Annotated in this window: 57 protein-coding genes, 1 pseudogene and 1 riboswitch (2 of these 59 cut by a window edge); of the genes and pseudogenes, 31 read left to right on the top strand and 27 right to left on the bottom strand. The window is 57.4% G+C overall.

The window, feature by feature from the left end:
* Positions 1–1079: the 3' portion of an NAD(P)/FAD-dependent oxidoreductase gene (locus AC2FI8_RS13885; protein ID WP_496779601.1), read on the top strand. It extends 226 nt beyond the left edge of the window; the window shows 1079 of its 1305 coding nt (coding positions 227–1305); its start codon lies beyond the left edge, outside the window; its stop codon occupies positions 1077–1079.
* A gap of 41 nt (positions 1080–1120) precedes the next feature.
* Positions 1121–1867, top strand: coding sequence for a hypothetical protein (locus tag AC2FI8_RS13880; RefSeq protein ID WP_496779599.1), 747 nt, complete (start codon positions 1121–1123; stop codon positions 1865–1867).
* Positions 1868–1879: 12 nt separating this feature from the next.
* Here AC2FI8_RS13880 and AC2FI8_RS13875 read toward each other — a convergent pair whose 3' ends face one another.
* The gene (locus tag AC2FI8_RS13875; protein ID WP_496779658.1) at positions 1880–2239 is read right to left on the bottom strand and encodes a DUF3307 domain-containing protein; all 360 of its coding nucleotides are present in this window, start codon (positions 2237–2239) and stop codon (positions 1880–1882) included.
* A gap of 244 nt (positions 2240–2483) precedes the next feature.
* Here AC2FI8_RS13875 and AC2FI8_RS13870 point away from each other — a divergent pair, with 244 nt between their 5' ends.
* Positions 2484–5480: a cyclic nucleotide-binding domain-containing protein gene (locus AC2FI8_RS13870; protein ID WP_496779656.1), complete on the top strand. Its 2997-nt coding sequence runs from the start codon at positions 2484–2486 to the stop codon at positions 5478–5480.
* A 3-nt stretch (positions 5481–5483) separates the two neighbouring features.
* Here the strand turns inward: AC2FI8_RS13870 and AC2FI8_RS13865 are convergent, their stop codons facing one another.
* From AC2FI8_RS13865 to AC2FI8_RS13825, 9 genes are all read right to left on the bottom strand, one after another.
* On the bottom strand, positions 5484–5774 hold the full coding sequence (locus AC2FI8_RS13865; RefSeq protein ID WP_058273231.1) for an ArsR/SmtB family transcription factor: 291 nt from the start codon (positions 5772–5774) through the stop codon (positions 5484–5486).
* 109 nt (positions 5775–5883) lie between these two features.
* Positions 5884–7116 carry a mandelate racemase/muconate lactonizing enzyme family protein gene (locus tag AC2FI8_RS13860; protein WP_496779597.1) on the bottom strand — a complete coding sequence of 411 codons (1233 nt, stop codon included), beginning with the start codon at positions 7114–7116 and terminating at the stop codon, positions 5884–5886.
* Positions 7117–7140: 24 nt separating this feature from the next.
* On the bottom strand, positions 7141–8235 hold the full coding sequence (locus tag AC2FI8_RS13855; RefSeq protein WP_496779595.1) for a Zn-dependent alcohol dehydrogenase: 1095 nt from the start codon (positions 8233–8235) through the stop codon (positions 7141–7143).
* An 81-nt stretch (positions 8236–8316) separates the two neighbouring features.
* On the bottom strand, positions 8317–9516 hold the full coding sequence (locus tag AC2FI8_RS13850; protein ID WP_496779593.1) for a TCR/Tet family MFS transporter: 1200 nt from the start codon (positions 9514–9516) through the stop codon (positions 8317–8319).
* A gap of 67 nt (positions 9517–9583) precedes the next feature.
* Positions 9584–10312, bottom strand: a complete 729-nt coding sequence (locus tag AC2FI8_RS13845; protein WP_496779591.1) for an alpha/beta fold hydrolase — start codon at positions 10310–10312, stop codon at positions 9584–9586.
* A 12-nt stretch (positions 10313–10324) separates the two neighbouring features.
* Positions 10325–11113 carry a 3-oxoadipate enol-lactonase gene (pcaD, locus tag AC2FI8_RS13840; RefSeq protein ID WP_496779589.1) on the bottom strand — a complete coding sequence of 263 codons (789 nt, stop codon included), beginning with the start codon at positions 11111–11113 and terminating at the stop codon, positions 10325–10327.
* A gap of 59 nt (positions 11114–11172) precedes the next feature.
* On the bottom strand, positions 11173–12147 hold the full coding sequence (locus AC2FI8_RS13835; protein ID WP_496779587.1) for a threonine ammonia-lyase: 975 nt from the start codon (positions 12145–12147) through the stop codon (positions 11173–11175).
* Positions 12144–12971: an alpha/beta fold hydrolase gene (locus AC2FI8_RS13830; protein ID WP_496735382.1), complete on the bottom strand. Its 828-nt coding sequence runs from the start codon at positions 12969–12971 to the stop codon at positions 12144–12146. The genes AC2FI8_RS13835 and AC2FI8_RS13830 overlap by 4 nt, the downstream gene beginning before the upstream one ends.
* Positions 12971–13657 carry a haloacid dehalogenase type II gene (locus AC2FI8_RS13825; RefSeq protein WP_496779585.1) on the bottom strand — a complete coding sequence of 229 codons (687 nt, stop codon included), beginning with the start codon at positions 13655–13657 and terminating at the stop codon, positions 12971–12973. Before AC2FI8_RS13825 ends, AC2FI8_RS13830 begins: the two co-directional genes overlap by 1 nt.
* Positions 13658–13785: 128 nt before the next feature.
* Between AC2FI8_RS13825 and AC2FI8_RS13820 the strand changes: the two genes are divergently transcribed.
* Entirely contained in the window at positions 13786–14214 is a 429-nt protein-coding gene (locus AC2FI8_RS13820) for an FKBP-type peptidyl-prolyl cis-trans isomerase (RefSeq protein WP_496779583.1), read from the top strand.
* A gap of 18 nt (positions 14215–14232) precedes the next feature.
* On the opposite strand, the gene AC2FI8_RS13815 is transcribed toward AC2FI8_RS13820, so the two are convergent.
* The 4 genes from AC2FI8_RS13815 to fabA are packed head-to-tail and all read right to left on the bottom strand — an operon-like array spanning position 14233 to position 17048.
* Positions 14233–14421 carry a hypothetical protein gene (locus AC2FI8_RS13815; protein ID WP_496740147.1) on the bottom strand — a complete coding sequence of 63 codons (189 nt, stop codon included), beginning with the start codon at positions 14419–14421 and terminating at the stop codon, positions 14233–14235.
* 59 nt (positions 14422–14480) lie between these two features.
* The gene (locus AC2FI8_RS13810; protein ID WP_496735389.1) at positions 14481–15272 is read right to left on the bottom strand and encodes an enoyl-ACP reductase FabI; all 792 of its coding nucleotides are present in this window, start codon (positions 15270–15272) and stop codon (positions 14481–14483) included.
* A 5-nt stretch (positions 15273–15277) separates the two neighbouring features.
* Positions 15278–16507 (bottom strand): beta-ketoacyl-ACP synthase I, encoded by a 1230-nt coding sequence (gene fabB / locus AC2FI8_RS13805; protein ID WP_496779581.1) that lies wholly within the window; start codon positions 16505–16507, stop codon positions 15278–15280.
* Between the two features lie 31 nt (positions 16508–16538).
* Positions 16539–17048 carry a bifunctional 3-hydroxydecanoyl-ACP dehydratase/trans-2-decenoyl-ACP isomerase gene (gene fabA / locus AC2FI8_RS13800; protein WP_282152633.1) on the bottom strand — a complete coding sequence of 170 codons (510 nt, stop codon included), beginning with the start codon at positions 17046–17048 and terminating at the stop codon, positions 16539–16541.
* 188 nt (positions 17049–17236) lie between these two features.
* On the opposite strand from fabA, the gene irrA reads away from it, so the two are divergent.
* A complete protein-coding gene (gene irrA / locus AC2FI8_RS13795; protein WP_109312620.1) occupies positions 17237–17653 on the top strand; it encodes an iron response transcriptional regulator IrrA in 417 nt (138 codons plus the stop codon).
* 1 nt (position 17654) lies between these two features.
* On the opposite strand, the gene AC2FI8_RS13790 is transcribed toward irrA, so the two are convergent.
* Positions 17655–18545 (bottom strand): LysR family transcriptional regulator, encoded by an 891-nt coding sequence (locus AC2FI8_RS13790; protein ID WP_496779579.1) that lies wholly within the window; start codon positions 18543–18545, stop codon positions 17655–17657.
* An 86-nt stretch (positions 18546–18631) separates the two neighbouring features.
* Here AC2FI8_RS13790 and AC2FI8_RS13785 point away from each other — a divergent pair, with 86 nt between their 5' ends.
* Complete coding sequence (locus AC2FI8_RS13785; protein ID WP_496726800.1) at positions 18632–19429, top strand: phytanoyl-CoA dioxygenase family protein; 798 nt, start codon at positions 18632–18634, stop codon at positions 19427–19429.
* Positions 19430–19458: 29 nt separating this feature from the next.
* Here AC2FI8_RS13785 and AC2FI8_RS13780 read toward each other — a convergent pair whose 3' ends face one another.
* The gene (locus tag AC2FI8_RS13780; RefSeq protein WP_496726801.1) at positions 19459–20322 is read right to left on the bottom strand and encodes a hypothetical protein; all 864 of its coding nucleotides are present in this window, start codon (positions 20320–20322) and stop codon (positions 19459–19461) included.
* 120 nt (positions 20323–20442) lie between these two features.
* Here AC2FI8_RS13780 and miaB point away from each other — a divergent pair, with 120 nt between their 5' ends.
* From miaB to cmk, 10 genes are all read left to right on the top strand, one after another.
* Positions 20443–21762 (top strand): tRNA (N6-isopentenyl adenosine(37)-C2)-methylthiotransferase MiaB, encoded by a 1320-nt coding sequence (miaB, locus tag AC2FI8_RS13775; RefSeq protein ID WP_496726802.1) that lies wholly within the window; start codon positions 20443–20445, stop codon positions 21760–21762.
* A gap of 193 nt (positions 21763–21955) precedes the next feature.
* Positions 21956–22711: an outer membrane protein gene (locus tag AC2FI8_RS13770; protein ID WP_496779577.1), complete on the top strand. Its 756-nt coding sequence runs from the start codon at positions 21956–21958 to the stop codon at positions 22709–22711.
* A gap of 154 nt (positions 22712–22865) precedes the next feature.
* Positions 22866–23888, top strand: a complete 1023-nt coding sequence (locus AC2FI8_RS13765) for a PhoH family protein (RefSeq protein ID WP_058273235.1) — start codon at positions 22866–22868, stop codon at positions 23886–23888.
* A gap of 39 nt (positions 23889–23927) precedes the next feature.
* The gene (gene ybeY, locus AC2FI8_RS13760; RefSeq protein ID WP_496779575.1) at positions 23928–24422 is read left to right on the top strand and encodes an rRNA maturation RNase YbeY; all 495 of its coding nucleotides are present in this window, start codon (positions 23928–23930) and stop codon (positions 24420–24422) included.
* Positions 24423–24458: 36 nt separating this feature from the next.
* On the top strand, positions 24459–25346 hold the full coding sequence (locus AC2FI8_RS13755) for a hemolysin family protein (protein ID WP_496779573.1): 888 nt from the start codon (positions 24459–24461) through the stop codon (positions 25344–25346).
* The gene (gene lnt, locus AC2FI8_RS13750) at positions 25343–26836 is read left to right on the top strand and encodes an apolipoprotein N-acyltransferase (RefSeq protein ID WP_496779571.1); all 1494 of its coding nucleotides are present in this window, start codon (positions 25343–25345) and stop codon (positions 26834–26836) included. The genes AC2FI8_RS13755 and lnt overlap by 4 nt, the downstream gene beginning before the upstream one ends.
* A gap of 45 nt (positions 26837–26881) precedes the next feature.
* Positions 26882–26930: riboswitch (SAM-SAH riboswitch) on the top strand.
* A gap of 5 nt (positions 26931–26935) precedes the next feature.
* On the top strand, positions 26936–28117 hold the full coding sequence (gene metK / locus AC2FI8_RS13745) for a methionine adenosyltransferase (protein WP_496767111.1): 1182 nt from the start codon (positions 26936–26938) through the stop codon (positions 28115–28117).
* Positions 28118–28221: 104 nt separating this feature from the next.
* Positions 28222–28932 (top strand): tRNA (guanine(46)-N(7))-methyltransferase TrmB, encoded by a 711-nt coding sequence (gene trmB, locus AC2FI8_RS13740; RefSeq protein WP_496767110.1) that lies wholly within the window; start codon positions 28222–28224, stop codon positions 28930–28932.
* Positions 28933–29000: 68 nt separating this feature from the next.
* Positions 29001–30353 (top strand): 3-phosphoshikimate 1-carboxyvinyltransferase, encoded by a 1353-nt coding sequence (gene aroA, locus AC2FI8_RS13735; protein WP_496779569.1) that lies wholly within the window; start codon positions 29001–29003, stop codon positions 30351–30353.
* A gap of 5 nt (positions 30354–30358) precedes the next feature.
* Positions 30359–30985 (top strand): (d)CMP kinase, encoded by a 627-nt coding sequence (cmk, locus tag AC2FI8_RS13730; protein ID WP_496779567.1) that lies wholly within the window; start codon positions 30359–30361, stop codon positions 30983–30985.
* Positions 30986–31009: 24 nt separating this feature from the next.
* Here the strand turns inward: cmk and AC2FI8_RS13725 are convergent, their stop codons facing one another.
* Complete coding sequence (locus AC2FI8_RS13725) at positions 31010–31489, bottom strand: YHS domain-containing (seleno)protein (protein WP_496726812.1); 480 nt, start codon at positions 31487–31489, stop codon at positions 31010–31012.
* A 218-nt stretch (positions 31490–31707) separates the two neighbouring features.
* Between AC2FI8_RS13725 and AC2FI8_RS13720 the strand changes: the two genes are divergently transcribed.
* Together AC2FI8_RS13720 and AC2FI8_RS13715 are read left to right on the top strand one after the other, a co-directional pair.
* Complete coding sequence (locus AC2FI8_RS13720) at positions 31708–32232, top strand: hypothetical protein (RefSeq protein WP_496779565.1); 525 nt, start codon at positions 31708–31710, stop codon at positions 32230–32232.
* A 306-nt stretch (positions 32233–32538) separates the two neighbouring features.
* Positions 32539–34227, top strand: a complete 1689-nt coding sequence (locus AC2FI8_RS13715; protein ID WP_496779563.1) for a tryptophan halogenase family protein — start codon at positions 32539–32541, stop codon at positions 34225–34227.
* Positions 34228–34322: 95 nt separating this feature from the next.
* Here the strand turns inward: AC2FI8_RS13715 and AC2FI8_RS13710 are convergent, their stop codons facing one another.
* Positions 34323–35798, bottom strand: coding sequence for a sulfatase family protein (locus AC2FI8_RS13710; RefSeq protein ID WP_496779561.1), 1476 nt, complete (start codon positions 35796–35798; stop codon positions 34323–34325).
* A gap of 215 nt (positions 35799–36013) precedes the next feature.
* On the opposite strand from AC2FI8_RS13710, the gene AC2FI8_RS13705 reads away from it, so the two are divergent.
* The 8 genes from AC2FI8_RS13705 (at position 36014) to AC2FI8_RS13670 (ending at position 42149) form a co-directional block, all read left to right on the top strand.
* The gene (locus AC2FI8_RS13705) at positions 36014–36289 is read left to right on the top strand and encodes a DUF6525 family protein (protein ID WP_496779559.1); all 276 of its coding nucleotides are present in this window, start codon (positions 36014–36016) and stop codon (positions 36287–36289) included.
* A gap of 248 nt (positions 36290–36537) precedes the next feature.
* A complete protein-coding gene (gene rpsA, locus AC2FI8_RS13700) occupies positions 36538–38214 on the top strand; it encodes a 30S ribosomal protein S1 (protein WP_496779557.1) in 1677 nt (558 codons plus the stop codon).
* Between the two features lie 270 nt (positions 38215–38484).
* Entirely contained in the window at positions 38485–38769 is a 285-nt protein-coding gene (ihfB, locus tag AC2FI8_RS13695; RefSeq protein WP_037310872.1) for an integration host factor subunit beta, read from the top strand.
* Between the two features lie 7 nt (positions 38770–38776).
* The gene (locus AC2FI8_RS13690) at positions 38777–39127 is read left to right on the top strand and encodes a lipopolysaccharide assembly protein LapA domain-containing protein (RefSeq protein ID WP_058273237.1); all 351 of its coding nucleotides are present in this window, start codon (positions 38777–38779) and stop codon (positions 39125–39127) included.
* A gap of 9 nt (positions 39128–39136) precedes the next feature.
* A complete protein-coding gene (locus AC2FI8_RS13685) occupies positions 39137–39778 on the top strand; it encodes a phosphoribosylanthranilate isomerase (RefSeq protein WP_496779556.1) in 642 nt (213 codons plus the stop codon).
* Between the two features lie 43 nt (positions 39779–39821).
* Positions 39822–40160: a hypothetical protein gene (locus AC2FI8_RS13680; RefSeq protein ID WP_496779554.1), complete on the top strand. Its 339-nt coding sequence runs from the start codon at positions 39822–39824 to the stop codon at positions 40158–40160.
* 67 nt (positions 40161–40227) lie between these two features.
* A complete protein-coding gene (trpB, locus tag AC2FI8_RS13675; RefSeq protein ID WP_496767103.1) occupies positions 40228–41475 on the top strand; it encodes a tryptophan synthase subunit beta in 1248 nt (415 codons plus the stop codon).
* A gap of 50 nt (positions 41476–41525) precedes the next feature.
* Positions 41526–42149, top strand: coding sequence for a class I SAM-dependent methyltransferase (locus tag AC2FI8_RS13670; protein WP_496779552.1), 624 nt, complete (start codon positions 41526–41528; stop codon positions 42147–42149).
* A 31-nt stretch (positions 42150–42180) separates the two neighbouring features.
* On the opposite strand, the gene hmuQ is transcribed toward AC2FI8_RS13670, so the two are convergent.
* From hmuQ to AC2FI8_RS13625, 9 genes and pseudogenes are all read right to left on the bottom strand, one after another.
* Positions 42181–42501 carry a heme-degrading protein HmuQ gene (gene hmuQ / locus AC2FI8_RS13665; protein WP_496779550.1) on the bottom strand — a complete coding sequence of 107 codons (321 nt, stop codon included), beginning with the start codon at positions 42499–42501 and terminating at the stop codon, positions 42181–42183.
* 84 nt (positions 42502–42585) lie between these two features.
* Positions 42586–42963, bottom strand: coding sequence for a DUF2237 family protein (locus tag AC2FI8_RS13660; RefSeq protein ID WP_496767100.1), 378 nt, complete (start codon positions 42961–42963; stop codon positions 42586–42588).
* A gap of 9 nt (positions 42964–42972) precedes the next feature.
* Entirely contained in the window at positions 42973–44136 is a 1164-nt protein-coding gene (locus tag AC2FI8_RS13655) for a serine hydrolase domain-containing protein (RefSeq protein WP_496779548.1), read from the bottom strand.
* Positions 44137–44218: 82 nt separating this feature from the next.
* Positions 44219–44899 (bottom strand): aminoacyl-tRNA hydrolase, encoded by a 681-nt coding sequence (gene pth / locus AC2FI8_RS13650; RefSeq protein ID WP_496779545.1) that lies wholly within the window; start codon positions 44897–44899, stop codon positions 44219–44221.
* Between the two features lie 90 nt (positions 44900–44989).
* Positions 44990–46870, bottom strand: a pseudogene (locus AC2FI8_RS13645) (DUF3604 domain-containing protein).
* Positions 46871–47071: 201 nt separating this feature from the next.
* Positions 47072–47728 (bottom strand): 50S ribosomal protein L25/general stress protein Ctc, encoded by a 657-nt coding sequence (locus AC2FI8_RS13640; RefSeq protein WP_496767097.1) that lies wholly within the window; start codon positions 47726–47728, stop codon positions 47072–47074.
* Positions 47729–47994: 266 nt separating this feature from the next.
* Positions 47995–49161, bottom strand: coding sequence for an alpha-hydroxy acid oxidase (locus AC2FI8_RS13635; protein WP_496779543.1), 1167 nt, complete (start codon positions 49159–49161; stop codon positions 47995–47997).
* A gap of 153 nt (positions 49162–49314) precedes the next feature.
* Positions 49315–50106: a tryptophan synthase subunit alpha gene (trpA, locus tag AC2FI8_RS13630; RefSeq protein WP_496726827.1), complete on the bottom strand. Its 792-nt coding sequence runs from the start codon at positions 50104–50106 to the stop codon at positions 49315–49317.
* 79 nt (positions 50107–50185) lie between these two features.
* The gene (locus tag AC2FI8_RS13625; protein ID WP_496779541.1) at positions 50186–50671 is read right to left on the bottom strand and encodes an acyloxyacyl hydrolase; all 486 of its coding nucleotides are present in this window, start codon (positions 50669–50671) and stop codon (positions 50186–50188) included.
* Positions 50672–50869: 198 nt separating this feature from the next.
* Here AC2FI8_RS13625 and ychF point away from each other — a divergent pair, with 198 nt between their 5' ends.
* The 5 genes from ychF to fdhF all read left to right on the top strand — a co-directional run.
* Positions 50870–51967 carry a redox-regulated ATPase YchF gene (gene ychF / locus AC2FI8_RS13620; RefSeq protein ID WP_496767093.1) on the top strand — a complete coding sequence of 366 codons (1098 nt, stop codon included), beginning with the start codon at positions 50870–50872 and terminating at the stop codon, positions 51965–51967.
* Between the two features lie 87 nt (positions 51968–52054).
* Positions 52055–52621 (top strand): hypothetical protein, encoded by a 567-nt coding sequence (locus AC2FI8_RS13615; protein ID WP_496767092.1) that lies wholly within the window; start codon positions 52055–52057, stop codon positions 52619–52621.
* A 152-nt stretch (positions 52622–52773) separates the two neighbouring features.
* Positions 52774–53655, top strand: a complete 882-nt coding sequence (locus AC2FI8_RS13610; RefSeq protein ID WP_282170763.1) for a LysR family transcriptional regulator — start codon at positions 52774–52776, stop codon at positions 53653–53655.
* 85 nt (positions 53656–53740) lie between these two features.
* The gene (locus AC2FI8_RS13605; RefSeq protein ID WP_496779539.1) at positions 53741–55444 is read left to right on the top strand and encodes an NAD(P)H-dependent oxidoreductase subunit E; all 1704 of its coding nucleotides are present in this window, start codon (positions 53741–53743) and stop codon (positions 55442–55444) included.
* A 13-nt stretch (positions 55445–55457) separates the two neighbouring features.
* Positions 55458–55668 carry the beginning of a formate dehydrogenase subunit alpha gene (fdhF, locus tag AC2FI8_RS13600; protein ID WP_496779537.1) on the top strand. 2573 nt of this gene lie beyond the right edge of the window, so 211 of the gene's 2784 nt are visible here — the first part of the coding sequence; the start codon lies at positions 55458–55460; the stop codon falls past the right edge of the window.

Genomic DNA, 55668 nt, shown 5'->3' with positions numbered 1-55668 from the left:
ACCTCGGCCTGCCCGAGGATGCTAATCTGGCGCAATTCCGCGAGACCGGCTGTCTCGTCATGAAGACTGATGCCAATGGCTGGCTTGAAAAGCACATGAAGAACAGCGCCGATCTGGATTGCCCGTTCGAAGAATGGTCACCTGATAAAGTCAGTGAGCGCCTGCCGATCTACTCGCAGGACAGTTTCACACCGGCGCGCCGGATGGATGATCCGGAATTCGGGCACCCGAACGGGCGCAAGATGCAGGGCGGTGTGTTCTGGCCGCAGGCGGGATACGTCACGGACCCGGCTTTGTCGGCGCAGAACTTGGTGGATGCTGCCAAGCTGCATGGCGCAGAAGTGCGCACTGGTGCCGAAGTGGTTGAGATATTGTCCAGCGACGGTCGGGTTTCGGGTGTCAAACTTGCCTCGGGCGAAGAAATCTACTCGAAAGTCGTCGTGAACGTCGCAGGCCCCGGCTCGGCGATCGTCAATAAGATGGCGGGTGTTCTGGATGACATGACGATCGAAACCCGCCCCTTGCGGCAAGAGGTTGTGCACGTCCCCGCACCCGAGGGGTTTGATTTCGAAAACGACGGAACGATTGTCTCGGACAGCGATATTGCCTGCTATTGCCGACCCGAGCACGGCAACCACATTCTGGTTGGCTCGGAAGACCCCGAATGCGATCCGCATCAATGGTGCGAAGACGATGTGAACTATAATCACGATTTCACCGACCAGTGGACAACGCAGGCCATGCGGTATGCACAGCGCGTCCCAAGTCTTGGCATCCCGTCTAAAACACGCGGAGTTGTGGACCTGTATGACGCATCCACAGACTGGATTCCGATCTATGACAAATCCAGCCTTCCGGGGTTCTACATGGCCTGCGGGACCAGCGGGAACCAGTACAAGAATGCTCCGATCGCGGGCAAGATGATGACCGCCCTGATCGCGTATTGCGAAGGTGGCGCGGATCACGACGCGCAGCCGCTGCAATATGAACTTCCCTATATCGGGCGGAGCATTGATGTCGGGTTCTATTCCCGCAAGCGACCCATCAACGAAGAAAGCAGTTTTTCTGTACTGGGGTAGCTAAGTAATAAATTCGCTCTAACCTTCCTGGGAACTGAAATATGGCAGGACCCAGGATGGCTGAGCTGACACATCGCGTTCTGATACTAGGAAGTGCGCCGGCCGCCGTGGCCGCGCGCGAGTGGCCTCGGGATCTGTTCACCCACATCGTTGCCATCAACAACGCTTGGCGAATCCGTGATGATTGGGATTTCCTTATTCACCCCGAGGATTTCCCTGCCCGCAATCTTCCAGACAAACTGGGCTACGGCCAACGCATTGTCGAAGCCGATGAATACGTTCCCCTTCAAAACCAGTTTGGAGGGTTTGTATATGTTGGTGGGACTATGGCGTTCACGGCCGGTTACTGGGCCTTGGCCGCGCTTCAGCCTGCCGTTTTGGCATTTTTTGGCTGTGATATGATTTACCCGAATTCCGGCCGGACTCATTTTTACGGTAACGGCGCAGCCGATCCCTTGCGGGCTGATGTTACGCTGCGGTCCCTCGAGGCGAAATCCGCCCGGTTGGCGCTGTTTGGGGCCACACAAAACTGCCACGTGGTGCGGCTGTCGCAAGGCGACAGCCGGTTGATCTTTCCATCAGTGCCATCTGACAATCTCAAATCTGCCGGGCTTCCCTCGACAAAGAGGATGCAAGTGGCACTCGAGGTCGAGGGCCGGTTGAATTACTTCGTTACATCGGGTCGTTATTGGGAGGAGGAGGACCGGTTCGACGTCACCAAAATCGACCATTTGGATCGAATGTGGCTGGACGCGTATTGCCCGCAATCCCTAGAAAACGTCGCCTGAGTCTAACGCTGATCAGGTCGCGAATGTAGCCCAGGCCCATACCATGGCAATGTAGGTCAGGTTGTGCAGGCACTGGTCCAGACCGGCAGCTCGCCAAAACGCGGCCTGTGTCGGTATCAGTTGCTTTTTGTCCGAATAGCTGGCCTTGGCGAAATCAATATTGAAGTGAACAATCCATTCCAGCGCCGCAATGATCAAAATAAACGACCACGGCGCGCCAAACAGCAAAAAGACAATCACTGACCCGATAACATGCACACCGGCATGCTGCGCGCGGCCCGCGTGAAAATACTCACCGCGCCCTGCCAACATTTTAGGAGTCTGGAGAAAAAAATCCGCAAACATATGTTTGATCTGCAACAAGCAGAGCATCAATAGCACTGCGCCTAAACTGGCAGTCAAATGAGTCCTCCCAATATCGTCCCAGAACAGACTCTAGGCACTAATCTGTGGTTGCGCAAATGAACTTGTTCACACTTGGCAATTAACTGTTCAAACTGGAAACTATTTGCCTCTTTTGGCTGGACTAACGTAAATTCACAGTGTTGGATTTACTGCACTTTCGTCAAGACTGTTTCAGTGATCCGTAGTAGGGGCAGGTTCCATAGAACGTTCAATTTTCCAGTTTATTTGGAAATACTCGAAGCGCGACCAGTTGATTCTGCTGGCCGTGACGTCCACGTTGTTTCCACTACTCTATCTGACACTCGAACTTCCCAAACGCATCATCAACGATGCAATCGGTGCTGCCAGTCCGATTGTGGATGTTTGGGGCTATAGCCTGCCGCAGACCACATTTCTGATTGTTCTGTGCATCGGGTTCCTGATTGCGGTGCTGGCGCATGGCCTGATGAAAATGCGCATCAACACCATGAAAGGCGTGCTGAGCGAGCGTATGTTGCGCCGGTTCCGGTACGTGCTGATCAGCCGCGCGTTGCGTTTCCCTCAACCCTATTTCGAACGCGTCAGCCAAGGCGAGCTGGTGTCGATGGTCACCGCCGAAAGCGAGCCGATGGGCGGGCTTATGGGTGATGCGATCAGCCAACCAGTTTTGCAGGCGGGCCAGATGATCACCATCCTGTCCTTCCTGTTTCTGCAAAGTTTCTGGTTCGGGTTGGCGGCAGTTGCGCTGATCCCGCTGCAAGCTTGGCTGATTCCGAAACTGCAGCGACAGATCAACCTTCTGAACAAAAAACGCATTCAAGAGGTTCGGTTGCTGGCCGCCCAAATCGGCGAGAACGCGGCGGGCGCGTCCACGTTGCGTGCCAATGGCGGCTGGCGATACCGCCGGGCGATGGTGTCCGATCAACTGGGCCGCCTGTTTGGTATCCGGTTCGAGATCTACCAGAAAAAGTTCTTTATGAAGTTCCTCAACAACTTCATTTCGCAGCTAACGCCGTTCCTGTTCTATCTGGTTGGTGGTCTTCTGGTCCTGCAGGGTTCGGTTTCGCTGGGTGCATTGGTTGCGGCCCTGGCTGCGTATAAGGACCTCAGCTCGCCGTGGAAGGAACTGCTGACCTATTATAACCAGACACAGGATATGTCGCTGCGCTGGGACGTGGTGACGGAACGGTTTGCACCTTCCGGAATGCATGACGAAAAACTGTTCGATGGCGAACCCGAGACCACGCCAAGGCTGAACGGCGACATAGTGCTCGACCATGTCTCGGTTCGCGATATGGACGGTAACCAGGTTCTGGATGATTTGGATCTGTCCTTTCCCAGCGGGAAAATCATCGGGATCGCGGCCCCCAGCGAAGAAGATCGCCGCGCGATGGCCGAGTTGCTGACACGGGAAATTCTGCCCAGCTCGGGCCGGGTGCAGATCGGTGATATCCGTTTGTCAGAGCTGCATCAAAGCGTCGTGGCCGCCCGTATTGGGTATGCTTCGTCACGGCCTGTGATGTTCCAGGGCACGCTGGGCGACAACGTCATGATGCCGATGCGGTTCAAGCCGCAAACAACCGAAACAAACGACCCCGGATATGATGAGACGTTGCGGGCCGGCAATAGCTCGGACCCCTTCAGGGCAAATTGGCTGGACCCGACGACTGCGGGATTGGACAGCGCCGAAGAGGTACGCGACTGGTGGTTGAAACTGATTGACGGGATGGGTTCCGGCGCGGCGCTGTTTTTGCGCGGGGCCGAACAGGTCTTCGATGCCGCCGAGCATCCCGAGCTGGCCGACAAACTGGTCGAACTGCGACCTTTGGTTCAGGATGCGGTGAAAGCATCAGGGCTGGAGCAACAGGCCCTGATCTTTGATCGCGACAGCTATAACCCTGCCTTGCCGGTTGCGGAGAACTTGCTGTTCGCCACGCCCAAAGTGCCGGTCACACAGGAGCTTTTGGCGCAGCAGACCGTGTTCCTTGAGCAATTGCGCGAATTTGGTCTGGATGAGACTCTGGTGAGCCTGACACGCGATGTGATTGAGATGCTGCGCCAGATTTTCGGCCTGGACGGCACCGATCACCCGCTGTTTCGCAAACTGGGACTAGAGGCGCAAACGTACGAGGCTGCGGTCGAGCTGGTCGAAAAGACCCGGAACGAGGGCGTATCGGGGCTGAATGATGAACAGCTGGCAAACCTGCTGGCCGTTCCGTTCGTGATTTCGGCGGAACAGATCGGACCAGCCTTCACCGACGACCTCAAAGACCGCATTCTTGAGTTGCGGCATAGCCATTCCGAAAAGTTGTTGGAACGGTTGCTGGATGTATTTGTCCCGTTAGACAAAACGAAGTTCGCGCCTGGCTTGACGGTTCTGGAAAACGCTTTGTTCGGAAAGGTCAGTCAGATCGGCGGCGCCCGTTCGGACGAGGCGCGCAAACTGATCGTGGATGTATTGAACGAAAACGGTGCGCGCCCCCTGGTGGTCGAGCTGATCTATGACGTGCCGGTGGCGCTGGGCGGTCAAAACCTGCCCGCGGTTTTTGCTGAACCTCTGTCATTTACGCGCGCGACGATCAAGAAACCGGATATCCTGATCCTTGAGGATGCGCTGGCCAGTTATGACATGGCCTCGAAAGTGGCCGTGTACAAAAATCTGCGCGCTTTGCTGCCGGATACCACGGTGATCTACCTGAACGACCAGTTCGAAAACCCGAGCGTGTTCGACATGTATGTGGAAATCAGGCAAGGTCGGGTCGTCTCGGACGAAGGACCTGCGGACGTGGAAGAAGACAGTGCCGCCTCAGCTGACCTTTCGCGCAAGCTGCGCGCGCTGGAACAGACACCGCTGTTTTCCGGGCTGGACCGTCGACAGCTGCGCCTGCTGGCCTTTGGTGCGCGCTGGTTCGATGCCAAAGCAGGAGAGGTTGTTTTCCTTAAGGACGATCAGCCAACCGACGGTGCCTATGTGGTGCTGGACGGGGAAGCCGGGTTGTACCTTCCACAGACCGACGGAGTGGATCAGTTGATTGCCACGGTCGGCCCCGGTGCCCTGGTCGGAGAGTTGGGTTTGATCCGCAAGGAACCTCGGGCGCTGAGCATGATCGCCGAGACGGAACTGTCGTGCCTGCGTATTGGTGAAGAGGAATTCCTGGCCGTGGTCGAAAATGATGCCGCAACCGCGTTCAAACTGTTGCAGGTGATTGCGGGCTACGTATCGAACTAAGGGTTATTCGCTGTCGGGGCTGCAGAACATATCGTAAAGAACGGCGATCACCTGCGCCGCGCCGTCGTTGTTCAGCGAGTAATAGATGGACTTTCCGTCCCTGCGCGTTGCAACAATGTTTTCAGCGCGCAGGCGCGCCAGCATCTGACTGACTGCAGCTTGACGGATACGCAGCAAGGCCTCCAACTCACCCACGGATTTTTCGCCGTCGGCCAGATGGCACAGGATCATCAACCGCCCCTCATGCGCGAGCGTTTTCAGAAATGCAGAGGCCCGAGCCGCGCTTTCTTTCATTTCAGATAGCGCGGCTTCGGTTTGTTCGGTTTGGTCGTCTTCAAGTGTCACGCGTTGCCTGTTTAACACCTATGGGTTGGGTCAATGTGCCCCAAGACCTATTGAGTTGTCACCCCTCGGTTGCAGGGGCACCACCTTGAAAGGCGTTTCCGTTCACGTAATCACAGGGCTCTTCCTGCATCTGCAGATGCAGGCCATCACCGTTAAAAGGGTGCGCCCGTGCAAGGTCTTCGTTCACCTCAATCCCCAGGCCCGGTGCGGTCGGCGCGGGGACAAATCCGGCCTCAACCTGCAATGAGCCGTTGATGAGTTGATCGTGAAACGGCGTGTCTATGGTCTCAAGCAGCAGCAGGTTGGGGATGGACGCGGCCAGATGGATATTTGCGGCCCATTCAACCGGACCCGCGTACAAATGTGGGGCCATCTGGGCGTTGAAGACTTCAGCGATGGCCGCGACTTTCTTCATTTCCCAAATTCCGCCGGCACGACCCAGCGCCGGTTGGAGGATTTCCGCCGCCCCAGCCCGCAAAACGGCCGCGAATTCGGCTTTGGTGGTCATGCGTTCACCGGTCGCGACCGGGATCCGAACGTTCCGCGCGACACGAGCCATATCTTCAATCATGTCCGGTGGTGTCGGTTCTTCGAACCAAAGCGGTGAATAGGGTTCAAGCGCCTGACCCAATCGGATTGCGCCCGCGGTGTTGAACTGGCCGTGGGTGCCAAACAGCAGATCGGCTTTGTCGCCCACGGCCTCTCGGATCGCTTTGCAGAACGCAACAGACATCGAGATATCGGACATCGCAGGCATGTGCCCGCCCCGAACAGTGTAAGGCCCGGCGGGGTCGAACTTGACGGCTGTGAACCCGCGCCGGACCATTTCGGCGGCACATTCGCCCGCTTGTTCAGGCGACGTCCAGAAATCGTTCAGATTATGTTGGGGCAGGGGATACAGATAGGTGTAGGACCTTATGCGTTCGTTCACCAATCCGCCCAGCAAGGCGTAGACCGGCCGATTGCGATCTTTACCCAGAATATCCCAACACGCGATTTCCAGTCCGGAAAAGGCGCCCATGACCGTCAGATCGGGCCGCTGAGTAAACCCGCTGGAGTAAGCGCGGCGGAACATCAGCTCGACGTTTTCGGGGTTCTCGCCCAGCATGTGCCGTTCAAACACGTCCCGAATGACATGGCGCATCGCATCGGGGCCAACCGAGGATGCATAGCATTCCCCCCAGCCCGTGATCCCAGTATCGGTCGTGACTTTGACCAGAATCCAATACCGCCCGCCCCATCCGGGCGCAGGAGGGGCGGTGACAATGATGTCGAGGTCTTGCAGTTTCATCAGGTGGTCTCCTGCCCTGCCGGGTTAATCCCTGTCGAAAACGATCACGTTGCGCTTGGCGGATCCGGTTTTGGTGTCCTCGATCGCTTCGTTGATCTGCGACAGCGACCATCGGCCCGAAATCAGCTCATCCAGTTTCAGGCGCCCTTGATCGTAAAGGTCGATCATCCATGGAATATCGCGCTGAATGACAACATCGCCCATTTTTGACCCGATCAAACCCTGACCCAGCGCGGCCAGAACCACCGGTTCGTAGCTTGCCATATCCCCGGAGTGCGGCATTCCGATCATTACCGCCTTGCCACCCGGACCCAAGTAACGAGGGGCTTGGTCGTAGGCAGGAATCGCGCCGACGGTGATCAAAACGGCATCTGCGCCGCGACCCCCAAGCGCCTTGTAGGCGGCCTTCCAGGGGGCTTTCTGATCGGCCAAAACGCCGTGGGTCGCGCCGAATTCCTTGGCAATGTTCAGCTTCTCTTCGGTCATGTCCACGGCCACAATACGGCGTGCACCGGCGATGCGGGCGCCCTGAATTGCGTTCAGCCCGACACCTCCGGCACCGATCACCACCACATCCTGTCCGGGCCGCAGCCCGGCGGCGTTGACGGCGGCGCCGACGCCCGTGATTACGCCGCAGGACAGCAGGCTGGCGACGTCTTTGGGCATCGACTGTGGAATTTTGACAATCTGCCGGTGGCTGACCACAACCTTCTCTGCAAAAGCTCCGCAGGCCATTGCCTGCTCCAGTGGTCCGCCATCTGCTGTGCGCAATGGCCCGTTGACCTTATCATAAGGCGTTTCGCAGACAGTTGGTTTCCCCCCCGCGCAAGAGGGGCACGAGCCACATGCCCGGATCAGGGTAACGACAACCGGGTCCCCAACCTGAAACTCACCTGCCGAGTCGCCGACCGCAGTGATAATGCCCGCAGCTTCGTGCCCGTAGACGGCAGGAAGATGCCCGCCCCACGCACCACCGGCAAATGAAATGTCCGAATGGCAAATTGCCACCGCATCCAGTGTCACCTCGACCTCATCTGACTTGGGCGGCGCGATCTGAATATTTTCGATGACCAGAGGTTCACCGAACGCCCGGCAAACGGCGGCTTTGATGGTTTGCATGCTGTCCCTCTCTCACTTTGCGCTACGGTGGCGCGCTTATGGGGGCGCTGCAAGGCAGAATCCGTCAAAGGGATGTCGTAGTTATGCCATGACCCCACGTGAACGGGAAAACACAAGAAGACAGATCACCATCATGACGAATGCCAAGAGGAATGGTGCGCCCGGCAAGTAGATCGCCGCGTCGGGCTTGATGAACTGGGCGAACACGCTGGTCATGAGCAACGGTGCGATGACCATCGACAAAGCGTGCAAGGATGTCAGCACCCCCTGCAGTTCACCCTGTTGCGAATCGGGCGTCTTACGCGACATCAGGGCCTGCAGGGCAGGGGTCACAACCGCTCCGATCGCAGTGATTGGGATTAGCATCAGGGCAATGATCCCGTTGGTCAGAAAGGCCAGAAGAAAAAAGCTAAACAGCTCGAAGCCCATGCCGTAGATGATTGTAACGCGTTCCCCCAAATACTTGGTTGCGGGACGGATCAGGCCGCCCTGAACGGCCGCCATGCCGATCCCGTAGACGCCCAATGACAGGCCGATCATTTGTGGTGACCAGCCGAACCGTTCGGTTGTGAAATACGCCCAAATTGCCGGGTAGACATAGATCGAGATGGAGTACAGGAGATAGACCCACAGCATCGGCCGGATACCGGGCAACGCGGCAATCGCGCGCAGAGAGTTCACTGGGTTTGCCCGCCTCAGGCTGAAGGCCCGGCGCGTCTTGTCGGTGACCGTCTCGGGCATGACACATACACCGATGATGAAGGCCAGTGCAGACAAACCCGCCGCAGCCCAAAATGGTGCACGTGTGCCATATTCGCTCAGCAGCCCACCTAGTACTGGGCCAAAGACAAACCCGACGCCAAATGCTGCGCCCAATAGACCAAAGTTTGCAGCCTTTTCGTGGGGTTTCGACACATCCGCCATGAAAGCCGCCGCCGTTGCATGCGTGGCAGCCGTAATGCCTCCGACGATGCGTCCGGCCAACAGCAACCAGATGCTGCCCGCAAGCGCCATGACAACATAGTCCAGTGACATGACGAACAGCGAGACCAGCAATACCACCCGTCGCCCGTAAGCATCCGAAAGGTTACCCAGAACCGGTCCGAACACAAATTGCATGGCGGCAAACGCGGTGCTGAGGATGCCACCCCAGATCGCCGCTGTCGCCAATGTGCCACCCTGAACTTCGACGATCAGTTCCGGCATGATAGGCAGGACAAGGCCGATGCCCATGGCGTCGATCATGACCGTGAGAAGGACGAAGAAAAAGGGAAGACGCATTTGAACCGCAAGGATGAGAATTTGGGTGGACCTTATCCGCAGAAAATGCAGGTTGAAAGGGACACGCTCAGACTTGTGATCCTGGCAGGTCTTTAGCGATTTTGTCCAACAATTCAGCCAGTTTTTGCGGTTGTGCAAAGAATGGGGAATGCGACGTGTCAATCGTATGACGCATCGCCTCGGGGGCGCTGTGGCTCATCTGTTCCTGGTATTCCGTCGGGATCGTCCGGTCATCGGTCGCCCGGATATATGCCTTGGGAACCCGGTCGAAATTGCCGGTCAGGTGCAGGGGGGTGTCCTGTGGCGCGATGGCTTGCGGGCACAAGCGTGCAAATGCGAATGGCACGGTTTCGGGCGGGCAATCGTGATAGAACAGGTCATGCACCTTGCTTGGGATAACAGTATACGAGAGGCCATCGGTAGATTTTTCAACCGCATCATGGATTGTTTGTCGAGGCGATCGTTTGCGCATTTCCACCATCGAAAGACCATCCTGCGGGACGTAGGCGGCAAGGAAGACAAGGGCGCGCATGGCATCCGGCGCGGCTTCGGCCGCAGCACTGATCGGGTACCCACCCCAGGAATGCCCGACAATGATTGTATTGGGCGAGGTCGCATCCAAAATTGTGTTGCGACAGCTGTCCAGAGTCACATCGGCAACGGGCGTCGGATCCGATCCGTGGCTGGGCATGTCAATGGCGCGTACCTCGTGCCCCAGTGCTTCCAACGCCGGGATAAGGTCGCGCCAACACCAGGCACCGTGGCAGGACCCATGGACTAATAGAAGATCGGCCAAACCAAGGCTCCTTCAAACATGTCCGATTTCGGTCAGAAAGCTGTGCAGCAATGCCGCGTATTCTGCCGGCTGTTCCACACAAGGCAAGTGCCCAGCGCGTCGCATCAGCTCGAACCGAGAGCCGGGGATCAAGTCAACGGTTTCCCGCACAAGATCCGGTGGGGTCGATCCGTCCTCGCTGCCGGCGATGCCAAGGGTCGGCAGGCGTAGGCCACTGGTGGGGGTGTAGAAGTCTGTGCCAGAGATTGCCGCGCAGCAGCCCAGATAGCCATCCACTGGCTGGCGCACCATCATGTTGCGCCAAAGCAGATGCTCGGGCGATGCGCGGAATGCCTTGGAAAACCAGCGCTCCATGGTTGCATCAGCCAGGGCCTCGATCCCGCCCTTTTGTACCGCGTCCATGCGGTCCTGCCAGATCGAAGGGATGCCGATCTTGGCTGCGGTGTTGGACAGCACCAAGGCGCGGACCTGATCCAGACGTTTGACGGCCAGCCCTTGTCCGATCAGTCCGCCGATCGAAAGGCCGACAAAAACGCAATCGCGCACCTCCAGAAAATCAAGCAGATCTTCCGTATCGCGCACGAGGGCGCCCATCGAATAAGGCGCCGGGGGTTGAGAGGACAGGCCGTGCCCTCGCTTATCAAAACGGATGATGCGCAGCCCGGCAGGCAGGTGCGGCAGCAAATCGTCCCACAGCCGCAGGTCGGTTCCCAGAGAATTGGCAAACACAATTGGCGCGCCGCCTGGATCACCATCAACCCGATAGTGGATTTGAACGTTTCCAATGTCTGCGATCTGCACGACTCAATCCCCTGGCGTCATACGCCCAAATGTCAGGTTGCCCCAGCCTAAACGACTTGTCAGGTCAGGTATTCCAGCGCTTTTCCAAAGACTTCGGGGTCGGCGTTGCCGCCCGATGCTACCACGATCACTGCATCGCCTTCGATTTCGTCCGCGCGATACAGGGCCGAGGCAAGCGACACCGCTCCGCCCGGTTCCAGCACGATCTTGAGGCGCAAAAACGCTTGCGCCATGGCGCGAAGCGCGTCTTCCTCGGACACCGACAAGCCCGGACCGCAAAGCCTATTCAAGATCGGAAAGGTGATCTGACCCGGTTCCGGCGTCAGGATCGCATCGCAAATGTTGCCCGCTGCGGCGTTGTTGCTTTGAATGTGCCCTGTTGCCAAAGACCGTTTGACGTCGTCGAACCCCTGGGGCTCGCACGGGCGGGCTCGCAGCCCCGGCGCGTGGCCTTCCAGCGCCAGCGCAATGCCCGAGGTCAACCCGCCGCCGCCGCAGCACACCAGAACATCCGCCTTCTCGATACCCAAATCGGCCGTCTGCCGCGCCAGTTCCAGCCCGACGGTGCCTTGTCCTGCGATGACCTGAGGTTCGTCGTAAGGCCGGATCAGGGTCAGACTGCGTTGGGACGCCAGTGCCTCGCCAATTTCTTCGCGGCTTTCGTTCGCGCGGTCATACAGAACGACCTCTCCCCCCAGCGCGCGGGTGTTGTTGATCTTTAGCTGCGGTGCGTCAGAGGGCATGACAATGACCGATGAAATCCCATGCTGAGCTGCAGCAAAGGCCACGCCCTGCGCGTGATTGCCCGAAGAATAGGCGATGACACCGCGCTGCCGGTCCGCATCACCAAGGGCCGATATCGCCGACCAGGCCCCGCGAAACTTGAAGCTGCCGGTATGTTGCAAACACTCGGGTTTCACCAGCACGCGGCGGCCCGCGATTTTGTCCAGAAACGGCGAGGTTAGAATCGGTGTCTCGCGAACATGCCCTCTGAGGCGCTCGGCGGCGGCCTCGATCATTTCAAGTGTGCTCATGCGGTGACCAGTACCTTGCGAATGAGTTCTACCGACTGTGGTTCATCCAGAAACGGGGGATGACCACGGTCGGGTATTTCTGTCGATATAAGATCAGGGTGGCGGTTGTGCATTTCAGTCAGCGTGTCTTTGCCCAAAATATCCGAATTTGTGCCGCGAATGACGCCGGTTGGAATGCTCTGCAGTGCTTCAAACAGGGGCCACAGATCAGGGGCGGGCCCTGCAGCGGCCTGTTCCAGAAGCGCTGTACGCAGCGCAGGATCATAGCTGAGGGTCAGACCATCAGGCGTTTCGTCGAATTGGACTTCCGCCTGCTGCCGCCAACGCGCTAGTGACACGCCGGGAAATTGGGGCCCCAAGACGTGCTGCAACGCCCGGGCCGCCAAATCATATGTTTTGGAAACGGGCTGCTTGCCGACAAATTCCATGATCTTGGCGATACCCGATGGTTCCAGCACCGGACCGACGTCGTTCAAAACAACGCTCAACAACCGTTCGGGATGGCTGGCGGCTAGCGCCATGGCAATCAGCCCCCCACGCGAGGTGCCGATGACATTCACACGGTCCAGACCAAGATGGTCCAGCAGCTCGATCGCGTCTTGAGATTCGCGAAGGACGTTGTAGTTCATAAAGTCCGGGTCATGGTTCGAGCGACCGCGCCCGCGGTAATCCATCGCAATTACCCGCATGTCACCCAGATGCGGCGCGAGGAACGAAAAATCCTTGCTGTTGCGGGTCAACCCGGCAAGGCAAAGCACAGGCGCACCAGAGCCGGTGTCCTCGAAAAAAAGACGCCTGTCATCAGACGAAGTGAAAAATGCCATTAAAGTCCAGCCAGTTGCGGAATCGTCGTTAGGTCGGACAGTACATGCGCAGGCTTCCATGGCAAGCGGTCCATCGGTTCCCCGGCGCGATTGACCCAGGCGGTGACAAAGCCGTACCCGCTGGCCCCGGCCGCGTCCCAGCCATTCGAGCTGACGAATAACACTTCGTTCCGGGCACAACAGAACCGTTCCTGCACAAGGTCATAGACCCGCGAATCCGGCTTGAAGACTCCGACGCTTTCCACGGACAACACGTCGTCCAAAACGTCCCCGATACCCGCTGACTGAACCGCGCCATCAAGCATCGGTGGCGAACCATTTGACAAGATCGCTGTTTGCAACTCACCCGCTTTTAATGCACGCAGCATTTCTGGAACTTCGGGATAGGCCTGCAATTCCCAGTACAGATCCAGAAGCCGTTGCCGCAGTGTTGCGTCGCCGTCCAAGCCGGTCGCCTCAAGCGCCCAGTCGAGGCCATCCTGCGTAACATCCCAGAAATCCGCGTGTGCGTCTGTGACTGCGCGCAGCCAGGTGTATTGCAGCTGTTTCAGGCGCCAATGATTGGCGAGTTCGGGCCACTTATGTTGCAGTTTCTCAAAGCCCGGTTCCCCGGCTGCTTGCCGCGCGGCGGCGGCCACGTCGAACAGCGTTCCATACGCATCGAAAATGCAGGTTGTGATTGGCATCCGGTCCCCTCCTGATCGTCCGGCGCAGGTTTGCACAACAATAACGTGCATGAAAGAGGGTGGGGTTTACAATGTCGTGTTACCTCCTAGGCTTGGCCGCTAAACCCCAAAAGAGGCCGGAGACCAATATGACGGAAATCAAACAAGGCGACACGGTTCGCATCCATTACACAGGAACGCTGTTGGACGGAAACGTCTTTGACAGTTCCGAAGGACGTGACCCGCTGGAATTCGTCGTTGGTACGGGCCAGATTATCCCGGGTTTGGATTCGGCGATGCCGGGTTTGAACATTGGGGACAAAAAGCGGGTCGAGATCACCTGCGTGGACGCCTATGGCCCGATCAATCCCGCGGCGCGCCAGCAGATCCCGCGTGAAGGCATTCCGGACGATATTCCGCTGGATCCTGGCACCCAATTGCAAATGCAAACGCCAGACGGACAGGCGGTTCCGGTGACGGTGGTCGAGGTCGACGAAGCAACCGTCACGCTGGATGCCAACCATCCATTGGCTGGTCAGGATCTGATTTTCGATATCGAGGTCGTTTCGATTAACTGACCAATGAAACGAGTTGGATCAGCCTGTTATGAGACTGATCCAGGCTTTGACGGTTTCCCGCATCTGCGGCTGTGTGAAAAACACAAACAACAATAGGGTGGTCAGGGCCAATAACGCGACTAGTCCGCGCGTGCCCAGGAACCCGGATTTGCGGCGTGACCGGATGCTGCGAGTGTTGCTGGTGAGGATATGTTCGGCTTTGCTCATGCCGATATCCCTGCCCGTGAAAGATGGTCAAATCTTGGCACCGGCAGGGAAAGATCAGGTCACATGTGATCGGGCTGTGGCATGCCCAGAACGTGGAAGCCGCCATCGACGCGAATGATCTCGCCCGAGGTGCATGCGCCCGCATCTGAAGTGAGGTAAACGGCCGTGCCGCCAACAGCCTCGAGCGTTGCGTTCGAGCGCATCGGCGCGTTCTGATCGCAGAATTTGTAAGTCTTGCGGGCACCGCCGATTGCAGCACCTGCCAGCGTCTTCATCGGGCCGGGCGAGATCGCATTGACTCGAATGCCTTCTGGACCCAGATCGTTGGCCAGATAGCGGGTCGCCGATTCCAGTGCGGCTTTGGCCACACCCATGACGTTATAGTTCGGAACAACCTTGTTCGATCCCTGATACGTAAGGGTCAGCAGCGTGCCGCCATTCTCTTGCATCAGCGGATAAGCGCGGCGCGCGACCTCGATGAAGGAATACGCCGACACGTCCAGCGAGTGCTTGAAGTTGGCACGCGTGGTGTTCAGAAAACGTCCCGTCAGTTCGGATTTATCCGAAAAGGCAATCGCATGAACCACGAAGTCGATGGTGGGCCAGCGCGCGCCAAGCTCTTCGAATGCGCGATCCAGTGAGGTGTCATCCGTGACGTCCGCGTCCACCATGAAATCACTGCCCAGGCTTTGGGCCAATGGCTCAAGACGTTTACCGAACGCCTCGCCCTGATATGTGAATGCCAGTTCGGCACCGGCCTCATGCATGGCCTTGGCAATGCCCCACGCAATCGAGCGGTCATTGGCCACGCCCATGATCAGGCCGCGTTTTCCTTTTAGAAGATCCGACATTACATTCACCCGTTATACTTCGACAGGATCATGGACCCGTTGGTGCCGCCAAAGCCGAAGCTGTTGGTCATCACACTGTCCAATCCTGCGTTTTCAACTACTTGAGTTGCAATTTCACCGGGCATTATGCCTTCGGCAAGCGTGTCGACATTGATCGACGGCGTAATAAAATCATTGTCCAGCATCAGCAGGCAGAAGATCGCCTCCAGCGCGCCTGCCGCACCCTGAGCGTGTCCGGTCATCGACTTGGTCGATGAGATCGGGGGCACATTGCCTTCACCAAAGATTCGGCGCACGGCTTCAACTTCGCCAACGTCTCCAACCGGGGTCGAGGTGCCGTGGGCGTTGATGTAGCCGACTTTGCGCCCTTCGGGCATGGTCGACAGAGCTAGACGCATCGCGCGTTCGCCACCTTCACCGGATGGTGCCACCATGTCGTGGCCATCCGACGTGGCCGCATACCCAGTCACTTCGGCATAAATTTTTGCGCCGCGGGCCAGTGCGTGTTCCAGATCCTCAAGAACGACGATCCCGCCGCCGCCGGAGATGACGAATCCGTCGCGATCCTGGTCGAATGCCCGGGATGCTTTTTCCGGAGTGTCGTTGTACTTGGAGGACATGGCACCCATCGCGTCGAACAGGCAGGACAGGGTCCAGTCCAGTTCTTCTCCGCCACCGGCGAACATGACATCCTGTTTGCCCAGCATGATCTGTTCCGCCGCGTTGCCGATGCAATGCAGCGAGGTCGAGCAGGCCGAGGTGATTGAATAATTGATGCCCTTGATCTTGAACGCGGTCGCAAGGTTGGCCGAGATCGTCGAACACATGCATTTCGGCACGGCGAAGGGGCCGATACGCTTGGTCGCGCCGGATTTCAGAACAGTCTGATGCGCCGTCAGCATTGCGCTGGTCGACGGACCGCCGGAACCGGCGACCAAACCGGTGCGCGGGTTCACGACCTGGTCTTCTGTCAGGCCAGCATCGGCGATTGCCTGATTCATGGCGATATGCGCGTATGCTGCACCGGGACCCATGAAGCGAAGGGTACGCTTGTCTACATGCTCAGCCGGATCGATCTTGAGCGTTCCGGCGATCTGACTGCGAAAGCCGTGTTCGACCATCTGCTCGTTGGCCTCGATGCCGGACTTTCCGGCCTTGAGAGAGGCCAATACTTCCTGGGCATTGTTCCCGATGGAGGACACGACCCCCAAACCGGTGACAACTACTCGACGCATGTGCGTGCTCCTTATTTCGGGCCGGTCAGGCTCAGGCTTCGGACAGAACGACTTTCATGTCTTTGACATCGTAAATCATTTCACCATCCGCTTCGACGATACCATCCGCCACACCCATGGTCAGGCGGCGGGTCTGGATCGCTTTTTTGAAGTCGATCTTGTAGGTCAGCATCTTGCGGTCCGGGCGGACCATGCCGGTCAGCTTGACCTCGCCGACGCCTACGGCCATGCCGCGTCCCTGCCAGCCACGCCAGCCCAGGTTGAAACCAGTCAACTGCCATAGGCCGTCCAGTCCCAGACAGCCGGGCATGATGGGGTTGCCGGGGAAGTGGCAATCAAAGAACCACAGGTCAGGGGTGATGTCGAATTCGGCCAGTATGTGGCCTTTGCCATGCGCGCCACCATCGGCCGAGACGTCGGTGATCCGATCCATCATCAGCATCGGAGGTGCAGGCAATTGCGCATTACCGGGGCCGAATAATTCGCCACGGGCGCATTTCAGCAGATCGTCCTTGTCAAAGCTGCTCGGGAATTGGGCCATTCTGCCGCCTCTCCTGCCAGGGGTCCGTTCGTTATATCTGGCCTCGTCTAGCACCCGTATGCAAGGTCCTGCAAGAGCAGCACGTCACATCCTGTTGTGCAGACGGCATTCTTTGCGAATGAATTTCATTTGAAATTACCCGAACACAGCACCTATATATGGTTCAGCAACAATTGGGTTTCGGATTGATGACACCTCAGAGCCAGAACAGAGCCACAGATTGGTTGGTTGACGCGGGGCTGCGCCCAACGCGCCAGCGTGTCGCTTTGGCCGAGCTTTTAGTCGGCGATGGTCGCCATCGGCATGTCACTGCCGAAAGCCTGTTTGAGGCGGCCAAAAAGAATGGGGACGCCGTATCTCTGGCAACGGTCTACAACACGCTGCGCGCGTTTTGTGAGGCCGGGGTTCTGCAGGAGATCACGGTTGATGGCTCGAAAAGCTATTTCGATACCAATACCCACGATCATCCGCATTTTTTCTGGGAAGACGAAAGCCGCCTGAGTGATGCGCCGTCGGATCAATTGGTGATTCAACGCCTGCCCGAAGCGCCCGAGGGCGTTGAAATCGCGTCGGTCGACGTAGTGATCCGTCTGCGGAAAAAGTAACTTAGACTAAAAAATCCATCAGAATCTGTTCCGCCTGTGCAATGTGCGGCTCTGTTGGGCCGGTGCCATGGCGCGCTAGAACCACAGGTTCCGCAGCGATGTCATCCAGGATTCGGCGACTGACCAGGGGCATTCCGTCATAGCTGACGTCCGAGGGCGGGGTGGCATAGCTGATCGCGACCCCCTCGTGATGAGCGGCAAGACTGCGCTGGATTTCCAGCGTTGCCGCCCGGTGTGCCACTGAAGGCCGCAATCCGATCTGCCGAAACAGTCCAAGCACGTGCTGTGATGAGAGGCCTTCGTTTGACAGGATCAGCGGATGGGCGGCCAGCTCGCTCAGCGAAACAGACGGCGCTTGCGCCAATGGGTGATCCGGGGCCATGATGGCATTTGGCCTGCTGGGGAAAAGGGTCTGCTGTCGAAATCCGGTATCCATGCTCAAGCCGTATGTCAGCGCCAAATCTATGGCCCCGTCGATCAGGCCGGTTATCAGCCCTTCGAACCCGTCCACTTTGTACGAAATGGTCAAATCCGGCAGTGCCGCACGCAGAGGGTGCAGCGCCTTGGCCAGCAAAAACGGGGCCAAATCCACGAAACACCCCAATCGCAACTGTGCCCTGGTTGCGCTGACCTGATCCGCTTTCTCAAGCCGGGCCGCATTGGTCAGCAAGTTTTCCGCGTCTTCGATAAATCTGCGTCCTTGCGGGGTCAGCGCCAGCGCGGCCCCGCGTTTTCGCGAAAATAACGGATGGCCAAGATGCGATTCGACGCGCGTCAGAGCGGTGGACAGCGCAGGTTGTGAGACATTCAGCTGTTGCGCCGCGGCAGACAAGCTGCCGAAGCGGCCGATAGCACAGACATATTCGTATTGGCGAAGTGAAATATATAACATGAAATTAAACCTATCTTAGAAAGATATTATTTGAACAGAGGGGTCATCCATGTGCAGATCGTCCTACCACCGACACGGAGACAGACATGACGCACCCCTTGGTTACTCACGAAATGATCGACACCTATCAACGGGACGGCGTTGTCCTGATCAAAGGGCTATTTGCCGATCACGTTGAGGCCCTGCGCGAAGGGGTGGCAGCGAATATGGCGGATCCCGGGCCGTATGCTTCCGAGAACAAGAAAGAAGGCCAGACGGGTCGGTTTTTCGACGATTATTGCAACTGGTCGCGCATTGAACAATTTCAGACGGTCATTCACGAATCCCCGGCGGCAGAAGTCGCGGCAGATTTGATGCAGTCGGATACAGTGCAGATGTTCCACGACCACGTTTTGGTCAAAGAGCCCGGAACCTCGATGGCGACGCCGTGGCATCAGGATGGGCCCTATTACTTTGTTGAAGGGCAGCAAACGATCAGCTTTTGGTCGCCGCTTGATCCGGTCACGCAAGCCACACTGCGCTGTGTGGCAGGCTCGCACCGGTGGGAGAAAGAGGTCTTGCCGACCCGCTGGGTTTCGGAAGACGGGTTCTTTCCCGACGAAGGCCAGTACATCCCGGCCCCGGACCCGGATGCCGAAGGGATGCGGGTTGTCGAGTTCGAGATGGAGCCGGGCGACGCGGTTGCTTTCAACTATCGCACGCTTCACGGCGCGCGAGGAAATCAATCCGACAGCCGCCGCCGCGCATTTTCACTGCGTTTGGTTGGTGACGATGCGCGATATGTCGAGCGGCCAGGCCGGACATCGCCGCCGTTTCCGGGGCATGACATGATTCCAGGCCAGCGCTTGCGCGAGGATTGGTTTCCGATGTTGCTGCGGCGGTGATCAGACACCGAAGAGGTCAAAGGGGCGGGTCAGAACCACTGGCCCGTTTCGATCAACCCCATCTCAAGCAACTGGTTTGACGACCATTCGAACGGGATCGAATTGCGCCAGCGGAATGTTGGAATGTCGAAGGTAGATCCTGCGTTGGTTTTCAAGGCTTTGGCTGCCCGGAACGAGCACACCGCAGCAGTCAAATTGTGGTGCCACGGGCAAGAATACGTATTGTATTCTTCGTCGTTAAACGTGTGATCCGGCCGCAATAACAATCCACTTTTGGATTTGAACAGGGCGATCCGGTCAATTCGGCGGTTTTGTGCGGGAACGTGTTCTTCGAACCGCCATCGTAAACCACCAGACATATCCAGCTGGCGCTCCTTCGGGTGCTTCATTGAATCCAGACGCGCCTGGGCAAAATACCCTGTGCGATCCATCATCGCGCGTTGAGGTGCGACGCCATTCGGGAATTCGTTCAGATCCTCGGCATACAGATCGACAACATGGCTCAGCATCGAGTCGCGGCGCTCTTCAGTGTGAAACGCCAGCATCTCTCCGATTGAACGCGTCTCGCAAAAGGGAAAGAAGAGGTACTCGGCGTTAAAGCAGTAATACATCCACAAACCTGGTGCCGCCTGAATGATCTTGTTGATCGTCTCAAACACGATGGTGCGGGGAACGCAGCTGAGAGTGACGCGGTGAACTTGATCCCCAAGTTCGGGGTCCAGCACAAATTCCTGCGGCATGAATACGATCAAAGACTCAAAGCCCAGATTCAGATGGTGACGGATGGTGCTATCAATTTCGACGTCATCTTCGACGAAAACCAACGCGAGGGGTCCCTTTGCCAAAGCGGCCTTGCCCGTTTGCAAAAAAGAGTCGAGAGATTCGTATTGCATTGCCTGTCCGCTGCCGCCTTGCTGGAGTTTCGGGTCAAAATCAGGTAATCGCGTCGCCATTGCAAGCGGCGTTCGTTGGGTATAGACGACGCCGATCCCGCGAATGCAAAGGCCGTTTTCATGTCAGAACCCAAAAAGCTGTACATCAAGACCTATGGTTGCCAGATGAACGTATACGACAGCGAGCGTATGGCGGAAACGCTGGGCGGTCAGGGTTACGTGGAAACCAAAAGCCCCGATGATGCGGATATGATCCTGCTGAACACCTGCCATATTCGGGAAAAAGCCGCGGAAAAAATCTATTCCGAGCTTGGCCGGTTCAAAGGTTTGAAGACTGAAAAGCCCGACCTCAAGATCGGTGTTGCGGGATGTGTTGCGCAGGCGGAAGGCGAAGAGATCATGCGTCGTCAGCCGATGGTCGACCTTGTTGTTGGCCCGCAAAGCTATCACCGCCTGCCCGAGATGGAGGCGAAGACGCGCACCGGTGCCAAGGCACTGGACACGGATTTCCCCGAAGAGGACAAGTTTGAGAAACTCAAAGGCCGACCAAAGGCCAAACGTGGTCCGACTGCGTTTCTGACGGTGCAAGAGGGCTGCGACAAGTTCTGTGCCTTCTGCGTGGTGCCGTATACGCGCGGTGCCGAAGTCAGCCGTCCCGCCGATCGTATCCTGCGCGAGGCGAACGATCTGGTCGAACGCGGGGTGCGCGAAATCACTCTGCTGGGGCAGAACGTCAACGCCTATCACGGCGCTGGTCCTAATGGTGACATGACGCTGGCCGGTCTGATCTGGGAGCTGAACAAGGTCGACGGGCTGGAGCGGATCCGGTTCACCACCTCACATCCCAACGACATGGCCGATGACCTGATCGAGGCGCACGGGACGTGCGACAAGCTGATGCCTTATCTGCATCTGCCGGTTCAGTCGGGTTCGGATCGTATCCTCAAGCGAATGAACCGCAGCCACACAGCCGAGAGCTATCTACGCCTGATCGAGCGTATACGCGCCGCGCGTCCGGATATCGTGATGTCCGGCGACTTCATCGTCGGCTTCCCTGAAGAGACCGAAGAGGATTTTCAGGCCACCATGGATTTGGTGGAAGAGGTCAAATACGGATATGCGTATTCGTTCAAATATTCGACCCGCCCCGGAACACCGGCGGCTGAGCGGTCTCAGGTTGATCCCAAGGCTGCAGACGATCGTCTGCAGCGGCTTCAGGGGTTGATTACCCGTCACCAGCGCGAGATTCAGGACGCGATGGTTGGCCGGGACGTGAAAGTGCTGTTTGAAAAACCGGGTCGTTTGCCAGGTCAGATGGTCGGAAAGTCCGAGTATCTTCATTCGGTTCACGTGTCTGACGCTGATGTTGCGGTGGGCGAATTGCGCGATGTCCGGATCATGTCATCGGGCGCAAATTCATTGGCGGGTGCGTTGCGCTAACGCGTCCGTTATTTGGATTTTGGAAACCATACGGATTTGTTAATTCCAAATTTACCCTTGATTTATTACTCGGAATTATGTTCCGAGAAAAATCAGGTTGCTTAGAGGTCGAGTGTTTTGTGCCTTTGGGAGACCTCATCTCTTGCCGACGGGATGGGCAGGTCGGTGAATGGAAAGGGTACGAGTGAAGACTTTGAAACGTTTTTCTGGGCGGCTGTTGAAATCCGCCCTTACCACCGCGATCGCTGTTTCGGTGCTTCCCGGTGTGACCGCTGCAGGCAATCTGGATCAAGGTCTCTCTGACCCTCCTGTCGTCAACCCAAAACGGTTCGGCAGTGACGTCAGCGCCTTTTATCTGGGTGCTACGGGCGCGTACGCTTTTGGGGGCGACGATCGATTTGGACTGACTGGACCCGGCGGAACCTCGGAAGTAGGCGACCTGGACCTGAGCGGTTCGTTGGGTGGCGTGCGTGCCGGGTGGCGCGGCGTTTTGCCTGCGCGCGGCGGGCGCGACTATGTTTACGGGTTTGAGCTTGGGTACGAGTTCGGCTCGCTTAGCGATGACGCCTCCAACCAGATCAACGGCCAGACGGTCACGGGCGGGTCCGAAATATCGGACGTGTTCTCGATTCGGCTGCGCAATGGCCTGACCAATAAAAGCGGTACAGTGTTGTATTTTGTGTCGGCTGGATATGTGAATGGCGACATCAACACAACAAGCAGACAGGCCGTCCAGGGGGGCTCTCAATTCTTCGAAAGTGGCGGCCGACGCAGCGGCTTTACCGCCAGTATCGGAGCCGAACATAACCTGACCGAACACTGGTCGATCACGGGGGAGTTCGAATACGTTCAGTTCAGCGCTGAAAACGTGGATTTCGGCAATGGAACGTCGACCAGATCGACACCGAAATATCGCGGTCTGAAGCTGGGTTTGAACTATCGGTTCTGACACGCCGACTAAAACAGCGGCGCCAACAGGTACCGCGCACGGGCCGGGCGCATTGGCGGTTTTGCCATTTGGGCGGAAAAAATGAAACTGTGGCTTGCGCCCACCAAGACTTCCTGTCTACGCTCAAGGTGAAACGCCAAGACAGGAGAGCGGATTGGCCATCGGTGCCCTAAACCCACCGCAAGATGAAATGCCTCAGCGCGAAGCGTTTGTTGAGTTTCCAGACAACCGATTATTAATTGACCTGTGCGGGGAATATGACCGCAATCTGACAGATATTGAGCAAAAGCTCTCAGTTCAGATCGTGCGCCGCGGGAATCAGCTGGCCGTGATGGGTGACGAAGACGCCCAGAAGCAGGCCATCGAGGTTTTGCAGGCGCTGTACACACGCCTGGAAGGCGGACGTGACGTCGAAGCGGCCGATGTGGACCGCGAGCTGCGGATGGGGGGCTCGGAGACGGGAACTGGCAGCCGCGACGGTGATCAGCTTGAGATGTTCAGAGGTGGCACGGTCGAAATCAAGACGCGCAAGAAACTGGTCGAGCCGCGCACGGATGCGCAAAAGGCTTATGTCCAGTCGCTGTTCCAGAACGAACTGGCCTTTGGAATTGGCCCTGCCGGTACAGGTAAGACCTATCTTGCCGTGGCCGCTGGCGTGTCGATGTTTATCGGCGGCCATGTAGATCGGATCATTCTTAGCCGCCCTGCAGTCGAAGCTGGCGAAAAGCTGGGCTATCTGCCCGGCGACATGAAAGACAAAGTCGATCCTTACATGCAGCCGCTTTATGACGCATTGAATGACTTTCTTCCCGGAAAGCAGCTGGCCAAGCTGATCGAAGAAAAGCGAATCGAAATCGCGCCGCTGGCCTTCATGCGGGGACGTACGCTGGCGAATGCGTTTGTTGTGCTGGACGAAGCTCAGAACGCCACGACCATGCAGATGAAAATGTTCCTGACGCGTCTGGGTGAAGGTAGCCGAATGGTGATCACTGGTGACCGCTCGCAGGTTGACCTGCCGCGCGGTGTTCAGTCAGGGTTGGCCGATGCCGAGCGTTTGTTGAATACGATACCAAACATCAGCTTCAACTACTTCACGTCCAAGGATGTTGTGCGCCACCCGCTTGTGGCCGCCATTATCGAAGCGTATGAGGCCGACTCGGGCCGGGAGAAAGCATAGTCGTCCCGGTTGCGGCCACAGGGCTTTGGACACGGTGAGATGAACCTGGAAGTGACGATCGAAGATGCGCGCTGGCAACAGCTTGAACCGTTGGCCGCGCGCGCGATAAAAGCTGTTTTGGACTTTTGCGATCTGGACGCCGAGCTGTGCGAAGTCAGCCTGCTGGCCTGCGATGATGCGCGAATTGCTGATCTGAACGCGGAATTTAGGGAAAAGCCCACTCCGACCAATGTGCTGAGTTGGCCTGCCGAAGATCTGGCCGCTGATGAAGCGGGGCAGAGACCTGCCCGACCCACGCCAGACTTTACGGGCGAAATCGCGCTGGGCGACATTGCGATATCTTTCGATACTTGCGCCCGCGAAGCAGCCGACGCCAGCAAAACTATGGACGATCACGTCACGCATCTGATCATTCACGGAGTGTTGCACTTGCTGGGTTATGATCACATTCGTGACCCCGACGCCACTTTGATGGAAGGGGTCGAGGTCAAGATACTTGGCAAAATGGGTATAAATGACCCATATAGTATGTAATAGGGGCCGCATTGGCCGATCATTTGGAACAGGATTATGGGCGATACAGACGGCAGTTCTATGGCGGCGCAGAGCGCGCATCCGAAGGACAGCGGTGAAAATGCCAGCGAAAAAACTGGCTTCTTTTCTCGAATAGTGGACGCGTTCTCGCCGCAGAGCGACGAAGAGGTCAGCGCGACCAATGGACATGAGGTCGACATGGTTCAGCCTCGCGGCATGATCAATCTGCGGCGAATGCGGGTCGAAGATGTGGCTATTCCTACGGCGGAAATCGTGTCTGTGCCCTCGACAATCAGCAAGGATGAGCTGGCCCAGGTTTTCCGGGACAGCGGCCTGTCCCGTATTCCCGTCTATGAGGGAACGCTTGATACGCCTTTGGGGTTTGTGCACCTCAAGGATTTTGCGCTTACGCACGGATTTAATGGCACGGGTTCAGAGTTTGATCTGGTCTCGATGCTGCGCACTTTGTTGTTTGTGCCGCCGTCGATGCCTATTGGCGTATTGTTGACGAAGATGCAGACCGAACGCCGCCATATGGCGCTGGTGATTGACGAATACGGCGGTGTTGATGGTCTGGTGTCGATCGAGGATCTGATCGAACAGGTGGTTGGTGAGATCGCCGATGAGCACGATGCCGACGAAGGTCAGCTTTGGATTCAGGACAAGCCCGGTTGCTATGTTGTGCAGGCGCGCGTTCCGCTAGAAGATTTCGAGGCCGAGATCGGGCGTTCTCTGACAAGTCACGAAGACGTGGACGAGGAAGAAATCGACACGTTGGGCGGATTGGTCTTCATGCTGTCTGGTCGCGTCCCCGCACGAGGCGAGGTCGTGTTGCATCCCGAAGGTCCCGAGTTCGAGGTGATCGACGCCGACCCGCGCCGGATCAAACGTCTGCGTGTCATGTTGCCGGATCGCGTTGAATGAACCCTGCACAGGGCTGGCCGTTTTGGCTTCGGTTAATATCCGCAGCTCTGCTGGGCGCGATCGCGGCGTTTGGGCTTGCTCCGTTCGGCATTTGGCCGGCAACAGTGATCGCATTGGTCCTGCTGTCGCCTCTGTTTCTAACGATTGAGACGCGGGTGAAGGCGGCCTGGTTGGGCTGGGCCTTTGCGACCGGGTATTTCGCACATGCGCTCAGTTGGATTGTCGAACCGTTCCTCGTTGATGTCCAGCGTCACGGATGGATGGCGCCTTTTGCCCTGACATTCATGGCAGGCGGCCTCGCTCTGTTTTGGGCGCTTGCCTTTTGGCTGGTGCGGCGTCCCGACAGCGATGGCGTATCACAGGCCGTGTTTCTGGCGATTTCAATCTCACTGCTGGAATTTGCCCGAGGGTATGTCCTGACGGGGTTTCCCTGGGCGGGGCTGGCGCAGGTCTGGGTGAATACACAGGTCGCGCAGCTATTGTCTCTGTTCGGGCCATATGGGCTGGGCGCGGTGACTTTGCTGGCGACTTTGCCGCTCGGGGCCGCGCTGTCGCGGCGCGATGGCTATGTGGTTCCGTCAGTCCTGACCGTTGGAACCGCGTGTTTCGCATTGATTTATGCCATGTCGCGCCCGGTTGTTACGGACACTGACAATGCTGTTCGCCTCATTCAACCAAATGCGCCCCAGCATCAGAAATGGGATCCGGATTACGCCCCGCTGTTTTTTGCCCGTCAACTAGAGTTCACAGCGGCGGCCCTGCGACCGGATTTGATTGTCTGGCCGGAAACCTCGGTTCCTGCATGGCTGGGAAGCGCGCAGCCTTATCTGACCGCAATCGCCGACGCCGCGCAGGGGACGCCCGTATTTCTGGGAATTCAGAGAGGAGACGGCCCGCGCATCTACAATTCGATGATCTATCTGGATGAAGATGGCCGGCAGCAGGGGCTTTATGACAAGCATCATCTGGCACCCTTTGGCGAATATGTGCCATTTGGCGACATGTTGGCCCAGTTCGGAGTTTACGGAATGGCTGCCACTACTGGCAATGGCTTTAGTGCCGGACCGGGTGCTTCGCTGATGGACGCTGGCAAGCTTGGGAAAGCCCTGCCACTTATCTGCTATGAGGCAGTCTTTACTCAGGACGTCTTGTCTGCACCGGGTCGTGCCGATTTTTTGCTGCAGATCACCAATGATGCATGGTTCGGAACGCGCTCGGGGCCGTATCAGCATCTGGCACAAGCTCAGATGCGCGCCATCGAGCAAGGGTTGCCGATGATGCGGTCGGCCAATACCGGAGTGTCAGCGATGATTGACCCGCTGGGTCGTATTACCAGGGCCTTACCTCTGGGGCAGGCCGGTTTTCTCGATGCGACATTGCCCAAGGCGCTGGCCCCGACTGTGTACGCCCGGTTGGGTGATGCACCGGTATTTGTCGCGCTGTTGGCGTTTTTCGCGCTGTTTTGGCGCAACGCCAGAGAACAGCAATAGTATTTGCGGATTGACGCTGTGTTTCTTGATGCGTATCCCGTTGCATGCTCATTACAACGGCTTCCTGACGTGATGGGATAATCTTAATGGAGCACTTTCATGTCCCGACAGAACTACACATTTACTTCGGAGTCTGTTTCCGAAGGGCACCCGGACAAGGTTTGCGACCGGATTTCCGATGCCGTACTTGACGCATTTCTGAATGAAGAACCCGAAGCGCGCGTGGCGTGCGAAACCTTTGCTACGACCGACCGGGTCGTCATCGGTGGCGAAGTTGGTCTGTCTGATCAGGAAAAGCTGCACGATTACATGGGCCGCATCGACGAGATTGCGCGCGCCTGTATCAAAGACATCGGATACGAGCAGGACAAATTTCACCACGAAACCGTCGAGGTGACGAACCTGCTGCACGAACAGTCCGCGCACATCGCCCAAGGTGTGGATGCAGCGGCAGACAAGGACGAAGGTGCCGGTGACCAGGGCATCATGTTCGGTTATGCGACCACTGAAACGCCTGCGCTGATGCCGGCCCCAATTCAGTATTCGCACGCGATCCTGCGCCGTCTTGCCGAAGTGCGCAAGAATGGCAGCGAGCCCGCATTGGGCCCTGATGCCAAGTCGCAATTGTCGGTCATTTACCGTGACGGCAAACCTGTGGGTGTCAGCTCGATCGTGTTGTCGACACAGCACCTGGACGAAGCGCTGACTTCGGCCGACATTCGCGCGATTGTAGAGCCCTATATCCGTGAAACCCTGCCTGAAGGTTGGTTGAGCAACGATACCGAGTGGCACGTGAATCCCACGGGCAAATTCGTGATCGGTGGCCCGGATGGTGACGCAGGTCTGACTGGGCGCAAAATCATCGTAGACACCTATGGTGGCGCAGCGCCGCACGGCGGTGGCGCGTTCTCGGGCAAGGATCCGACCAAGGTGGACCGTTCGGCTGCGTATGCCGCGCGTTATCTGGCCAAGAACGTTGTGGCTGCCGGAATGGCAGAACGCTGCACGATCCAACTAAGCTATGCGATCGGCGTTTCCAAGCCGCTGTCGATCTACGCCGACACTCACGGCACTGGTGAAATCCCGGACGCAGAAATCGAAAAGGCTGTCGGTCAGGTCATGGATCTGACCCCGCGCGGCATCCGGCAGCACCTGCAGATGAACAAACCTATCTATCAGCGCACGGCGGCTTACGGCCACTTTGGCCGCGAACCCGAGGCGGATGGCGGTTTTAGCTGGGAACGGACCGATCTGGCCGATGCGCTGAAAGCGGCCGTCTGATCCGAATTATCAAAGCGCGCCGACATCGGCGCGCTTTTTTTTGTTGGCCGGTGATTACTACGCCCCTCTTGAACCAACCTCGGTGTCGCAGTATGGCCACCGCCATGAGCACCCAGACCCCACAACGCCCGCGCAGAAACTTCTATGGCCGCTTCAAAGGGAAAACCCTGAAGCCCAGCCAAAAGACGTATCTGAACGAAGACCTTGATGCACTGTCACCGGGTGCGGTGGATTGGGAAACCAATCCCGAACGCCATCCGCTGGATCTGAACGCTCTGTTCGATGGCAGGGACGTCTGGCTTGAGGTCGGCTTTGGTGGGGGTGAGCATCTTGTGCACCAGGCTGCCAGCAACCCCGATACCGGCATTATTGGGGCCGAACCGTATATCAACGGAGTCGCTATGCTGTTGGGTAAGATTCGTCAGGCCGGGGTCGAAAATCTGGCGGTGCATCCAGGCGATGTGCGCGATCTGTTCGATGTTCTGCCCGAGGCCAGCATCTCACGCGCTTTTTTACTTTATCCCGACCCTTGGCCCAAAACGCGGCACCACCGTCGCCGTTTCGTGACGCAGGAACATCTGGAGCCTTTGGCCCGCGCCCTGAAGCCGGGGTCTATTTTCCGCGTTGCTACCGACATTCCCGACTATGTGCGCCAGACGTTGGAAGAGGTGCCACGCGCCGGGTTCGAATGGCTGGCCGAGCGCCCTGCCGACTGGCGCGAGCCGTGGGATGACTGGATTTCCACCCGCTATGAACAAAAAGCCCTGCGTGAAGGCCGTACGCCACACTACCTGACCTTCCGCCGCAAAGACTGATTGCGGCTGGACCAACCGGCCCCAATTCGCTAATCCGCCTTGAACTGATAGCGAAAACAGGAGCCCCCATGTCCGGACACGGCACGCCCATCCCGATGACCTCGCATCCTTGCGGCCCGCTGACCGGAACGGCAGAGGTGCCCGGTGACAAGTCAATCTCGCATCGGTCGTTGATTCTGGGCGCGATGGCCGTGGGCGAGACCCGGATCTCGGGCCTGTTGGAAGGCGAAGATGTTCTGGACACCGCCAAGGCCATGCGCGCCTTCGGGGCCGAGGTCACCGATCATGGTGGCGGCGAATGGACCGTGCATGGTGTAGGTGTCGGTGGCTTTGCCGAACCCGATCAGGTGATCGATTGCGGCAACTCGGGCACCGGCGTGCGCTTGATTATGGGCGCGATGGCGACCTGTCCGATTTCGGCGACTTTTACAGGCGACGCGAGCCTGAACAAACGCCCCATGGCGCGGGTCACAGATCCGCTGGCGCTGTTTGGAACGCAATCGGTGGGCCGTTCAGGGGGACGCTTGCCGATGACTATCGTTGGCGCGGCTGACTCCACGCCGGTGCGCTACGAGGTACCCGTACCTTCCGCCCAGGTAAAATCTGCGGTACTGCTGGCTGGCCTCAATGCCCCCGGCAAAACCGTTGTGATCGAGAAAGAGGCCACACGTGACCATTCCGAGCGTATGCTGGCGGGCTTTGGCGCGGAAATCACCGTTGAGGACACTGATGAAGGCCGAGTTATCACCCTGACCGGTCGCCCCGAGTTGAAACCGCAGGTCATCGCCGTTCCGCGCGATCCGTCCAGCGCGGCCTTTCCGGTCTGCGCTGCGCTACTCACGCCGGGGTCGGACGTTCTGGTGCCGGGCATCGGCCTGAACCCTACCCGAGCAGGGTTGTTCACCACGCTGCGCGAGATGGGTGCAGACCTGACCTATGAGAATGAGCGCGAAGAAGGCGGCGAACCTGTCGCCGATCTGCGCGCAAAGTACTCGCCGAATATGAAGGGGATCGATGTTCCACCGGAACGCGCAGCCTCGATGATAGATGAATACCCGGTTTTGTCCGTAGTTGCGGCAAATGCCACCGGCGTCACGATGATGGGCGGTGTAAAAGAGCTGCGCGTGAAGGAAAGCGACCGGATCGACGCAATGGCCCGGGGCCTGCGTGCCAATGGTGTAACCATCGAAGAAGGTGATGAATGGTGGTCGGTTGAGGGGCTGGGCATCGGCAACGTCCCCGGTGGCGGCACCTGCGAAAGCTTTCTGGACCACCGGATCGCCATGTCGTTCATGATTTTGGGGATGGGGGCCAAAAAGGGTGTAACCGTCGACGACGCGGGCCCGATCGCGACGTCGTTCCCGATTTTTGAACCTTTGATGGCCAAGTTGGGTGCGAAACTGCAACGAAATAATCGGTAGGTTTGATGTCGGATTCACAATTCACTATCGCCATTGATGGACCAGCTGCGGCAGGGAAGGGCACGATCTCAAAGGCGGTTGCGGCGCAATTTGGGTTCGCGCATCTGGACACCGGGCTTTTGTACCGCGCGGTCGGCAGGCGGACTTTGCAGGGACTGGGGCCGATTGCGGCAGCACAAGCTCTGACCCCCGAAGAGTTGGAGCAGGGCGATTTGCGCACGGCCGAGATCGCGCGGGCGGCCTCAAAAGTAGCTGTAATCCCCGAGGTTCGGGCCGCGTTGGTTGACTTCCAGCGTGCTTTTGCACGCCGCAGTGGGGGCGCTGTGCTGGACGGTCGCGACATCGGTACGGTAATTTGTCCCGAGGCCGAGGTGAAACTGTTCGTCACCGCCAGCCCCGAAGTTCGGGCTGAGCGTCGGTTTCTTGAGCTCACCGCGAAGGGCAATGATATCTCTCAGGAACAGGTGCTGTCGGACGTAAAAGAGCGCGACGCGCGGGATACGGAACGCAGCACCGCGCCCATGAAGCCAGCAGAGGATGCAGTCCTGCTGGACACGTCAGATCTGAGCATCGAAGCCGCCTTAGCAAAGGCTGTCGAGGTCATCGAGAAGGCAAGGCCCGCAAAATCGTAACTTCGCGGGCCTTTGGCTGTTAGATTACAGCTCTCCGACCGCGATGCTTTTGATCTTGGACCACTGATTGTCAGCGGTTTCAGATGTGGCAGAGACATCTTCAAGGAACGCCGCGCGGGTATCTGCGTTCAGGAACAGATACAGCTTTCCGTCAGCCACCAGGTATTGATCCGGATCGCCGTCGAATTTTTTGCCGACAGAAACGCCGAACGAACAGAACCCGCCATGTTGTGGCAGGTAGGCCGCCGGGTTGGCCTCGAACGCTTCGCGGTTGGCGGCGCTGGTGAAGTAATAAGATGCGCCGTCGTAAGTGGCCGAGTGTGTGGCAAAGCCATCGACCGGGTTGCCGTCGTTAACGAGTGTCACCAGATCGACCCCATGCGCGGCAAGCGGCGCACCGGCGGCAGAAATACCGTTTGATACGTTGATTTCATCCGCAGCAAAGGCCGGGGCCGCGATCAGGGGCAATGTGGCGATCAGGGTGGTAAGAACGATAGATTTCATTTGTGTTTCCTTTCCGGTTCAGAGTCCGGCCAGCAGGTCTGCCAGCCGCTGAACCAAAGCTAGGAACTCGGTTCTGAACGAGCTATCGCAGAAAGCCCCGAGTATCTTGCAGATCGTTCAAAGCTGTCAGTGCCTTCGAAATACTGTTCACCAAGCTTTGTTTGGTCAGGTCTGCGCCCCGACCCTATTGTCGGTCTATAGCCTGCAGGAGCGATGCCATGATCCGACTAGCCTTTTTGATGTTTTTCCTTGCCGGAGGTGCGTTGGCTCAAGAGACGGCTGAGCCGGAACCCCCAATGACGTATGAGCGGTTGGGAAAGATCATCTTTGCGCTCGATCCTGACGCGAAACCGTTTGGACCGGGGTTTGAGCTGAAGGTTGGGGACGTAACGGTGCTGGTCGTTACGGATATCAATGCAGACCGGATGCGGGCCATGGTCGCGATTGGTAGCGCCGAAGATTTGTCGCCCGCTGACCTTGAACGCGTGATGCAGGCGAATTTTGACAGTACGCTGGACGCGCGTTACGCGATTGCGAATGATATTTTGTGGGCTGCGTACATCCATCCGCTATCCCGGCTGGACAAGAACCAGCTGATCTCGGGGCTGGCCCAGACAGTGAACATCGCCAAGACCTATGGCACCTTGTACACCGGCGGCGCGGCGGAGTTTGGAGGGGGCGACAGCCAGGATCTGCAGCGCGATCTGATCGAAGAACTTCTGAAAAAAGGCGAGGAAATCTGACACGCGCCCGGGAATTGCGTTTGCTCTGATTTCAAGTTGCCTCGCAGAAGCTTCGGTGCATTGGCGGCCCGGTTTGCCTTGAACGCTTTGCGGTTAAGTGTACTGCCCGGGGCAGGGTGCCGTGACCGAGCGTCGCTTTGCCGAAAGAAGAAAAGTACATTGAGGTCAGGGCGCGCTAGACCCTAGCTGGACGCAGGAAACCTGCTATGCTTTGCCCATGCCAGAAGGGAAGGCTGCCATACAATCCTCAAAAACAAAAAGGGGAAGCAGCCAAGAAATCCCTCAAGCGAACAGGGATAGAACAATATGAATAATCGTTTGCGTAAGATCACTATCGTGGGTGGTGGCACGGCGGGTTGGATGACCGCGCTGATACTGGACATGGTGTTTTCACGCACCTCGGCCCCTAAGGATCGCCCGCGCATCTGCCTGATCGAAAGCCCCAATATCGCCACCGTTGGCGTTGGTGAGGCCACGGTACCGCGCATGCCGGTCACTCTGCGTCAGGCGGGCATTTCCGAGCGGGATTTTTTCCGCGAGACAAATGCGTCGTTCAAGCTGGGTGTGAAGTTCTGCAATTGGAACAAGGACGCAAAGGGCAATCGCATCGATTATGTGAACCCTTTTGCCCACGGTCAGTTGTTGGAAGGATTGGAAGCCGCCGAATATTTCTTGCGCTTTGGCAACGGCGATAGGGACTTTACGCAATCCATCTCGCCGCATGACGATCTGGCCCGCCTGTGCAAGGGGGGGCGACCGCTGGGTCAGCCCGAGTTCGAGCAACGGTTTGGCTATGCTTATCATCTGGACGCTGTGAAATTTGCGGGCATGCTGACCAAGGTCTGCACCAAGCGCGGGGTGGAGCACATTCAGGATGAGGTGCAGGCGGTTGAGCTGGATGAACAGGGCAATGTCAGCCATCTGATGTTAGAGCGTAAGGGCCGCCACGACATCGAGATGGTCATAGATTGCACCGGGTTCCGCGGCTTGATCATCAACAAGGCTCTGGGTGAGCCGTTTATGGATTACTCGGCATACCTGCCCAACGACCGCGCCATGGCGTTACAAATCGAACATCCCGACCCAGAGAAAATCGAAAGCGTCACCCGGTCTACCGCGCTGGGTGCCGGTTGGACATGGCGGGTGCCGCTCTACAACCGTGTGGGCACGGGCTATGTGTATTCATCGGCGCATCGCACGGATGATCAGGCGGCCGATGAATATCTTGAATGGCTAGGCGACAGCGGAAAAGGTTTGACACCGCGTGTGATTCCAATGCGCATCGGGCGCGTGCGCAATGCCTGGGTCAAGAACTGTCTGGCAATCGGTTTGTCCGGCGGGTTCATTGAACCGTTGGAAAGTACCGCGATCCATATGGTTGATCATGCAGTGCGCTGGTTCGCAGAACACCTGCCTACACGCGATATCGAACCATCGCTGCGGGCCAGATATAACCGGCAAATGAACAAGATGTATGACGAGGTCCTGGATTTCATCTGTCTGCACTATCGCCTGGGCAACCGCACGGATGATCAATATTGGATCGATGCGCGCACAGAGATGAAGATACCGGATCGTTTGGCCGAAAACCTGGAATTGTGGCAGCACCGCCTGCCCATGGAACACGATATCGAATTCGCCACACTGTTTAATTTCCGCGTTTATCAGACGGTTCTTTTGGGCAAGCAGGTCTATGACACCGGCTATGGGACCGGCATCCGTGATCGTCTGCGACCGTTGAAGAAACCGATTTGGTTCCAGTGGTGGAAGGGCGCGAAGGTGGATCTTGCGCAGATCCTCAAGGCGATGCCGGATCACAAAACACTGCTGCGCGATATCCGAGGAGAGCTGGAGCAACCCCCAGCCTTCGGTAAGTCGGCAGCGATGCAGCCGACCGTCGCGATGCCGGGCGAACAACTTGCACCCGTGGCAATCCAGAACATGCCGAACCTTGCCGAAATCCAAAGTGGCAGGAAAGATCTGCAATTGTTCTAGACGTACCGGACGCTCCGCGCAGCATTGCAGTGATGGCAGCATTGAACTGCGCTGCGCGGACCAAGGGCCTACTAGAGAAATGTAAAATGCCTGCGCTAAAGCGCGGGTCCTTCACGCAGCTTTTCCTGCTCGGACGGGGTGGGCGTGTGATTGAAGACAAAGGCCGTGCGGCAGGCTTCTTCTCCGCCCAGGTCTTCGATTTTCTTTCGCTGGTCGGCAAAGGCGCGGGCGTTGACCTCTTCGGGGTCACAAATTTCGCGCAGACGGCTTTCCCCTTCGACCAGCGCAGTCCGAACCTGCGGGTCATTTACCCGATCCAGCGCGCGGTTGGTCTGTTCTTGAGGATCGGTTGACAGGTCGAACAATTGCGGGGGCTGACCGACATAGTAGACGTATTTCCACTTGCCCCATCGCACCATGAAACTGCCGGTTTTTGACCCACCATCGTGGTATTCGCTGAAACCGGTCCGTTCAAGGTCGTCCGGCGCATTGGCCAACCCGATCAGAGACAAGCCGGGCTGACCAGCGTTGCCGTCGTCGTCTTCGACGCCGCAGACGTCCCGGGCGGTTGCAGCGATATCGGTCAGGTTGGTACATGTGGTAATACGTCGCCCCGACGGGATACCCGGGCCGGCCGCGATCATCGGAATTCCTGCACTGGCCTCATACATTACCTGTTTGGTCCAAAACCCCTGATCCCCCATCATGTCACCGTGGTCGGATACATAGATCACGACCGTATTTTCAGCATGACCACTGTCGGACAAGGCTTTCAGGATGCGCCCCACGCAATCATCCATCAGTGAGGTCAGACCATAGTAAGCCGCCTTGGCTTCGCGCATTCTCTGTTCGTCAAAATAGTCATCGTAGTTGAAGAACGCAGCGATGTTGCGCAGCTCTTCATGATCCGGCAGCCCTTTGCCATACCCGACCGGCAAATCCATCTGAGCTGGGTCGTAAAGGGCGTACCATTCCTTGGGACAGGTCAGGGGATAATGCGGACTGACCAGCGACACAAATGCAGCCCAGGGTTTTTCCTGACGCGTGGGATCGGCCAACCAGGCTTCAGCTGCTGCGGTAATGTCCAGATCGTAATCGGTATAGGTGCTGGGCCCGACGCCCACATCACCCGCCAGCTCGGATGCCGAATCATAGTCTGGTGGGTTTTCGCGCAATAGCCCAACGGCCCAGCCGACACCTCCGACCACGTGCATCGGCAGGATTTCCCGCGAGAAGCCATTGTCGTCTTCGTTGGACCTGAAATGCAGTTTTCCAACAGAGACGACCTCGCGCCCTGCATCGCGCACCTGCCGCATCCAGCTGCGCGGATGTCCGTCATAGGGTGTTGCGCTGTCCCAGTTTCCTGTCGTGTGAACCCAGTCTCCGGTCGCAAGCGCCGCCCGTGTGGGTACGCACATGGGTGAAGGCGTGTAGGCGGACTCAAACATCGTTCCGCGCGCGGCCAGTGCATCCAGATTGGGCGTTTTGACAATCGGATGGCCAGCGCATCCCATTGCGTCTTTGCGGTGTTCGTCTGAAATGATGACGAGAAAGTTCAGGTCTTGACGCATGAGATCCTCCGACTTTTTCAAAGCTTCGCAAGTGGCGCAGACTTTGCTGTTCGAAACACGACATTCTTCGCAGGAATCGGGAGTTGCGCCTAACGAGAGTGGTTGCACATGGTTTATTCTAATGTAATAACATAGCAAAACTATCGAGCGAGCATGACGATATCCGTTGACACCCGACAGTCTGGGTACGTGCGCGCCGATGAACGGAGCGCACAATGACTGACCGCAGAAAGAACCGAATCCTGCGCAGCCGGATCAAACGCCGCCGGCAGACGGGATCGCCAATGCAGGCCTATGACGCGTTGCCTGCCGAATTGCGATTGTGGCTTGCCTCGGCTTGTTTACCGTGGAGCCCGGCCTCGGCGCTGCGCATTTGGCGTAAAGTAGGCGGCGCGCATAGTCCCGATGATGCCTATTCGCGATTGAATGCGATTGAGCAGTCCATGTTGCAACGGGACGGGCGCGTTTGGGACATGGCGCGCCGAGTGTGACGGCGGCCGATGCCCTGTATATCAAGGCTTTCCTCTTGCACATGTCGAGAATTCCGCATATACGCGCGCTGTCAACACAAGGGCGGTCAACGTCCGGATGACGTTACTGAGCAGGGCCGGGTCACCTCGGCCCTTTGTGTTTGTTTGCTCAGTGGCGCACCGGGTCACGTCCGATGACACCATGAAACAAGACCGGCGGAGACAACCGCTCGGCCAGTAAAAACGTATGTAAAGGAAAACACTGCCAGATGGCTGATACAACCATGGAGGAATTCGAAGCCCTCCTGAACGAAAGCTTCGAAATGGACACGCCCGAAGAGGGTTCTGTTGTCAAAGGCAAGGTTCTGGCGATCGAAGCCGGCCAAGCCATCATCGACGTTGGCTACAAAATGGAAGGCCGCGTTGATCTGAAAGAATTCGCGAATCCCGGCGAAGCTCCTGAAATCGCAGTTGGTGACGAGGTAGAAGTCTACCTGCGCGCCGCAGAGAACGCCCGTGGCGAAGCTGTCATCTCGCGCGAGATGGCCCGCCGTGAAGAGGCATGGGACCGTCTGGAAAAAGCATATGCCGACGACCAGCGCGTCGAAGGTGCAATCTTTGGCCGCGTCAAAGGTGGCTTCACCGTCGATCTGGGTGGCGCAGTTGCGTTCCTGCCCGGCTCGCAGGTTGACGTTCGCCCCGTGCGCGACGCTGGCCCGCTGATGGGTCTGAAGCAGCCGTTCCAGATTCTGAAAATGGACCGCCGCCGTGGCAACATCGTTGTGTCGCGCCGCGCTATCCTGGAAGAATCGCGTGCCGAACAGCGTGCCGAAGTCATTGGCAACCTGACCGAAGGTCAGACCGTCGAAGGCGTGGTCAAGAACATCACCGAATACGGTGCGTTTGTTGACCTGGGCGGCGTTGACGGCCTGCTGCACGTCACTGACATGGCATGGCGTCGTGTGAATCACCCGTCCGAGATCCTGACGATCGGCGAAACCATCAAGGTTCAGGTCATCAAGATCAACAAAGAGACCCACCGCATCAGCCTGGGCATGAAGCAGCTGCAGGAAGATCCATGGGATCTGGTTGCTGCCAAGTATCCGCTGAGCTCGGTCCATCAGGGTCGCGTCACCAACATCACCGACTACGGCGCGTTCGTCGAGCTGGAAGCCGGTGTCGAAGGTCTGGTGCACGTGTCCGAGATGTCCTGGACCAAGAAAAACGTCCACCCCGGCAAGATCGTTTCGACCAGCCAGGAAGTCGACGTCATGGTTCTGGAAATCGACGGCGCCAAGCGTCGCGTGTCTCTGGGCCTGAAGCAGACCATGCGCAACCCGTGGGAAGTGTTTGCAGAAACACACCCCGAGGGCACCGAAGTCGAAGGCGAAGTCAAAAACATCACCGAATTTGGTCTGTTCATTGGCCTCGAAGGCGACATCGACGGCATGGTTCACCTGTCCGACCTGTCGTGGGACGAACGTGGCGAAGATGCGATCCAGAACTACCGCAAAGGCGACATGGTTTCGGCCGTTGTCTCGGAAGTTGACGTGGAAAAAGAGCGTATCTCGCTGTCGATCAAAGCCCTGGGTGGTGACAAGTTCGCAGAAGCCGTTGGCGGCGTGAAGCGCGGTTCGATCATCACTGTCGAAGTCACTGCGATCGAAGATGGCGGCATCGAGGTGGCATACGAAGGCATGAAGTCCTTCATCCGTCGTTCCGACCTGTCGCGTGACCGTGCAGAGCAGCGCCCCGAGCGTTTCTCGGTTAACGACAAGATCGACGTCCGCGTCACCAATGTCGACAGCAAGACTCGCCGTTTGGGTCTGTCGATCAAGGCACGTGAGATCGCCGAAGAGAAAGAGGCCGTGGAACAGTACGGTTCTTCCGACTCGGGCGCATCGCTGGGCGATATCCTGGGTGCAGCGCTGAAATCCGGCGACTAAGCTCAGGCTGGTTTTCAGCCGAATTTACGGCCCCGTGCAGACGCGCGGGGCCGTTTTTGTTGCGAATCAATATGTTCCAAAATTTGGGCTTATTGCGGCCGTCGTTCACGCTTTAAGAGCGGATTTTGCCTGAACAAGCAAAAAATCGCGCGACTTTGCTGTAAAATGAATGCTTTGCACACAGAGTTTACGTTCCCCCGATCACGGTTTTTTCCTATACTGTCCAGAAGTATAGACATGGTTAACCGGTCGCCTGGGAGGGTAACACTCATGATCCGTTCAGAACTGATTCAGAAAATCGCCGACGAAAACCCGCATCTCTATCAGCGTGATGTCGAGCGGATTGTGAATACCGTGTTCGAAGAAGTGACAGATGCCATGGCGCGTGGCGACCGTGTTGAACTGCGCGGCTTCGGTGCGTTCTCGGTCAAACAACGTGACGCGCGTGTTGGCCGCAATCCTCGTACGGGTGAGACCGTGCAGGTCGAAGAAAAATGTGTTCCATTCTTCAAAACTGGCAAGTTGCTAAGGGACCGATTGAACGGTAAAGCCTGACACCATGATGCGTTACCTTCGATATGCTTTCCTGGCGATCCTCGGGATCGTTCTTGTGTCAATCTCGCTGGCCAATCGCCAGATCGTCGAGTTGAAGCTGATGCCGGATGCCCTGGCCGAGTTGCTGGGGCTCAATTTCTCAACGTCTTTGCCACTGTTCATCGTGGTGCTGGGCGGCGTTGTGGCCGGTTTGATCATCGGCTTCCTGTGGGAATGGCTGCGCGAGCATAAACACCGCCGCGATGCCTCGACCAAGACCGGAGAAGTGCGCAAGCTTGAGCGTGAGGTCAAGAAGCTCAAGAAAAAGCAGAACGAGGGCAAGGACGACGTTCTGGCTCTGCTGGACGAAGCCAGCTAAGGCACTTTTATGACGAACGTAGCTGTTAAAATCTGCGGGCTGACCGCACCTGATCACGTGCGCGCTGCGGCTGATGCCGGTGCACGCTATGTCGGCTTTGTCTTTTTCTCAAAATCGCCGCGGCATCTAGCCCTTGATGCAGCGGCAGGGCTGGCGCAGCTTGTTCCTGCAGGCGTGGCCAAGGTCGCGCTGACCGTGAATGCGACGGACGAAGAACTGGACCGTATCATCGCACGCGTGCCCTTGGACATGTTGCAATTGCATGGCAAGGAAACACCGCAGCGGGTTTCAGAAGTACGCGACAGATTTGGCCTGCCGGTGATGAAAGCAATCGGCATCGCCGAGGCCGAGGATCTGAGCGCAATTGACCTGTATTCCGAGGTTGCAGATCAGTTGCTGATCGACGCGAAACCTCCGCGTACATCCGAACTGCCGGGCGGGAATGGATTGGCCTTTGATTGGCGGCTGCTGGCCGGCCGGAAATACTGGCGAAAGCCGTGGATGCTGGCCGGGGGACTGACGCCAGACAACGTTGCCGAGGCGATCCGGATGACCGGCGCAAAACAGGTTGATGTATCTTCCGGCGTCGAAAGTTCGCCCGGAGTTAAAGACTCCATTAAGATTTCTGAATTCGTGTCCGCCGCCCATTGATCTGCTTGCTGACCTCCCCCGTATATAACGTCGGGGAGGAGCAATGATGCTTGCAGCGATTGGCGGGGTTACCCTGAACCATTGGTACAACGCGCCAGAGTTCTTTTGGCGCGCAGGACAAGCATTGAAGCAGGCGCGTGGTGACCCATTATGCGTGCATGCGCAGATGTTCCCTCACGGTGGGCTCTACTTTTCACTCAGTGTTTGGCAAGACGCCGAGGCCATGCTGACATTTGCCCATTCGGGACCACACAGGCGCGTTCTTGCGGTGTCAGACCGGTTGTCCATCACGCACGAGTTCCACCATTTCTCATGCATCGCGGTGCCGACCGAAGAGCAGGCCCTGCGGATCTGGAAGCATCGATACAGGCCCACAAAATGATACGTTTTGCCATGGCAAAACCTGTCAGCACCTCCTATGAACAACGGGTACGACGAGGGAGACACCCATGGCCAACGATCTATTCAATTCCTTCATGTCCGGTCCCGACGAACAGGGCCGCTTTGGCATCTTCGGCGGACGGTTTGTCAGCGAAACGCTGATGCCGCTGATTCTGTCGCTGGAAGAGGAATATGAGAAGGCCAAGGATGATCCGACTTTCTGGGCTGAAATGGACGATCTGTGGGCGAACTACGTGGGTCGCCCCTCGCCGCTGTACTACGCAGAACGCCTGACTGAGCACCTGGGCGGCGCGAAGATCTATCTCAAGCGCGATGAGCTGAACCACACCGGCGCACACAAGATCAACAATGTTCTGGGCCAGATCATTCTGGCGCGGCGCATGGGTAAAACCCGAATTATTGCGGAAACCGGGGCAGGGCAACACGGCGTGGCCACCGCCACCGTCTGCGCCAAGTTTGGCCTTAAGTGTGTGGTCTACATGGGCGCGCACGACGTGCAGCGTCAGGCACCGAATGTCTTCCGTATGCGTTTGCTGGGTGCCGAAGTGATTCCGGTGACGAGCGGCAGAGGCACGCTGAAAGACGCGATGAACGACGCGCTACGCGACTGGGTGACCAATGTGCGCGACACGTTCTACTGCATCGGCACTGTGGCGGGCCCGCACCCGTATCCGGCGATGGTGCGTGACTTCCAGTCAATCATCGGCAAGGAAGCTAAGGAGCAGATGCAAAAGGCCGAAGGCCGTTTGCCCGATACGCTTATCGCCGCCATCGGCGGTGGGTCGAATGCGATGGGTCTGTTCTACCCGTTCCTTGACGACAAGAGCGTCAACATCATCGGTGTTGAGGCGGGCGGCAAAGGTGTGAACGAAAAGATGGAGCATTGCGCTTCGCTGACCGGCGGTCGCCCTGGTGTGCTGCACGGTAATCGCACGTACCTGCTGCAGGATAATGACGGCCAGATCCTTGAAGGCTATTCGATCTCGGCCGGTCTGGATTACCCCGGCATCGGGCCTGAGCATTCCTGGCTGAATGACATCGGTCGCGCGAACTATGTCTCGATCACCGACAAAGAGGCGCTGGAAGCGTTCCAGCTGTGCTGTGCAACCGAAGGCATTATCCCCGCGTTGGAACCCAGCCACGCGCTGGCACATGTTATGAAGATCGCGCCAGAGCTGCCCAAGGATCACCTGATCTGCATGAACATGTGCGGGCGCGGCGATAAGGACGTTCAGACTGTGGCCAAATACCTGAACTTCGACATGTCCGATACCGAAGGACGTACTGCTGGCTAACGACTACCCGGGGCTTTGCGTCCCGGGTCTTTCATGCCACGCTGGTGGGCATGCAGGACGCGTCCAGTTCAGATAAACTCGCTCAAAAATACGATGCCGCGGCACCCGGCTGGGCGGATAAGATGCGTCTGCTGGGCTATTTTGACGCCTATCTGGGGTTTCTGTCGACTGGTTCAGCAGATGATTTAGGCCGGAACGGGCTGGATGTCGGGTGCGGGACCGGCGCTTTTGCCGAGGCACGTGCAGTCATTCAACCCAAAGGTCGGGTCACTCTGCTCGAGCCATCCGGGAAAATGCTGAAACAGGCCGAGGGTGCATTGGCCCAAAGGGGCGTTACGACCCAGACTGCCCGATCACGGTTGGAGAAATTTCACCCAGCCGAGCCCTTTGATTGCATTCTCGCCGCCCATGTCCTTGAACATTGCAGCGACCCCACCGATGCCCTACACCACATGCGCAGGCACGCCACGCCAGCGGCAAAGCTATGGCTGGTCGTTAGCAAACCGCACTGGTGCAACGCGATTATCTGGCTTCAATGGCGTCACCGGTCCTACAGGCCGCAACAGGTGGCCAAGATGCTAAAGGATGCGGGGTGGCTGCTGGAGGCGGAGCACAGTTTTCCAACTGGTCCGCCCTCGCGCACATCGCGTGGCTATCTGGCGCGCGCCGTGTAAACATCAATCCGGTGTTGGCGACATGGATTGATCAGTTCTGATGCAAAACCGTTTCGAACCCCTCGAACTGAGGTGGTCCCACCAGAGCCGACTGCGTCTTGCCGTTGCCAGCTTTTTTGTGCGCATCCCGGAATTGTTGGGACTTGGTCCAGGCTTCGAAATCGCTGCGATTGTCCCAGATCACATGGCTGGAATACAGCCGATATCCGTCGTCTTCGGGGCCTTTCAGAAGGCGAAACTCCTGAAACCCTTGCAGTTCTTTCAAGCGGCTTTCGCGGTCTTTCCAAACGGATTCGAAATCGGCTTCGTTGCCCAGACGGACTTTGAAGCGGTTCATCGCGATAAAGCTCATAGCCTACCTCGTTTTTAACGGTTTTGCGCTTGCTAAACAAAGTGTCGGCTGGCGGGTTTCTTTGATGTGGTTTTGTCCCCGAGGTCAATCGGGTTTCGCGGCGTATTCGCGTAAGATTCCAATAGGGACGATGTCCAGCGCCCGCTGATGCGTGGCCTCAAGGTCGGCCTTGGGCGCGCAGCCCTCGTCATGGGCCTGCAGGAAACGCCCGGCACAAAGGCACCATTTGTCACCGGGTTTGAGACCGGGAAAGTCGAATTCAGGGCGCGGTGTGCTCAGGTCATTGCCGACATATTTGGAATAGGCCAAAAACTCGGCCGTCATGACCGCGCAGACCGTGTGACTGCCCTGATCTTCGGCGCAGGTGTTACAGGCCCCGTCCCGAAAGAACCCGGTCTGTGGATCGCGGGAGCAGGGGGCAAGGACGCCCCCCAGAACGTTTATGCTGTCCAGTTTTTGCATGAGCACACCTTACAGGCTTTGAGCGATCGTGCGGAACATTTCTATGTTCGCCTCGTTGACACCATCGTCGCGGAAATTGCGATCAGCCCCGGTTGCGACGATAACAACACCGCGCGGTTGGTCGAAATAGATGTACTGGCCATATACGCCACGGGCCAGAAACTCACCTTCATGCGCGCCAAGGGGGATCCACCACTGATAGCCATAGCCGATCTCTCCGGCCTTGGTGGGGGCGCTGGGAAAAACGGATTCCGCAATCCATTCGGCGGGTACAATCTGCTGACCGTTATGCTCGCCGTTTTGCAGGATCATCTGTCCAAACCGCGCAAAGTCGCGAGTGGTGAAGTTCAACCCGCCCAGGACGAAAGCCACGCCGGCACCATCGGTGACATAGTAACCGTCGTGTTCAAGACCCAGTGGTTCAATGATCTTTTCGGTCAGCAAGTCAGCCACAGACCGGTCCGTCGCACCGCGAACAACCATGCCGATAACGTGGGTGTCGATCGAGACATATTGCCATGTCTCGCCGGGCTCGACGAACGTTTCGTTCAGCGAGGCGGCAAAGTCATCCAGCTCTCCACCCAGGGCGACGACGCGACCCATTCGGTTGATGTCGGAGTTGTAGTCCAGATAATCCTCGTCGAAAGTCACACCGCTGGCCATGTTCAGAACATTGCGGATCGTTGCGCCGTCATAGGCCGTCCCCTGCAGTTTCGGGGCGTATTTGACCACTGGATCGTCCAGGGAGTCGATGGCGCCTTCGGCCATCAGGATGCCGAACAGGGCGGACAGATAGCTTTTGGCGACCGACCAGGATATCCGGCGATCCTCGGGGGCGGTCCCCAAATAGTATTCTTCGAACCTGATCTGCCCGTCCTGCATGACAAGCAGCGAGGTGACGGCCCGGTCTTCGATCCATTTGTCCGTACTCTCGGGCAGGTCAAAACCGGGGCCGTAGGGCAGTTCGAATGTCGTACCTTCCCCCCTTGGCAGGTCGACAGTCAGGAAGGCGTCATCCATGTGAGAGAAGTTGTGAATGATCTTTTCTTCGGAAAACAAAGAGTTCACGGCCATCAGGCGCTTAATTTCTTCGCGCTTCCAAAAGCCAACGACCACCGCAGCCAGCACCAACATCAAAACGATGCGCAGCACCCATTTGATCAGGGTTCGCATATGTCTCCTCCCTCTTTCGTACCGTATTGGAGCGCGGACGGGCGCAGTTCGCAATTGAGACGTAGCGGCAACGTCGCTGGTCCTATTTGAACTTGTCCATCAGTTTTTGCATGGCTGACCTGTTGTCGGTCTCGGGTTCCGGTGCGGGCTTTGGGGTGGATTTTGCTTCGCTCGCAGTAGTTTTCGATGAACGCGGTGGTGCGGTCCGCAATGCGACCGCGTTCATGAATTTGCCTCCATCGCCATTGGCCAGATGGCCGGCACCGTCGGATACGCCTCGCAGCACGTCTTCCAACCAGTCCGCATCCGCCTTTGCAAAGTCACTCAGGACGTAGGGCGAGACCATTTCCTTGCGCCCCGGGTGCCCGATGCCCAGACGCACCCGGTCATAGGCAGGGCTGATATGCTCGTGGATCGATCGCAACCCGTTGTGCCCGGCGTGACCTCCACCCGCTTTGACGCGCACCTTGCCCGGCGCAAGATCCAGCTCATCGTGAAAAACGGTTACATCGGTCGAGTCCAGTTTATAAAACCGCATGGCTTCGCCCACGGATTGGCCGGAACGGTTCATGAAGGTTTGCGGTTTAACCAAGAGCACCTTTTCTGACCCCAGCCGCCCTTCGGCGATTTCTGCCTGAAACTTTGATTTCCACGGGCCGAAACCGTGATCGTCGGCAATCCTGTCCAGTGCCATGTACCCGATATTGTGTCGGTTCCGGGCGTATTTCTGCCCCGGATTTCCCAGTCCGACAAAAAGTTTCATGACTCTGCTCTGCGCCTCCTAGTAGGACTTGCCCCTCATGCCCCGAAATGGATCGAAAATCCAGTGATGGCAAGGTGCAAAAGACGAGCTTCAGCCTTTGGGCGTGTACCAGATCGGAGAGGTATAGGCGCGTTCGGTTGTGGTCATCGGCACGTCGGCATCCATCTGGACGTTGAACCTTTTGGCCTCATAGGCCGTCCAGCGCGGCGTCGGGATTTCGATGACGCGGACATAATAGAAGGCCCGCTGCGACGGGTCGAAATCCGGGTCCTGCCAATAGGTGATCAATTCCGGTGCACCAATTGTGTTGGTCCAAGTCGCGTTTCCCACATCGACCGTGTTCCCGACCAAAGGCAATTTGCCGTCTGCGTCGGGCACACGATCTCCGCCCCATGCCACGTCATAGACCTTTTCTCCACGCGTCCCGTCTGCGTTCAGCCACCCTTTGATGACCTGTACACGGTCGAGATTGCCGCTATAGGGGTCTTTCAGTGCTGCGATCAGGAAATTCGGGGCACCGTCGCCGGTTCTGGCGGGTAGATCCGAACCCATCGGTACGCCCTTGGCGTAGCCAAGATCGGCAGGCAGGCGAGACAGAGCATCTTCTTCTGCAAAACCCCAGCCGCCGAAGAACCGCACCAGCATACGTGAACCGGTGGTGCCGTAGACCTCGCGCCGCTCGAGCGCGTCAAAGATCGCCTCGCGGGTATTCTCCATGGCCCAAACAGCAGCATATCCACCCGAGGCCTGTTTCCAGCCATAGATTGAGAACTCGGGGTCGGGGGCTCCGATAACCAAATGTTCCCAGCGGTTTGGCTCCGGTTCCACGCCGGAATGCTTGCCAAAGAAGTTCTCCTCTTCCACGGCTGCCATGCCAGTATGCGCGTCAGTCGAACCAATCTGACCGACCTTGTAGGGGTTGATGCCCAGTTGTTCTTCCAGCATCAGACCGGTTTTGTAAGCCTCGCGGGAATACTCGTATTGCAACATGTCCTGAGTCTTGGCTTCGGTCCCGTTCAGGTTTGACGCGTCCCACGTGTCAAAATCCGCGAATTCGTCATCGGGGCTGAGAAACGGATGCGCTTCACTGTCACCTTTGATCTGCGTAGTTTCGATGACCGGTTCGAACCGCGCACGCAGGCGCGCGTTTTCTTCCGATAAGGGCGTCCCGTCAAAGTTCGAAACTGAAAACAAGCGACCATTGGACAGGTTGCCATTATGGGGAATTGCAAGCACGTCACCGCCTGTCCGATCCTCATAGTCGGCCAGGTGTGCCCATAGGTCTTCAGGGTTCTTACTGTCGAATTGCGAGAACGGAAGTACCTGATTGGCGTTGGCCGCAGCATCCCGGAAGATCACGTTGCGGTGGATGTTGTCTCCGCCCTCAGACGTCCACTCGTAACCGATCAGAGCGGTAAAAACGCCGGGCTCGTTGTACTGGTCCGCAAGGGCCGTATAGTTCTGCCAAGCGTCCTTGATGGCTTTGGGATTGTCGATCGGGGGCTCATTCCCGGACAACGACGCCACGATTTCCATAGCGGTGGCAAAGACAATGTCGTTGTCGTTGCTGGTAAGCGCGTCGTACCAGGCTTTGCCTTGCGGGGTCGACAGAACATTCTGATCCCCGCCAAGTAACTGGGGCATTAGCCCATACATTTCGGCATGGTCCGAGATTACAAGCTAATCCAGTGGTTGGGAAAGCTTTACCTGCAATCCATGCGTCGTAGTGACTTCGTGGCCTCGCGCGAACCGAAACGCGTCGTCTTGGCTAAGACGGGTCATGGTTCCGGCGTCAACGGACACCTGGGTATGAAGATGTGTGTCACCCCAAAGCGGTCGGGTCGGAAAGTTTCTACCGGCATATGGCGAGAAATGATCTGACGTGAAACGTTCAGCAACGTCATCCTTACTGGGCAGAGTGTCCTGCACTTGCGCAGTGACCGAAGATCCGAAACCGACGCTGACGGCCATTGAAATTAGGGCTGGTAGGAAATTTGATTGGGGTCTCATGATCGCGTGCTCCGCTGAACTATTCGATGAGCTGGTGGCATTCCAATTGGGCCACTGGCAGCGAACTTAGCACAGTCTGCGATCAAATGCGAAAATGTGCATTTGAAAAAAACGGGGCTCCGATGGAACCCCGTTTCATTTTCAGTCCAGTTAAACCTGAACTTATTCTTCGGCTTCCTGACCGACGACTTCAACTTCGTCTGCGGCCACTTCACCTTCTTCACCCTCTTCGTCGTCGCTTGTCGACAAACCAGTCGGTGCCGAGATGTTCGCGATCACGAAGTCACGGTCGATAGTCGGCTTGGTGCCTTCGGGCAGATCGACCGACGAAATGGTGACAACGTCGTTGATGTTCATGCCGGTCACGTCAACGGTGATTTTCTCAGGAATATCACCTGCGGTGCACATCAGTTCGACCTCTGGACGGACAACGGTCAGAACGCCGCCCTTCTTGATGCCGGGTGCTTCTTCCTCGTTGATGAACTCAACCGGGATGAACAGCGCGATTTTGGTGGTGCGACGCAGGCGCATCAGGTCCAGGTGGGTCGGCAAGTCTTTGACGACGTCACGTTGAACGTCGCGGCAGATGACGCGAACGTCTTCCTGGCCTTCAACCTTCAGGTTCCACAGGGTCGACTTGAACCGGCCAGCTTTCAGGCGCTTGAACAGTTCGTTGAACGGGATCTGGATCGGCAGCGGTTCTTTGTCGCCACCAAATACGATGCCCGGAACCATGCCGTCGCGGCGTGCCTGACGAGCGGCGCCCTTGCCTGTCCCCGTCCGTTCCAGAGCTACGAGATCAGGAATCTCTCCAGCCATGATAATTCTCCAATGTTAGGGCGGGCATCCTCCAAGGCTGTATGCCCGCGTGAAGCCGCGTCCTTAGCTTGAATTGTCAGGTTTGAAAAGGGGTTTTTCGCGGTCTTCATACTTTGCGAGGCTCTGCCTCGCGCTCCGGGATATTTGGGGCCAGATGAAGATCGGATCCCGTGCTTCATCTGGCAGAAAATATCTCGGGGGAATCGCAGCTTGCTGCGGTGGGGCAGAGCCCCCTTTGAAATGGTTTGCTGGAAGGTTTTGCGAGATCAGGCTTGCCATCGGCCGCCGAAACCCTCGGGGATCAGCAGGTTGTGACGACCCAGACTGCTCACATCCCGCTCGCCGCACAGGGCCATCGTGGTATCCAGCTCTTTGTGGATGATATCCAGCGCGGTCGTGACACCTTGTTGGCCCATCGCACCCAGCCCATAGACAAAAGCGCGACCGATGTAAGTGCCCTTGGCCCCAAGTGCCAGCGCTTTGAGAACGTCCTGCCCGGACCGGATGCCACTGTCCAGATGGACTTCGACGGCATCACCAACTGCGTCCATGATTTCAGGCAAGACACGGATCGAACTGAGCGCCCCGTCCAACTGTCGCCCGCCGTGGTTTGAAACAACGATGGCATCGGCGCCCAGCTTAACCGCCATCCTGGCGTCCTCGGCATCCAGAATGCCCTTCAGGATCACCTTGCCGCCCCACTGCTCCACCAACTTTTCGACCTTTTTCCAATCGAGGCTGGGGTCGAATTGCTCGGCCGTCCACGCACCCAGCGATGAGGCATCAGAAACGCCTTCGGCATGACCAACGATATTGCCAAACTCGCGCCGATGTGCGCCCAGCATCTCGATCCCCCAAGCCCATTTGGTCATGAGGTTTGCGATTGTCTTGGCGGTCAGTTTCGGCGGCGCGGACAAGCCATTTTTCAGATCTTTGTGGCGCTGCCCCAGAATTTGCAGGTCCAGGGTGATCACCAATGCCGAACATTTGGCATCCTTGGCGCGCTGGATCAGGCGACCGACGTAATCCTGATCCTTCATAGCATAAAGCTGGAACCAAAAGGGTTTGCTTGTATGCCCTGCGACATCCTCGATCGAATTGATCGACATGGTCGACAGGGTGAAGGGCACACCGAACTCCTCGGCAGCCTTTGCTGCCTTCATCTCACCGTCCGCGTGCTGCATGCCTGTCAGGCCAACTGGGGCCAGAGCCACCGGCATCGCAACATCCTGCCCGATCATCTGCGTTGCAGTCGAGCGCCCGTCCATGTCCACGGCGACCCGCTGGCGCAGCCTGATATCTTCGAAATCCGAGCTGTTCTCGCGGAAGGTTTGTTCGGTCCAACTGCCGCTTTCGGCATAGTCGAAAAACATGCGCGGCACGCGGCGTTCGTAGATGCGTTTCAGGTCGTCGATATTGGTAATAACGGGCATTTGTTTCGGCCTTCGCTGGATTGGTTCTTTTTGTTTACCAACCATTTGAGGCCCTCGCAACGCCGGGACTTTGCGATGCGACGCCACGAACTCCGGGCAACAAAAAACGCGGCCGGACAGGGCCGACCGCGTTGAAAATTGATCAGGTCTCAATCAGGCTGAGTGTGCGCCGTCAGCCAGAGATTTCACGAAATCCAATACTTCGCCGGTGGGCTTGCCTGCAGCGATCTGGCTGACGATAGCAGAGCCGACCACTGCACCATCAGCAACAGTTGCGATTGCCTGTGATTTTTCAGGTGTATTGATTCCGAACCCGACGATCACTGGTAAATCGGTTGCGGATTTGATGCGGGCGACCTCGGGGCCAACATTTGTAGCTTGGGCTTCGGCCGCACCGGTAATGCCGGTGATTGACACGTAATACACAAAGCCCGATGTGTTCTGCAGAACGCGGGGCAAGCGCTTGTCATCGGTGGTCGGCGTGGCCAGACGGATAAAGTTCAGACCTGCGGCTTGTGCGGGCAGGCATAGCTCTTCATCTTCTTCTGGTGGCAGGTCGACGACGATCAGACCGTCAATTCCGACCTCCTTGGCATCTGCAAGGAACTTATCGACGCCGCGGTTATAGATCGGGTTGTAGTAGCCCATCAGCACAATCGGAGTGGTATCGTCGGTCTCGCGGAAGGCGCGGGCCAGATCCAAGGTTCGCTGCAAGGTCATTCCACCGTCCAGTGCGCGCTGACCGGCGGCCTGGATCGTCGGGCCGTCTGCCATTGGATCGGTAAAGGGCAGGCCCAGTTCGATGACATCGACACCTGCGCCGGGCAGGCCCTTCACGATCTCAAGCGAAGTCTCAAAATCTGGGTCTCCGGCCATGATGTAGGCGACGAACGCCTTCTTTCCCTGTTCTTTCAGAGAGGCGAACTTGGCGTCGATACGGGTCATAAGCTGTCCTTGCAATCAGGTTCAGACCTGATGTGCAGAAACTTTGAAAAGAAATCAATCCCGGTTCGCAGCGCAGCCCCTAGAACGCAAGGTGGTATCGCAGCAGCACGGAATTGACGCCCGGGTTTTCCTGTTGCGTGCTTGCATTCGATTTATGCGTAATCGCAACAGAGACTTTGTTGCCGTTGTTCAGCGTATAACCGACGCCCAACAGGCTGCGGATCTGGAAACTGCCGCCCAGGTCGTTCAATTCCTCTGATTCAGAGAAATAGCCGGGCATGACGCTGCCCTCTACGAACCAGCGTTCAGCGAAAGTGTATGTACCGATCAGGCCAGCACCCACATGAACGTCACCGGCTTCGTCCACGGTCAGCGCACCACCCCATGTCGCGGACAGGCGCGTTGCCTCGTAGAAAGGGCGATGATGGTATTCGACCGAAAAGGCGGCCTGGTCTTTTGCGTCACTTTCGGAAAAATCTGCATATCCGGCACCGAAGACAACTGATTGTGCGTGTGCGGAGGTCGTGGCGAAAAGAACCCCAAGGGCAAGAACGAAAGATCTCATGTCAGCATTCACTATTCAATTTTTCTAAATGGCTAATTGGTGATTCTAGTGCTCTCGTTTCAATGTGCGCAAGCGCACAAAGCCGTGACAATCAATTGTGTTGTCAAAACGCCCTTGCGTACCTAATGCGCCCGCTGGCTTGCGCATTGTGCCCGACCTGCATAGAAGCTGCGCTCGAATGCTATGCAGGAGGCCGTCATGGGCTTTAAAATGGGAATCGTGGGTCTGCCGAACGTGGGTAAGTCGACCCTCTTCAATGCGCTGACCAAAACCGCAGCTGCGCAGGCGGCTAATTTCCCGTTCTGCACGATCGAACCCAATGTGGGCGATGTGGCCGTCCCCGACGACCGGCTGGACAAGCTGGCCGCCATCGCAAGCTCCAAGCAAATCATCCCGACGCGCATGACCTTTGTGGATATTGCCGGTCTGGTGAAGGGTGCTTCGAAAGGTGAAGGGCTGGGCAACCAGTTTCTGGCCAACATCCGCGAGACTGATGCCATTGCCCACGTGCTGCGCTGTTTCGAAGATGGCGATGTGACCCACGTGGACGGCCGCGTCGATCCTGTGGCCGATGCTGATACCATCGAGACCGAGTTGATGTTGGCCGATCTGGAAAGCATCGAAAAGCGCCGCGCCAATCTAGTGCGAAAGCTGAAAGGCAATGACAAAGAGGCGCAGCAGCAGGAACGTTTACTGGCTGAAGCGCAGGCGATGCTGGAAGACGGCAAACCCGCGCGTCTGGTCGAAGTCTCTGACGAAGACGCCAAGGCATGGACGATGCTGCAGCTGCTGACCACAAAACCGGTTCTCTATGTCTGCAACGTGTCCGAGGAAGAAGCCGCCGAGGGTAACGAATATTCCGCCCGCGTGGCTGAAATGGCCGCCGCTCAAGGCAATTCCCACGTCATCATCAGCGCCAAGATCGAAGAAGAGATTAGCCTGCTGGAAGAAGACGAGGCGCAGATGTTCCTTGAGGAGATGGGTCTGGAAGAGCCCGGCCTCGACCGCCTGATCCGTGCCGGCTATGACCTGCTGAAACTGGAAACCTATTTCACCGTTGGCCCGAAAGAGGCCCGCGCCTGGACCATTCGCACGGGCACCGCCGCGCCGCAGGCCGCTGGTGTGATCCATGGCGATTTCGAAAAAGGTTTCATTCGCGCTGAGACGATCGCCTATGACGACTACATCGCTGCGAATGGCGAACAGGGCGCAAAGGAAGCAGGCAAGATGCGGGCCGAAGGTAAGAGCTACATCGTCAAGGATGGCGATGTGATGCATTTCCTATTCAACACTTAAGGGTGCGCTGGGCGCGAACACCATTCGACAGGCGGGTTTTGCGATACCCATTCTGCAACGAGTCCGTCGATACGCTTCAAGCGGGCTATGAAAACCAGCCGAAGTAGCTACATCATCGGCATGGTGAAGTTCGTATTGGCATTAACTACGGCTGTTCTTCTATCGTCACTTCCCGTCCTCGCCGACAAAACGGACGAGGCGATTGAGATAGTTTCATGCATCAACATGGCGAATGGGCATTCTGAGCCGGTGTATGGAACGCCTTGGGAACTATCGCAGGCAGTGCTTGAGCTGCCCTTTAAACATGAGTTAGAGCGACTGGCTGACGGGTACTTTTTTATTGGCGGAAGACGACTCGGGTATCACGGCACTTGGGCGGCGTTTCTTGATCTTTCTCTCAGCGATGGGATCGCTTATGAAGTGAAAGATCAGGACGACGCCCTTTTGATTTTTGCGTCCAGCTTTGTACCGCCCGAGGTTGTTTCGGCCTTGGGTGAGTGTGGTGTAGTATGGGGCGGTTTTTGGATTGAGGAATATCCCATTGTGGTCCTCGACCCTCCGCCTGTAACGCCGCTGCCCGAGGAACAAAGGCTGCCCAACAATCCACTAGAAAGCGGTGTGGACTTGCTTCCTCCCAAAAGAACATCGGAGTAACCCCGATGTTCCGTGACATCCTGTTCAGTCCCGCGCCAAATCTGTTTTTGTTTGACTGAGGCGATTCTGACACCCTCCACAACTCCGAGCTTTTCTCACAGGCAAAAATCCCGCTAGAGTGATATTCGACCCGCCATCCGAGACAACTCCAAATGATCGAAATCCGCGACCTGCAATTGCTTAGCGCTTTGGCGCGGCATCGTCATTTTGCCAAGGCGGCCGAAGAATGCGGGATTTCTCAGCCAGCGTTTTCCATGCGCATTCGGAATCTCGAGGACCGGCTGGGTGTCTCCATCGTGCGCCGCGCCAACAGGTTTCAGGGTCTGACTGAAGAAGGCGAGATGATCGTCCAACGTGCGCGACGCATTCTGGATGAGACAAAGGCGCTGGAACAGCAGGTTCTGGCCTCGAAGGGTGAGATTACCGGGACACTGAAACTGGGGGTGATCCCAACCGCGATTGCCTTTACCGGTCGGCTGATCAAGCGGCTGCATCAGGCGCATCCGCGCGTTGTCACACGGATCGAAACCATGTCGGCCTCGTCCATTCAGCACCGGTTGGATGAGGGTAGTCTGGATGCGGGGATCACTTATGGCGACAGCATTGGCACCGACTTGCGGCAGGTGCAGCCGTTGTACGAAGAGACTTACGTGCTGTTGATCCCGTCGCATATGACCGAAGAAACCGGGCCGATCCCGTGGACACAGGTTGCCGAGTTTCCACTCAGCCTGCTTGAGCCGCAGATGCAGAACCGTCGCATACTGGACCGCATCTTCGCTGAGCAGGGCCTCCACCCCCAAGTGGTCGCTGAAACCAGCGGCTTTACAGCCTCAATGGTCATGGCGCGTGAAGGGCTGGCAGCCACCGTTGTCCCCCGCGTTCTGGTTCGGGCGCTGGGTGAACTTAAGGGTACGAAAGTGCTGCCTCTGGTCGATCCTGTTGTAAGTAAACCGATTTGTCTGGCCACCTTAAGCCGAGACCCGGAATTGCCAACGGTTGGGGCTTTGCGCGCTGTGGTGACGTCTTTGCGGTGATAAGGTGTCGTTATCGTGCGATAGCGATAAGCGATTTGACGATATACTATTCTGATGAGACACGGAGCCTTAATCGGAGGGCATCATGGCACCATTAGATACCAAGCCATCAGGCGCACCCAAGGGCGTCTGGAAGTCAGGTAAAGGCAAAGGGCGGCATACGCCCAAAGGCCGTCAGTTCACGGATGAGGCGCAGGCCGAGATTGCGCGCCTACTGGGCGACCGCCCGCGTCGTCGCGATCTGTTGATCGAATTCCTGCATTTGATCCAGGATGAGCACGGCCATATCAGCGCCGACCATATCGCCGCGCTGGCGGTTGAGATGCGGATCGGTCAGGCCGAGGTCTACGAGACCGCGACGTTTTATGCCCATTTCGACGTAGTGAAAGAAGGCGAGGTGCCGCCGCCTGCGTTGACGATCCGTGTCTGCGACTCTCTCTCCTGCGAAATGGCCGGTGCCCAGCAGTTGCAAAAGGCCCTGGAAGATGGCTTGGACGCATCCGAAGTGCGTGTAGTGCGCGCGCCCTGCATGGGGCGTTGCGATACGGCCCCGGTGCTTGAGATTGGTCACAACCACATCGACCATGCGACCCCTGAAAAGGTGCAGGCCGCAATTGCCGCTGGTGATACTCACGCCCATCTGCCCGATTACGAAACCTTTGCCGCCTATGAGGCAAACGGTGGCTACGCCAAGCTGAAAGAGCTGCGCGAGAGCGGCGACTGGGAGAAAGTACAAGAAGACGTTTTGTCCTCAGGCCTGCGCGGTTTGGGTGGTGCTGGCTTCCCGTCCGGCAAGAAATGGGGCTTTGTACGCATGAACGAAGGCACCCGCTATCTGGCCGTGAACGGTGACGAGGGCGAACCCGGTACCTTCAAAGACCGTTATTATCTAGAGCGTGCGCCGCATGTTTTCCTTGAGGGTATGCTGATCGCTGCTTGGGCGGTCGAGGCAGAGACGTGCTTCATCTACATGCGTGACGAATACCCGGCGGTGCTGGAAATCCTCGCCCGCGAGATTGCCGCGTTGGAAGAGGCCGGGATCGTTGAGCCGGGTTACATTGACCTGCGCCGGGGTGCTGGTGCTTACATCTGCGGTGAAGAATCCGCGATGATCGAGTCGATCGAGGGTAAGAAGGGCCTGCCGCGCCACCGTCCTCCGTTTGTGGCGCAGGTTGGGGTCTTTAATCGTCCGACCTTGGTGCACAATGTCGAGACGCTGTATTGGGTCTCGAAGATCTGCCGCGAAGGGCCGCAGATTCTGAACTCTGTCGAAAAAAATGGTCGCAAGGGCCTGCGCAGCTATTCAATCTCGGGGCGGGTGACCAAGCCGGGTGTTTACCTGCTGCCTGCGGGTTCGACCATATTGGACGTGATTGAGGCCGCTGGCGGCATGATCGAAGGTCAGACCTTCAAAGCGTATCAGCCGGGTGGTCCATCCTCGGGTCTGCTGCCTGCGTCGATGGACGATATCCCATTGGATTTTGACACGCTGCAGCCACATGGCACCTTTATCGGATCCGCCGCTGTGGTGGTTCTGTCCGATCAGGACACCGCACGCGATGCAGCGCTGAACATGCTGCGCTTCTTCGAAGATGAAAGCTGTGGGCAGTGCACGCCTTGCCGGGCGGGCTGCGAAAAGGCTGTGAAGCTGATGCAGGCTGACAAGTGGGATCAGGATCTTCTGGAAGATCTGTGCCAGGTCATGGGCGATGCCTCGATCTGCGGTCTGGGGCAGGCGGCCCCGAACCCGATCCGTCTGGTCATGAAACACTTCGCTGACGAAATCTGAGGGAGACAGAGCCATGCTTGATGCAAGCCCAACCAAGACCGTCACCTTCAACCTGAACGGCGATGATGTCACCGTGCCCGAGGGCTGGACCATCTGGGAAGCCGCCAAGGGGCAGGGGTTCACGATCCCGCACTTATGTCACAAGCCTCAACCCGGCTATAAACCGGATGGCAACTGTCGCGCCTGTATGGTCGAGGTGGAGGGCGAGCGCACTCTGGTCGCCT

The organism is Ruegeria sp. CDSB029, from assembly GCF_059611125.1.
This window is presented reverse-complemented; position numbering and strand designations above follow the sequence as displayed.

Excerpts from the sequence above, each read along its gene's own strand:
- AC2FI8_RS13880 (WP_496779599.1), top strand. The coding sequence starts at position 1,121 with ATGGCAGGACCCAGGATGGCTGAGCTGACACATCGCGTTCTGATACTA.
- AC2FI8_RS13875 (WP_496779658.1), bottom strand. The coding sequence starts at position 2,239 with ATGCTCTGCTTGTTGCAGATCAAACATATGTTTGCGGATTTTTTTCTC.
- AC2FI8_RS13865 (WP_058273231.1), bottom strand. The coding sequence starts at position 5,774 with ATGAAAGAAAGCGCGGCTCGGGCCTCTGCATTTCTGAAAACGCTCGCG.
- AC2FI8_RS13860 (WP_496779597.1), bottom strand. The coding sequence starts at position 7,116 with ATGAAACTGCAAGACCTCGACATCATTGTCACCGCCCCTCCTGCGCCC.
- AC2FI8_RS13855 (WP_496779595.1), bottom strand. The coding sequence starts at position 8,235 with ATGCAAACCATCAAAGCCGCCGTTTGCCGGGCGTTCGGTGAACCTCTG.
- AC2FI8_RS13850 (WP_496779593.1), bottom strand. The coding sequence starts at position 9,516 with ATGCGTCTTCCCTTTTTCTTCGTCCTTCTCACGGTCATGATCGACGCC.
- AC2FI8_RS13835 (WP_496779587.1), bottom strand. The coding sequence starts at position 12,147 with ATGAGCACACTTGAAATGATCGAGGCCGCCGCCGAGCGCCTCAGAGGG.
- AC2FI8_RS13830 (WP_496735382.1), bottom strand. The coding sequence starts at position 12,971 with ATGGCATTTTTCACTTCGTCTGATGACAGGCGTCTTTTTTTCGAGGAC.
- AC2FI8_RS13825 (WP_496779585.1), bottom strand. The coding sequence starts at position 13,657 with ATGCCAATCACAACCTGCATTTTCGATGCGTATGGAACGCTGTTCGAC.
- AC2FI8_RS13820 (WP_496779583.1), top strand. The coding sequence starts at position 13,786 with ATGACGGAAATCAAACAAGGCGACACGGTTCGCATCCATTACACAGGA.
- AC2FI8_RS13815 (WP_496740147.1), bottom strand. The coding sequence starts at position 14,421 with ATGAGCAAAGCCGAACATATCCTCACCAGCAACACTCGCAGCATCCGG.
- AC2FI8_RS13810 (WP_496735389.1), bottom strand. The coding sequence starts at position 15,272 with ATGTCGGATCTTCTAAAAGGAAAACGCGGCCTGATCATGGGCGTGGCC.
- fabB (WP_496779581.1), bottom strand. The coding sequence starts at position 16,507 with ATGCGTCGAGTAGTTGTCACCGGTTTGGGGGTCGTGTCCTCCATCGGG.
- fabA (WP_282152633.1), bottom strand. The coding sequence starts at position 17,048 with ATGGCCCAATTCCCGAGCAGCTTTGACAAGGACGATCTGCTGAAATGC.
- irrA (WP_109312620.1), top strand. The coding sequence starts at position 17,237 with ATGACACCTCAGAGCCAGAACAGAGCCACAGATTGGTTGGTTGACGCG.
- AC2FI8_RS13790 (WP_496779579.1), bottom strand. The coding sequence starts at position 18,545 with ATGTTATATATTTCACTTCGCCAATACGAATATGTCTGTGCTATCGGC.
- AC2FI8_RS13785 (WP_496726800.1), top strand. The coding sequence starts at position 18,632 with ATGACGCACCCCTTGGTTACTCACGAAATGATCGACACCTATCAACGG.
- AC2FI8_RS13780 (WP_496726801.1), bottom strand. The coding sequence starts at position 20,322 with ATGCAATACGAATCTCTCGACTCTTTTTTGCAAACGGGCAAGGCCGCT.
- miaB (WP_496726802.1), top strand. The coding sequence starts at position 20,443 with ATGTCAGAACCCAAAAAGCTGTACATCAAGACCTATGGTTGCCAGATG.
- ybeY (WP_496779575.1), top strand. The coding sequence starts at position 23,928 with ATGAACCTGGAAGTGACGATCGAAGATGCGCGCTGGCAACAGCTTGAA.
- AC2FI8_RS13755 (WP_496779573.1), top strand. The coding sequence starts at position 24,459 with ATGGGCGATACAGACGGCAGTTCTATGGCGGCGCAGAGCGCGCATCCG.
- lnt (WP_496779571.1), top strand. The coding sequence starts at position 25,343 with ATGAACCCTGCACAGGGCTGGCCGTTTTGGCTTCGGTTAATATCCGCA.
- metK (WP_496767111.1), top strand. The coding sequence starts at position 26,936 with ATGTCCCGACAGAACTACACATTTACTTCGGAGTCTGTTTCCGAAGGG.
- trmB (WP_496767110.1), top strand. The coding sequence starts at position 28,222 with ATGAGCACCCAGACCCCACAACGCCCGCGCAGAAACTTCTATGGCCGC.
- aroA (WP_496779569.1), top strand. The coding sequence starts at position 29,001 with ATGTCCGGACACGGCACGCCCATCCCGATGACCTCGCATCCTTGCGGC.
- cmk (WP_496779567.1), top strand. The coding sequence starts at position 30,359 with ATGTCGGATTCACAATTCACTATCGCCATTGATGGACCAGCTGCGGCA.
- AC2FI8_RS13725 (WP_496726812.1), bottom strand. The coding sequence starts at position 31,489 with ATGAAATCTATCGTTCTTACCACCCTGATCGCCACATTGCCCCTGATC.
- AC2FI8_RS13720 (WP_496779565.1), top strand. The coding sequence starts at position 31,708 with ATGATCCGACTAGCCTTTTTGATGTTTTTCCTTGCCGGAGGTGCGTTG.
- AC2FI8_RS13715 (WP_496779563.1), top strand. The coding sequence starts at position 32,539 with ATGAATAATCGTTTGCGTAAGATCACTATCGTGGGTGGTGGCACGGCG.
- AC2FI8_RS13710 (WP_496779561.1), bottom strand. The coding sequence starts at position 35,798 with ATGCGTCAAGACCTGAACTTTCTCGTCATCATTTCAGACGAACACCGC.
- AC2FI8_RS13705 (WP_496779559.1), top strand. The coding sequence starts at position 36,014 with ATGACTGACCGCAGAAAGAACCGAATCCTGCGCAGCCGGATCAAACGC.
- rpsA (WP_496779557.1), top strand. The coding sequence starts at position 36,538 with ATGGCTGATACAACCATGGAGGAATTCGAAGCCCTCCTGAACGAAAGC.
- ihfB (WP_037310872.1), top strand. The coding sequence starts at position 38,485 with ATGATCCGTTCAGAACTGATTCAGAAAATCGCCGACGAAAACCCGCAT.
- AC2FI8_RS13690 (WP_058273237.1), top strand. The coding sequence starts at position 38,777 with ATGCGTTACCTTCGATATGCTTTCCTGGCGATCCTCGGGATCGTTCTT.
- AC2FI8_RS13685 (WP_496779556.1), top strand. The coding sequence starts at position 39,137 with ATGACGAACGTAGCTGTTAAAATCTGCGGGCTGACCGCACCTGATCAC.
- AC2FI8_RS13680 (WP_496779554.1), top strand. The coding sequence starts at position 39,822 with ATGATGCTTGCAGCGATTGGCGGGGTTACCCTGAACCATTGGTACAAC.
- trpB (WP_496767103.1), top strand. The coding sequence starts at position 40,228 with ATGGCCAACGATCTATTCAATTCCTTCATGTCCGGTCCCGACGAACAG.
- AC2FI8_RS13670 (WP_496779552.1), top strand. The coding sequence starts at position 41,526 with ATGCAGGACGCGTCCAGTTCAGATAAACTCGCTCAAAAATACGATGCC.
- hmuQ (WP_496779550.1), bottom strand. The coding sequence starts at position 42,501 with ATGAGCTTTATCGCGATGAACCGCTTCAAAGTCCGTCTGGGCAACGAA.
- AC2FI8_RS13660 (WP_496767100.1), bottom strand. The coding sequence starts at position 42,963 with ATGCAAAAACTGGACAGCATAAACGTTCTGGGGGGCGTCCTTGCCCCC.
- AC2FI8_RS13655 (WP_496779548.1), bottom strand. The coding sequence starts at position 44,136 with ATGCGAACCCTGATCAAATGGGTGCTGCGCATCGTTTTGATGTTGGTG.
- pth (WP_496779545.1), bottom strand. The coding sequence starts at position 44,899 with ATGAAACTTTTTGTCGGACTGGGAAATCCGGGGCAGAAATACGCCCGG.
- AC2FI8_RS13640 (WP_496767097.1), bottom strand. The coding sequence starts at position 47,728 with ATGGCTGGAGAGATTCCTGATCTCGTAGCTCTGGAACGGACGGGGACA.
- AC2FI8_RS13635 (WP_496779543.1), bottom strand. The coding sequence starts at position 49,161 with ATGCCCGTTATTACCAATATCGACGACCTGAAACGCATCTACGAACGC.
- trpA (WP_496726827.1), bottom strand. The coding sequence starts at position 50,106 with ATGACCCGTATCGACGCCAAGTTCGCCTCTCTGAAAGAACAGGGAAAG.
- AC2FI8_RS13625 (WP_496779541.1), bottom strand. The coding sequence starts at position 50,671 with ATGAGATCTTTCGTTCTTGCCCTTGGGGTTCTTTTCGCCACGACCTCC.
- ychF (WP_496767093.1), top strand. The coding sequence starts at position 50,870 with ATGGGCTTTAAAATGGGAATCGTGGGTCTGCCGAACGTGGGTAAGTCG.
- AC2FI8_RS13615 (WP_496767092.1), top strand. The coding sequence starts at position 52,055 with ATGAAAACCAGCCGAAGTAGCTACATCATCGGCATGGTGAAGTTCGTA.
- AC2FI8_RS13610 (WP_282170763.1), top strand. The coding sequence starts at position 52,774 with ATGATCGAAATCCGCGACCTGCAATTGCTTAGCGCTTTGGCGCGGCAT.
- AC2FI8_RS13605 (WP_496779539.1), top strand. The coding sequence starts at position 53,741 with ATGGCACCATTAGATACCAAGCCATCAGGCGCACCCAAGGGCGTCTGG.